This window comes from Methanosarcina sp. UBA5 (assembly GCF_002505485.1).
Lineage (GTDB): Archaea > Halobacteriota > Methanosarcinia > Methanosarcinales > Methanosarcinaceae > Methanosarcina.
Genome location: NZ_DAVG01000052.1, coordinates 1 through 50613, shown reverse-complemented (window position 1 = coordinate 50613; position 50613 = coordinate 1). Strand labels below are relative to the sequence as shown.

General features: G+C 40.9%; 40 protein-coding genes, 1 tRNA gene and 2 pseudogenes. 15 read left to right on the top strand and 28 right to left on the bottom strand.

Going from position 1 to position 50613, the window contains the following annotated elements; all coding sequences use genetic code 11:
* Positions 1-394: pseudogene (locus tag BP621_RS05005) on the top strand (hypothetical protein); the annotation flags it as partial.
* Between the two features lie 380 nt (positions 395-774).
* On the opposite strand, the gene BP621_RS05000 reads toward BP621_RS05005, so the two are convergent.
* Positions 775-1161, bottom strand: coding sequence for a 4Fe-4S binding protein (locus tag BP621_RS05000; RefSeq protein ID WP_292388282.1), 387 nt, complete (start codon positions 1159-1161; stop codon positions 775-777).
* A gap of 2 nt (positions 1162-1163) precedes the next feature.
* On the bottom strand, positions 1164-2666 hold the full coding sequence (locus BP621_RS04995; RefSeq protein ID WP_292388280.1) for an L-aspartate semialdehyde sulfurtransferase: 1503 nt from the start codon (positions 2664-2666) through the stop codon (positions 1164-1166).
* A 340-nt stretch (positions 2667-3006) separates the two neighbouring features.
* Here BP621_RS04995 and BP621_RS04990 point away from each other — a divergent pair, with 340 nt between their 5' ends.
* Complete coding sequence (locus BP621_RS04990) at positions 3007-3450, top strand: FAD synthase (protein ID WP_292388287.1); 444 nt, start codon at positions 3007-3009, stop codon at positions 3448-3450.
* Positions 3451-3537: 87 nt separating this feature from the next.
* Here BP621_RS04990 and BP621_RS04985 read toward each other — a convergent pair whose 3' ends face one another.
* The 10 genes from BP621_RS04985 to BP621_RS04940 all read right to left on the bottom strand — a co-directional run bounded on the left by BP621_RS04985 (position 3538) and on the right by BP621_RS04940 (position 17313).
* Positions 3538-4680, bottom strand: coding sequence for a pyridoxal phosphate-dependent aminotransferase (locus tag BP621_RS04985; RefSeq protein WP_292388279.1), 1143 nt, complete (start codon positions 4678-4680; stop codon positions 3538-3540).
* A gap of 53 nt (positions 4681-4733) precedes the next feature.
* Positions 4734-5138 carry a 6,7-dimethyl-8-ribityllumazine synthase gene (gene ribH / locus BP621_RS04980; protein WP_048108716.1) on the bottom strand — a complete coding sequence of 135 codons (405 nt, stop codon included), beginning with the start codon at positions 5136-5138 and terminating at the stop codon, positions 4734-4736.
* 39 nt (positions 5139-5177) lie between these two features.
* A complete protein-coding gene (gene ribC, locus BP621_RS04975; RefSeq protein WP_292375683.1) occupies positions 5178-5642 on the bottom strand; it encodes a riboflavin synthase in 465 nt (154 codons plus the stop codon).
* Between the two features lie 103 nt (positions 5643-5745).
* A complete protein-coding gene (locus BP621_RS04970; protein ID WP_292388278.1) occupies positions 5746-6897 on the bottom strand; it encodes a pyridoxal-phosphate-dependent aminotransferase family protein in 1152 nt (383 codons plus the stop codon).
* 365 nt (positions 6898-7262) lie between these two features.
* Entirely contained in the window at positions 7263-7817 is a 555-nt protein-coding gene (locus BP621_RS04965; protein ID WP_292388276.1) for a CBS domain-containing protein, read from the bottom strand.
* 343 nt (positions 7818-8160) lie between these two features.
* Positions 8161-10455 (bottom strand): CDC48 family AAA ATPase, encoded by a 2295-nt coding sequence (locus tag BP621_RS04960; protein ID WP_292388275.1) that lies wholly within the window; start codon positions 10453-10455, stop codon positions 8161-8163.
* Positions 10456-11288: 833 nt separating this feature from the next.
* Positions 11289-11516, bottom strand: coding sequence for a winged helix-turn-helix domain-containing protein (locus tag BP621_RS04955; RefSeq protein WP_048103306.1), 228 nt, complete (start codon positions 11514-11516; stop codon positions 11289-11291).
* 1396 nt (positions 11517-12912) lie between these two features.
* Complete coding sequence (locus tag BP621_RS04950) at positions 12913-13080, bottom strand: hypothetical protein (RefSeq protein ID WP_292388274.1); 168 nt, start codon at positions 13078-13080, stop codon at positions 12913-12915.
* A 1014-nt stretch (positions 13081-14094) separates the two neighbouring features.
* Positions 14095-14168, bottom strand: a tRNA-Val gene (locus BP621_RS04945).
* Positions 14169-15408: 1240 nt separating this feature from the next.
* Positions 15409-17313 (bottom strand): replication factor C large subunit, encoded by a 1905-nt coding sequence (locus BP621_RS04940; protein ID WP_292388273.1) that lies wholly within the window; start codon positions 17311-17313, stop codon positions 15409-15411.
* A 606-nt stretch (positions 17314-17919) separates the two neighbouring features.
* On the opposite strand from BP621_RS04940, the gene mtxX reads away from it, so the two are divergent.
* From mtxX to mtrH, 3 genes are all read left to right on the top strand, one after another.
* Positions 17920-18777 (top strand): methanogenesis marker protein Mmp4/MtxX, encoded by an 858-nt coding sequence (gene mtxX, locus BP621_RS04935; RefSeq protein WP_292388272.1) that lies wholly within the window; start codon positions 17920-17922, stop codon positions 18775-18777.
* The gene (locus tag BP621_RS04930; RefSeq protein WP_292388271.1) at positions 18774-19367 is read left to right on the top strand and encodes a tetrahydromethanopterin S-methyltransferase subunit A; all 594 of its coding nucleotides are present in this window, start codon (positions 18774-18776) and stop codon (positions 19365-19367) included. Before mtxX ends, BP621_RS04930 begins: the two co-directional genes overlap by 4 nt.
* Before the next feature lie 83 nt (positions 19368-19450).
* The gene (mtrH, locus tag BP621_RS04925) at positions 19451-20383 is read left to right on the top strand and encodes a tetrahydromethanopterin S-methyltransferase subunit H (RefSeq protein WP_292388269.1); all 933 of its coding nucleotides are present in this window, start codon (positions 19451-19453) and stop codon (positions 20381-20383) included.
* A gap of 379 nt (positions 20384-20762) precedes the next feature.
* Here the strand turns inward: mtrH and BP621_RS04920 are convergent, their stop codons facing one another.
* The 4 genes and pseudogenes from BP621_RS04920 to BP621_RS04905 form a co-directional block, all read right to left on the bottom strand.
* The gene (locus BP621_RS04920) at positions 20763-21233 is read right to left on the bottom strand and encodes a flavodoxin domain-containing protein (RefSeq protein ID WP_292388268.1); all 471 of its coding nucleotides are present in this window, start codon (positions 21231-21233) and stop codon (positions 20763-20765) included.
* Positions 21234-21436: 203 nt separating this feature from the next.
* The gene (locus BP621_RS04915) at positions 21437-21955 is read right to left on the bottom strand and encodes a GAF domain-containing protein (RefSeq protein ID WP_349682046.1); all 519 of its coding nucleotides are present in this window, start codon (positions 21953-21955) and stop codon (positions 21437-21439) included.
* Positions 21929-22180, bottom strand: a pseudogene (locus BP621_RS04910) (PAS domain-containing protein); the annotation flags it as partial. The gene BP621_RS04915 and the pseudogene BP621_RS04910, both read right to left, overlap by 27 nt.
* A 12-nt stretch (positions 22181-22192) precedes the next feature.
* Positions 22193-23221 carry a PAS domain-containing protein gene (locus BP621_RS04905; protein WP_292388267.1) on the bottom strand — a complete coding sequence of 343 codons (1029 nt, stop codon included), beginning with the start codon at positions 23219-23221 and terminating at the stop codon, positions 22193-22195.
* Positions 23222-24591: 1370 nt separating this feature from the next.
* On the opposite strand from BP621_RS04905, the gene ilvD reads away from it, so the two are divergent.
* Complete coding sequence (ilvD, locus tag BP621_RS04900) at positions 24592-26253, top strand: dihydroxy-acid dehydratase (RefSeq protein WP_292388266.1); 1662 nt, start codon at positions 24592-24594, stop codon at positions 26251-26253.
* Between the two features lie 525 nt (positions 26254-26778).
* On the opposite strand, the gene BP621_RS04895 is transcribed toward ilvD, so the two are convergent.
* From BP621_RS04895 to BP621_RS04850, 10 genes are all read right to left on the bottom strand, one after another.
* A complete protein-coding gene (locus BP621_RS04895; protein ID WP_292388265.1) occupies positions 26779-26937 on the bottom strand; it encodes a hypothetical protein in 159 nt (52 codons plus the stop codon).
* Positions 26938-26983: 46 nt separating this feature from the next.
* Complete coding sequence (locus BP621_RS04890) at positions 26984-27781, bottom strand: helix-turn-helix transcriptional regulator (RefSeq protein ID WP_292388264.1); 798 nt, start codon at positions 27779-27781, stop codon at positions 26984-26986.
* A 455-nt stretch (positions 27782-28236) separates the two neighbouring features.
* Positions 28237-28644, bottom strand: coding sequence for a DUF1699 family protein (locus BP621_RS04885; RefSeq protein WP_011307044.1), 408 nt, complete (start codon positions 28642-28644; stop codon positions 28237-28239).
* Positions 28645-29815: 1171 nt separating this feature from the next.
* Entirely contained in the window at positions 29816-30322 is a 507-nt protein-coding gene (gene fae / locus BP621_RS04880; protein WP_292388262.1) for a formaldehyde-activating enzyme, read from the bottom strand.
* 358 nt (positions 30323-30680) lie between these two features.
* Positions 30681-30971, bottom strand: a complete 291-nt coding sequence (locus tag BP621_RS04875; RefSeq protein ID WP_292388261.1) for a hypothetical protein — start codon at positions 30969-30971, stop codon at positions 30681-30683.
* A 177-nt stretch (positions 30972-31148) separates the two neighbouring features.
* The gene (locus BP621_RS04870) at positions 31149-31958 is read right to left on the bottom strand and encodes a helix-turn-helix transcriptional regulator (protein WP_292388260.1); all 810 of its coding nucleotides are present in this window, start codon (positions 31956-31958) and stop codon (positions 31149-31151) included.
* 285 nt (positions 31959-32243) lie between these two features.
* Entirely contained in the window at positions 32244-32534 is a 291-nt protein-coding gene (locus BP621_RS04865) for a hypothetical protein (RefSeq protein WP_292388259.1), read from the bottom strand.
* A gap of 388 nt (positions 32535-32922) precedes the next feature.
* The gene (locus BP621_RS04860) at positions 32923-33162 is read right to left on the bottom strand and encodes a hypothetical protein (RefSeq protein WP_292388257.1); all 240 of its coding nucleotides are present in this window, start codon (positions 33160-33162) and stop codon (positions 32923-32925) included.
* Between the two features lie 474 nt (positions 33163-33636).
* Positions 33637-35010: a hypothetical protein gene (locus BP621_RS04855; RefSeq protein WP_292388256.1), complete on the bottom strand. Its 1374-nt coding sequence runs from the start codon at positions 35008-35010 to the stop codon at positions 33637-33639.
* Entirely contained in the window at positions 35007-36404 is a 1398-nt protein-coding gene (locus tag BP621_RS04850) for an McrB family protein (RefSeq protein ID WP_292388255.1), read from the bottom strand. The genes BP621_RS04855 and BP621_RS04850 overlap by 4 nt, the downstream gene beginning before the upstream one ends.
* Positions 36405-36667: 263 nt before the next feature.
* Between BP621_RS04850 and BP621_RS04845 the strand changes: the two genes are divergently transcribed.
* The 4 genes from BP621_RS04845 to leuS all read left to right on the top strand — a co-directional run bounded on the left by BP621_RS04845 (position 36668) and on the right by leuS (position 44861).
* Complete coding sequence (locus tag BP621_RS04845; protein WP_292388254.1) at positions 36668-39529, top strand: M1 family metallopeptidase; 2862 nt, start codon at positions 36668-36670, stop codon at positions 39527-39529.
* 412 nt (positions 39530-39941) lie between these two features.
* Positions 39942-40250 (top strand): DUF1622 domain-containing protein, encoded by a 309-nt coding sequence (locus BP621_RS04840; RefSeq protein WP_349682045.1) that lies wholly within the window; start codon positions 39942-39944, stop codon positions 40248-40250.
* Between the two features lie 428 nt (positions 40251-40678).
* Entirely contained in the window at positions 40679-41896 is a 1218-nt protein-coding gene (thrC, locus tag BP621_RS04835; protein ID WP_292388253.1) for a threonine synthase, read from the top strand.
* A gap of 61 nt (positions 41897-41957) precedes the next feature.
* Positions 41958-44861 carry a leucine--tRNA ligase gene (gene leuS / locus BP621_RS04830; RefSeq protein WP_292388252.1) on the top strand — a complete coding sequence of 968 codons (2904 nt, stop codon included), beginning with the start codon at positions 41958-41960 and terminating at the stop codon, positions 44859-44861.
* 249 nt (positions 44862-45110) lie between these two features.
* On the opposite strand, the gene BP621_RS04825 is transcribed toward leuS, so the two are convergent.
* Positions 45111-45953, bottom strand: coding sequence for a nitrilase-related carbon-nitrogen hydrolase (locus BP621_RS04825; RefSeq protein WP_292388284.1), 843 nt, complete (start codon positions 45951-45953; stop codon positions 45111-45113).
* A 140-nt stretch (positions 45954-46093) separates the two neighbouring features.
* Complete coding sequence (locus BP621_RS04820) at positions 46094-46744, bottom strand: hypothetical protein (RefSeq protein WP_292388251.1); 651 nt, start codon at positions 46742-46744, stop codon at positions 46094-46096.
* 112 nt (positions 46745-46856) lie between these two features.
* Between BP621_RS04820 and BP621_RS04815 the strand changes: the two genes are divergently transcribed.
* The 5 genes from BP621_RS04815 (at position 46857) to BP621_RS04795 (ending at position 50421) form a co-directional block, all read left to right on the top strand.
* Positions 46857-47054 (top strand): hypothetical protein, encoded by a 198-nt coding sequence (locus BP621_RS04815; protein ID WP_292388250.1) that lies wholly within the window; start codon positions 46857-46859, stop codon positions 47052-47054.
* A gap of 153 nt (positions 47055-47207) precedes the next feature.
* Complete coding sequence (locus BP621_RS04810; RefSeq protein ID WP_292388249.1) at positions 47208-47705, top strand: pyruvoyl-dependent arginine decarboxylase; 498 nt, start codon at positions 47208-47210, stop codon at positions 47703-47705.
* A 305-nt stretch (positions 47706-48010) separates the two neighbouring features.
* Positions 48011-49048, top strand: a complete 1038-nt coding sequence (locus BP621_RS04805; protein ID WP_292388248.1) for a deoxyhypusine synthase — start codon at positions 48011-48013, stop codon at positions 49046-49048.
* A 63-nt stretch (positions 49049-49111) separates the two neighbouring features.
* Positions 49112-49633: an ArsR family transcriptional regulator gene (locus BP621_RS04800; RefSeq protein WP_292388247.1), complete on the top strand. Its 522-nt coding sequence runs from the start codon at positions 49112-49114 to the stop codon at positions 49631-49633.
* Complete coding sequence (locus BP621_RS04795; protein WP_292388283.1) at positions 49633-50421, top strand: winged helix-turn-helix transcriptional regulator; 789 nt, start codon at positions 49633-49635, stop codon at positions 50419-50421. Before BP621_RS04800 ends, BP621_RS04795 begins: the two co-directional genes overlap by 1 nt.
* Positions 50422-50613: the final 192 nt, after the last annotated feature.

The window sequence follows — 50613 nt, the reverse complement described above, 5'->3', positions numbered from 1 at the left end:
CGGACAAAACACAGGAAATACAGTAAATAATGGAGATAACTCAGGGAATACAAATAATAACGGACAAAACACAGGGAATTCAGTAAATAACGGAGATAATTCAGGAAATACAAATAATAATGGAGATAACTCAGGGAATATAGTAAATAACGGACAAAACACAGGAAATACAGTAAATAATGGAGATAACTCAGGGAATTCAGTAAATAACGGAGATAATTCAGGAAATACAAATAATAACGGAGATAATTCAGGAAATACAGTAAATAATGGAGATAACTCAGGGAATACAGTAAATAATGGAGATAACTCAGGGAATACAGTAAATAACGGAGATAATTCAGGAAATACAAATAATAACGGAGATAATTCAGGAAATACAGTAAACAATTAATAAGATTCAAAAAACACAACTAATAATAATTTGAAATAATAACAAAAACGTGTGTTTAAAATATCGACAGATTATTATAAATATAATCTACACTAATGAACTGGAAAGACTTCCTTTCAAAATCAAGTGATGAACTAGGTCTATAAAAGCTTGAAAGTCACTTGATTTTGATCTGGATTAGTAAAAGACATGTAAACAAAAAAGAATTGAGAACATTGAAAAATGGTTTAAAATACTAATATGAGCTTTTAATTTGTTTACATATGAAATGAACTATATTTAGTCTCATATTTAGTCTCTAAAAAAAATTAAAAAAAATAGAATTTGATGAAATATTACATATAAAATTAACTTTATCTTTCTTAATCTTCCCTCTCTATTTATTCCCCAAGTTTCAAAGCTCCATGCGGGCACATTTTAATGCACACGCCACACTGGATGCATTTCTTTTCATCTACCTGAACGCTCCAGGAGTTATCAAAAGAATACACATTCATGGGGCAGACCGAAATACAGGCTCCGCACTCGATACATTCTTCCTCATCCCTGTGAATAGGCTGATCTAGAATGGAAACTATAGCTCCTCTCGATTCCAGAGCATTTTTGATTTTATCGAACTTGAGATCGTTCACATCCGCTATCAATTCCCCATAGGTTGAGTCGATATTTGCAACCATTATATTAATCAGGATTCCGGTTTCGACTATGGACTCGGAAATAATAGGGTTGTGGATTCTTTCGGTAGGAATAGTGATCTTGATTTTCACGTTCAGTACCTCCTTGCAAGAAGCTTGCTGATGTTGTCACTTGTTATTATTCCGAGAACCCGCCTCTGAGCATCGATCACCGGCATTGCAGATACTCCGTAGCGGTCCAGCCGCCTGGCTGCAAGATCCACAGGCTCGTTCGGAGCGCAGGTCAGCACCTTTTTCGTCATAACGCTCTCCACCGAATCAAAGCAGTTTTCTGCAACGGCCTTTGAAATATCCCAGGCGGTCAGGATCCCAACCAGTTCGCCAGTATCGGAAGTCACAGCCAGATGGTTAAAAGAATTCTCCCAGATTTTCTTTGCAGCGTCCTGGACAGTTTGATCTTTTTTAATGGTCACAATAAAACTGGACATCACATCTTTTACCAGAGGTACTGCATGGGTCTCTTTCATGGGTTTGGCAAGTCCTTCAGTACACAGTCTTTCCACGGGCATGCTGACAAAGAATTTCCCATGCTTAACCCACTCCTTTAACTCATTTGCTATCTTTCTCGCGTTCTTGAAACTGGAAAGGGAGGAGGTGGGCACATCTTTTCCGTCAATCTGCACCGAGCCTGACCTGAGTTCGGCATAATTCACATTTCTGATAACTGGCTTGTCTCGGCTTCCCACAGCATAATCCTGGATGGTGGTAACAATATCCTCATCACGGACTGCAGTCGCAGCAGCAAGTTTTTCGTTAAGGATAGGGATTGGGATTCCGATTCCCATGTAAAGAGTGGCCCCATATCCGGTAAAGGAAGCAGCCCTCAAGTAATCAGGGTTCATCTCCTTCAGGTTACCTTTGAGCATGAGAGTTCCAAAACCTGAAGAAGGAGAATGCTGAGTTCCATTCCCTATAACATAGCCCTGAGCCCCTCCCATAAAGATCCTTGTTCCCATGCCAATAGTTTCATAATTTGGATCATTTGAGAGAGGAGAGAGAACCCCTGCCCCGGAATAGGTTACATTTCCAAAATTAGGTAGAAGCTCACCCATATAAGTATTCAGAATTCTTTTGGAACTGTTGGTTGCTGCTGCATATTTCTGGTAAGCGTTCCTTGGGTTAAGAAGAACGGCTTCATTAAGGTCTTCAAGGGTGATTATCGTATCAAGCACTTTCCTTGGATAACAATCCGTCCCATACGCAGTCGCATGAACATCGATCTCTTTGCCTCTTAGGAGGTCTTCAATAACATGAGCTCCACCATACTGAATTCCCCGCGTATCTGAGATCTGGGCAGCCCCCAAGTAAGCGTCTACGGCTGCCAGTCCGCTGTATGCTTCTACATTGTTGAACCAGATCTTCTGGATTTTTATGGGAGGCTCGGAATGCCCCAGGTTAAGCATTAAGCCGGATGAGCACATAGCTCCGAATGTGCCTGTCGTAACTACATCTACTTCTTTTGCAGCTCCTTCAGCGCCAAGCTCCTCAACAATTGTGACCATTTCCTCCGCTGTCACTACATTGACGCTTCCATCTTCAATTTTTCTATTAATCTCATGAACCGATTTTTTAACCATTGGGGGTCTCCTCTTTTTGCAGATTTATATGAACCGTAATATTTAGTAAGATTATATATTACTTGTGATAATGTCAAAGGTAACAGCCCTGTCGGAAGACGCGAAAAGCTATGCCTGAGTTAGATTTATTTTCAGATTTACAGATTTATGTCCTTTGTTCAATAAACAATATTCATATTTACGGGCTATATATATTACTTGCGATAATTGGAAAATTCTCTTATTACAGAGTCGGGCTATAAATAGATTGTAACAGTTCATGCAGTATACAGTTTGAATAACCCGGAGCTTTTCAGATTGAAGGCAGGGTTAATCTCAGTAAGTTTCTTATGCTTACAGGATATACCCGAGGCCAGGTGATCTGTTGACATGTATATTAGCTACCGGGACTTTTGACCTTCTCCACCCCGGACATATTTATTTTCTGACCCAGGCCCGAGCTCTGGGAGATGAGCTTTTCGTTATTGTTGCTAGAGACTCAAATGTAACTCACAAGCCAAAACCAATTGTGCCCGAGGAGCAGCGGCTGGAGATGGTAAATGCACTCGGGATAGTAGATAAAGCGCTTCTTGGCAGTGAAAAAGATATGTTTGAACCCCTGAAGCAGATCAGGCCGGATATAATTGCTCTGGGTTATGACCAGCGCTTTGATGCCGAGCTTCTGGAAAAAGAACTTGCAAAAAGAGGGCTTCCTGCAAATGTGGTCAGGATTCCACTTTCAAAAGAATGCCCACTTTGCAGTACAGGTGCAATCATAAAAGAGGTACTTAACCGGTATGGGTAAACCTGTCCATACCGATGCCCGATTTGATTAAGACCTGTTATTCTTTATTTATACCTTTTTTTAAAAAGATAATTTACTGGATCTAATTTATGAAAATACCTTTTCAAGTCTTTCAAGAGCTTCCCTGATCCGATCAATCGATGTTGCATAGGAAATTCTGATGAAATCCTCGCCCGACGAACCAAAGGCGATTCCAGGCGTAACTGCCACTTGAGCTTCTTTCAGGAGCCGTTCTGCAACCTGAGTCCCATTTCCATACTCGCTGACATTAGCAAAAGCATAGAAAGCTCCATCGGGCTTTTTACATTCAAGCCCCATTTTGTTCAGGCCGTCGATAAGGACATCGCGGCGTACCTTGAAACGGTCAACCATTGCTTTGACGCTGTCCTGAGGGCCCTGAAGGGCTTCAAGCCCACCGTACTGAACAAACGTAGTCGCACTGCTTACCGAGTGAGACTGAATCTTAAGTAAAAGTTTGAGAATTTCGGGAGGAGCAGTCAGGTAGCCGAGTCTCCAGCCTGTCATGGCATATGCTTTGGAAAAACCGTTTACGGTGACAGTTCTTTCTTGCATTCCATCAAGGCTGCCAATGCTGATATGCTCCCTATCATAGATAATTTTCTCATAAATTTCATCTGAGACCACTATGAGGTCATGGTCAATTGCAAGATCCGCGATACATTGCAAAGTCTTTTTTCCGAAGACCCCGCCTGTTGGGTTTCCAGGACTATTTACAACAATGAGCTTGGTTTTATCAGTTATGTACTCTTCAAAATTGTCAGGAATGAAACCTTTTTCAGGGACTGTCGGAACCCAGGCCGTTTCCGCCCCTGCAAAACGTATGCATGCGTCATAAGTTACCCATGCAGGGTTAAACAGAAGAGCCTGATCCCCATCATCAAGAACACTCATCATTACCTCAAAAATTCCCTGTTTTGCTCCGGGGGTGACAAGCACACCTGTCTCGGTTACATCGAGGTTGTTTTCCGTCCTGAATTTTTCGGCAATAGCTGCCCTTAGTTCAGGGATACCTCCAGAGGGAGCATAGTGGGTTTTTCCCTCATACATAGCCTTCGCCGCAGCATCGCAGATATTCTTTGGGGTATTGAAATCAGGTTCACCAAGGCTGAAATTTATAACGTCTATACCCTCTTTAATCATTCTGGTCGCAATATTGGAGATCCTTATCGTTGCAGATTCTTCTACACGCTTGAGCCTTGCGGATGACATAGGGATGGTCCTGGTTTATTACATTTGCTAGTTTATTTAGATAATATAAGGATTCACAGCCGCCGCACCAGCTTTACTGCGGCTTCGACGGCCCGCTTTGCATAGTCCACACGTTCATGAGCCGCCATGCGAGTCATACCTGGGCCAGGAATTCCGAGAGTTACAGGCTTATTGAACTCAAGAGAAAGATCCATGATCTTCCTTGCAGCGTGCTGCATAACCACCTGGTCATGATCAGTCTCACCCTCGATTACAGATCCTATAGTAACCACGGCATCGATGTCATCCCTCTGGCAAAGTTTCTTGATCGCAAGGGGCATGTCAAAGACCCCTGGGACAAGAATTGTCTCTTTAACTGTTGCCCCCAGGAACTCCGCATGTTCTCTTCCAAGCAGTTCCATCTGATAGGTCAGATCCCTGTTAAATTCAGCTACAACAAATCCTAGGCTGATAGTCATCTAATAAGATCTCCAGTCTTTGTTTTTACATAAATTGTTTCACGTTCTTAATGGGCCTGCATCTTCAAAGCCCTGCCTCTGACCGGTACCGGCTTCTCGAATTAGCTTTTCAGGCTTGAAGAGCAGTTTAATTACGTTTAAAGCGTGTTCCCGGGTCCTTCTATCCATAAGGAAAGCAAGTTCCTTTTCATCCTTTCCTTCATTTTCATGGACAAAGACTTCGATAATATGGGTATTGGTCATGAGCTGGGCCATAATAAGACCCTGAGAAGCTTCATGAGCACAGATTTTATCCTGTTCCTTAGCTCCGGGCATACCAAGAGCCATAACGATATCGCATCCTTCTTCTTCGATAAGTTTTTTGGCTGCGACCGGAAGGTCCTTTATCCCAGGCACGGTTACTCTTTTAATTTTTACAGATACATTTTTCTGTATCTCATCAATTGCCGCACGCCCCATATTATAGCGTGCGAATGTGGTATCTGCAATTCCTATTGTGGGCATGTAAATCCGATCGGAATTTTAATATTAAAATCTTTCCGGGCTTTTGAAGAGCACAGGTAGACATATTACTCTACCTGTAGATCTAAATTTATAATTCATCTGTTCAGGCCCTGTCAAGAATCCTGGCTGCAGCTTCTGTACCTGCTCCCAGCCTGTCAATGTAACCACGCTTATTCAGCACAATTTCCAGCTGCTGGATGGTTGAAAGCACATCCCTTCCAGTCACATTTCCCATGCACCCTATTCTGAAAATCTTGCCTTTAAGGCGTTCCTGCCCGCCTGCAATAATTACGCCTCTTGCCTTCATATCGTTCTTTATATCCTCACCATTAACGCCTGCGGGAGCTTTCATGGCAGAGACAGTATTAGAGTACTGGCTGTACTCGTTAAGCTGCGGGAACATCTCAATGTTCAGTTCGGAAACTGCTGCTCTTATGGCTTCGGAAAGTACATTGTGTCTCTTAATTCTTGCCTCCATTCCTTCCTCTTTTACTATATGCAGAGCTTCCTGAAGTGCATAGAATAGAGAAATCGCAGGAGTATAAGGTGTCTCTGGTTTGGGTTTGTCCCCACTCTTTTTATATGCTAGGAGGTCATTGTAGTAGGGCCTTTTTGTTACGTCCTTCATAACCTCAAAAGCCTTTTCACTTACAGAAACGATTGAAAGCCCAGGGGGAGCTGCAAGGCATTTCTGTGAGCCTACAATTGCAACGTCAATTCCCCATTCATCGACCTTTACATCATCTCCTCCAAGGGAGGTCACGCCGTCCATAATAAAGAGAGCGTCGTGCTTTTTGGCAAGTTTGCCAATCTCTGCGGCCGGGTTAAGGATGCCCGCAGACGTCTCATTGTGGACGAGAGTGATGGCTTTTGCTCCTTCCTCGAGTTTTTCCTTGACAATTTCAAGGTCAATCGGAAGACCCCAATCGAACACAACGGGAACAACTTCCGAATAGATAGCTGCAATGTCTTTAAACCGCTCTCCAAACTTTCCATTTTCTATGGCTATGACCTTGTCCCCACTTCCAGCTAGAGAGCCGACAGCAGCTTCCATTCCCGCCGTTCCCGAACCACTGAGCACGAAAATATCATTCTTTGTCTGGAAAACGCTGGAAAGGATTTCCCTGCAATCGGTATAAATTCCGGCGAACTCCGCACTTCGGTGGTTAATCATCGGTTTCGACATGGCTCTAAGGACTCTGGGTGTAACAGTTACGGGACCAGGCATCATGAGAAGGGTATCTTCCAGATCCATATGTATTATGCTCCACATTTTCAAAGATTTAATTGAATTTGTTTTTTATTTGTATGAAGGGTTTGTATTACGTCTCATTTTATTTATTTAAAAGGTTGTAGTATTTCTGCAGTATTAAAAACCTGCAAATCTGAAAATAATTCAGAGTAATATCATTGTTATGCGGTATGCCCGAAAAACCCTGCAGTATCATATATCCGGGAATCTGTCACAGAACTTATTAAGTTAAGTCATTTTGCAGGGGTTAAGCATTAAATCCGATTTAGAGATCAGGTTTAATTGAATCCTAGTATATAATTGATGTGCTTTTCATGCACTGATTCCGGATACCGCCCGATAAGTAGAGCGGATTTTGGTTATTGGCCCTAGAGAAGCGTCATTACATCATGTTTTGTCACGACGCCGATAACTGCTCCTTTTTCTACTACCAGTACGGCAGGATTTCCTTCCAGCATATGTGACACGACTGAGATAGAAATACCTGGAGACACTGTTGGGAAGGCCTCTCCCATTATCTCGGAAACTTTCAACTGGGAAATTGATTTTTTCTTACTTTCGGCCATCAATTTCACTATCATGTCTTCAGAAACACTTCCAACCGGAATGCCCCTATCAAGCACAGGAACCTGTGAGAAACCATGCTTCTGCATAAGGCTTACTACTTCTTCCACAGAATCACCTGGAGAAACATGAATTACAGGGGAATGCATCAGATCTATTATAATAATCTGCTGTTCCTTTTCGACTTCCTCAAAAGCATCAAGGATTTTCCTGACAGTCGAAAGCCTGGGATCTACATCTCCCGATTCTATACGAGCTATAAGGGGCTGGCTTACTCCTGCCCTTTTAGCGAGATCGCTCTGGGTAAGCCCGAGGTCATTTCTTCTTTTTTTAAGATCTTCGGGTGTTGGAAGCTGCATGTATATTACCGATAGTAATTATTATATTTAATATCATTGGTTAACATAATTTGTGAAGTTTAAATTTAGATGATATTAAATCCAGATAATCATTCTCGGAAAAATTATACAACATAATTGGGTAAAAAGGGAAATTTAAAAAATACTCGGTTTTAAAGATTCGGTAATACAAAATACAGTATTTAAAAAAGTATAATGGTTATAAAAAAATTAGACAGTATGAAAGAAAAAAGAAACCAACAAATGAACAGGAAAAAAAGTTAGTAAATGGACAGAAAAAAGGAAGCTAATAAATAAACAGGAAAAATGAAAAAAGGCAAACCTGCGTTCTTAGCTTTTTTACTCAAATGTAGGAAGGATTCTCAATCTCCTTAGATTTCCTTGTCCTGAGTTCGCCTTTTATAGCTTCGTAGTATTTCATAGTATCCGGAGTGACTGAAGGTCCGGTTTCTGCAATTGCATTAAGGAAGTGTCTCTGCTTGACACTTTTTGCGTGAAGGTCTTCACGCAAAGCGAGCCTTCCTGCCTTTTTGCATACAGCTGCAATGTCTGCACCTGTATACTGATCGGTCATAGAAACGAGCTTTTCGATATCAACATCCTCTGCAAGCGCCATTTTTCCGGTGTGAACCTTGAAGATCTCCCTGCGAGCTCCCTCATCAGGGATCGGAACGAGAATCAGTTCATCAAAGCGTCCTGGCCGGATGAGAGCAGGGTCAATAATATCAGGGCGGTTGGTTGCGCCGATTATCACCACACCCCGGAGTTCTTCTAGCCCGTCCATTTCGGAAAGGAGCTGATTAAGTATCCTGGCCGTAACCTGAGGCTCCCCTGCGGAGATTCCACGGATGGGAGCAAGAGAGTCGAGCTCGTCCAGGAAGACAATCGAAGGGGCTACTTGCCTTGCCCGCATGAAAACTTCGGCAATTCTTTTTTCGGATTCCCCGTACCATTTGGAAAGGAGGTCGCTTCCTTTGGCGGTGATAAAGTTGGCATCGGATTCATGGGCAATGGCTTTTGCAAGAAGAGTCTTCCCGGTGCCCGGTGGACCATATAGGAGCACGCCTTTTGGAGCTTCCACCCCTATATTCCAGTAAGACTCCGGATTTTTAAGTGGCCATTCCACGGCTTCTTTCAGGAGGCACTTTACATCATTCAGGCCTCCTACATCGTCCCAGCTGACGTTAGGAATCTCAATAAGAATTTCCCTTATGGCTGAGGGCTGGACTTCTTTCATGGCGTCTTCAAAGTCTGCTCTTGTAACCTGCAGAGAGTCCAGAATTTCTTTTGGGATCTGGGGTTCTTTCAGGTTGATCTTCGGCAGAACGCGCCGAAGAGCACTCATGGCAGCTTCCCGACAGAGGGCAGCAATGTCAGCTCCCACAAACCCATAGGTAATCTGGGCGAGGTCCCTGAGGTTTACGTCTTCGGTAAGGGGCATCCCCCTTGTATGGATCTGGAATATCTCAAGTCTGCCTTCGGTATCCGGGACCCGAAGCTCGATTTCTCTGTCAAACCTGCCCGGCCGGCGCAGTGCCAGGTCCAGAGCTTCGGGGCGGTTTGTTGCACCTATCACAATCACGTTCTTGCGACTTTTCAGGCCGTCCATCAAGGAAAGGAGCTGTGCGACCACTCTTCTTTCAACTTCCCCTGTTACCTCAGCTCTTTTTGGGGCAATAGAATCGAGCTCGTCCAGAAAGATGATTGCAGGTGCGTTCTTTTCGGCATCATCGAAAATGTCACGGATAGCTTTTTCGGATTCCCCGTAATATTTGGACATTATTTCTGGGCCATTGATGGAGATGAAATAGGCATCAGACTCATTTGCAACCGCTCTTGCAAGCATGGTCTTGCCAGTTCCGGGAGGACCGTGGAGCAACACTCCCTTTGGAGCATCAATCCCTAACCTATCAAAAAGTTCAGGGTGTTTCAGAGGAAGTTCTATCATTTCCCTGACCTTTGTAATGGCATCCTTGAGCCCGCCTAGATCTTCGTACATAACAGTGGGAATGTTTTGCTCAGGAGCAATTTCCACGGCTTCGGGAAGGAGTTCGATTTCGGTCATGTCCGTGATCTTTACGATCCCCGACGGGGTGGTGGAAACAACCTGCAGCTTAATTTCCCCAAGCCCGAAGGAGGGGCTGAACCCCTGCCCGAAAAAGTCCTGGAAAAAGTCATCGAACATGAGCCCCTTGCTATAAGTATCCCTGTCCCTGGACTTCCTTAAGCTGGTGGTAGAAATAAAATCTCCCTTTGAAACCGTACGGTTCATAAATACGGCTTTAAGGGTTTCACTGGGAGCGTAGATCTGCATGCCTCTCGTTACAGGAGATATAGTCACATGTTTTGCTTCTTTCCATTCTGCTTTGCAAATTTCCACATATTCCCCTATGCTAGTCTTTGCATTCGTGCGGATAAGCCCATCCATACGAATGATATCAAGGCCTTCATCGCTGGGATAAGACCTTCCTATGAGGGCTGAAGTTACCTTCTCCCCCCTGATTTCCACAACGTCGAAGGGCTTGAGGCCCAGCTTTTCCCTAAAGCTTTCGTCTATCCGGACAATGCCTTTTCCAACATCCCGTTGATCGGCTTCCGCAACTTTCAATTTTATCGTTGTTTTATCCCTATCAGTCAAACAATCCCCCCATCTTAATTAGCAAAAGTGTTTGGAAATTCTTGCAGAAATGAAGTCAGCAGTTTTCAGGATGGTCAACTTCATTCACTTACTTTCGTTACCTTCTCAACAAATTATTTAAGTTTATATGTATAGGATTCTCCCTGGGCACCTTTGGGAGATATACTAGAGTGTGATTCATTATAAAATACATCGTGTGCACAACCCTCAGTTTCAGTAACCCTGGAACCTTGAGATTAAAGGGGTAAGGCCCGTTTTTGGCGTATTCTTCCATGGAAATCCTATTCTATCTCTTGATTGCCTTATTCTCGATAGAGGAAAGTACCCATACAAAATGGGAGTTGCTATAACAGGGAGATTACAGGCTTCTGTTTTTCCAAGAGAGTATTTATCTCCTTCCTTTTCACCTGAGAAGACCCCGAAAGTTACTAATCTATAACCAAAGTTACTAATCTATAACCATTATCACCTGACTTTCAACATCAGGTTCTTTAAAAGTGACCGCTGAGTGTCAATAAGTGTTTAAGTACTTGAAGTCCAAGGTAATTTTAGTGTGAAGTAAAAAAATGTCTTCATCTCCATAAGTATATGTTTCCAAACTGCTTTTATATATACGGGGGCGCATTATAGTTTAGGAACATTATTACTGAATTGCTCGCCGGACACTTATCCTCACCGGATTTCGGGCTGAGATTTTCAATGAGTGTACTTAAGGAAAAAGGATGGAAGCAGAAAAGAGTCTATTTAAAGTGTAGTGAAATTAGAAAAGTGGAAAATGGGAAAGAAAAAGATGGGAAAATTTAATAAAAAGTAAAAAAAGACAAAAATCGCTTTTAGAGTTTGAGTTCCTTAGCCATTTCCTGAAAGACTTTTCCTTTGTCAGTAGTGATGAAAAGTCCATTTTCATGTTTGATAAGCTCTTTTTCTTTCAACATTTCAAGGTATTTCTGGGCAATATTAAAATTTAAATTAACTTCGTATACAATGTGAGTTTTCTTCGCCCCGTTCATTGCTACTCTTAAGATATCCACTGCAATATCAGTCCTGCTCCTTCTTTTTATACTGACTCCTCCCCCACGGTATTTTTAAAATAATCTTTGTAAGTAGCTACGCTTTAAAAATATTAAAGCATATCTTTTTGTAGGTAACAAAGATTCTAAATCTTTATCGTTCCCCTTTCTATATAACAATTTCAGTACTATATATAATGTCAAGTTATAAAGAAAAAAGATTTAAACGGACAAGTTCTCTTTTGCGGCCAGAGAAAAAGGGAAATTGCCAGAGAAAAAATCGGAAACAGCTATCAGTTAATCTTTACAAATAAAATAAGAATTAACAAAGAATATATGCTAGACACTAAAATTGTAGAAAACAAAACTGAGAAGTTGCGTAAAAAGATGCGCCTACACTCTTCAAAATACTTATGTAATTGAGAGACAATTTAGCTAAAAAGAGTAATATGAAAATATAACAGAATAAAAATGTACCTATGGAATTTAAGGACATTTCATTGGAAGATAAAGAAGAGTGCAGGCTCCTTAACTTATTCAATTAATATGTTAGCATTTTTAGTCAGCGTGTTACTATGTCGCTATAATATATTTGTAAGAGAAACAAATTCATTTATTTATTGTGCTATTGATTCCTCTTCCTTTGTGACTGAAGGTTTGGATAACCTGATTAATAATTTTCACCCTTTCCGTTATAATTAAGGCTTCCCTCGGCTGGCAGGAGTATATTGTAAAAATGTACAAAAGTGAGATTCAAAATGGGTCGATGAATCAATAAATTTACTAAAAATTACCTTTATTCAAGAAGCAACTGGTGTATCGTTACTATCGCCTGTGCTATGGAAAGCCCTGGAATCAATTTGTTTCCCTATAGGCTACAAGGTCTTAACAATATTTCATTCCCTCTCAATCATCCACATTTTTATTAAAACTCCAATTATAATAAGAAAACCAACAACCCATTGAAGAACTACTAATCCAAAAAAACATAGTTCCTTCCAATTCATTTTATTACTTCCCACATTTCAATTTATAATTACTTATCTCACTTCTCAAGATTTATACTTTTCAGAAGTAAACACGCATCACTCACTTTTCGGTAGGTCAATAAAGTTAGATTAGAGACAATTCACGAAAAAGAGTTCAATACAGAAGTTCTTTAGTTGAATAAAATCATGTAAAAGATTGTTTTCAATATATGAAATCAAGTTTTGGGATGAACTCAGTAATAAATAGTTGGCGTTGTCATGACATAATCTCTAACACGGGCTTTGCCTCCATTTATATGCCCATACCTCAGACTAGCTCCAGTAGCGCCAAAAATTTGGGAAAAGAGAATCTAGAAAACTGTATTTCAACCATTTGGAATAATATTAATTAAATAATACTGGACTACTAAATTACGGCGTTAACGACAAATTAAGCCACAGACAAATATAAACAAGTTTCAATCAAAACTACAAACAACTTCGCAAACATGACCGTATAATTCTTTCCAGAGAGTGGTTTGACTATTAAGTAGCTTCAGTCTTTCTTCGAAGTTTTTTCCTTCTTTTTTGTTTTCTATATCATTAAGCTCATTAACAATTCTTGTGACTTCTGTTAGGTCACTCATACGCGATCAATCCCTTCTCAATATTTCATTTTGTAATCCACTTTCACCTGTGATATATTCACAATATATTACAAACAAACTATTTAAGAATATTTAAATTAGAATTAATTAGAATCATCAACTTAGAGCTATCCTAAAACTTGTTATTTTGAGCAGTAGAACTTGTTTGTTCTATTGATGATTGAGTATAGTTGTTGAAGTATGCTGTTCTATTACTTGCGTAGGTGTTTTTCCGAAGAAGCTGTTTTAGAATCAGCACGTCCGGCTGCAACAAGTACTAAAGATGGGCAAAAGATAATAACAAGAATTTGGGAAGATTTCATAATAGTAATACCTCAAAATGTTATAAAAACTTTATTTTGTTGAGGCTTTTAAGAAGTAGAGTGAAATAAGTGAAGGTGAACTGAATAAGGCAAAAGATAACTTGGGCTTTTACTTAGATTTAGTAATCTACCATTTCTCAGTATGGGTAAAGATTACGCTTTAATCGATATCTGAACAGATATTGCACATCCGTCCATCTTTAGAACGGCACTCCTTAATGTGCTCTTTTGCAAATTCTATGTTTATAAACACTGCTTCACAAAAAAAGACATGGATAAGATGCTTCCATATTAGAGACTTATGTTTTTGATATTATATGAAAATATTGAATAAGAGTTTTATTGGAGTGCAATAACGATGCAGACTAACATTTTTTTAACTTAGGAAATAGTAGCAGTGAGGTACGATACAAGTCTGCACTAACAATATTGGTCTAATTATTCAAATAGGCATAACTATGTGCTATAAGTAAGTTTTTAAAATTTTTTAAAATGATATTTATTTTTATGAATAATCTATGACCAATCAAATTTGCTTTATAAATGATTCCCTTCTAGACAATGAAAATGTGAGTTACTATAAAATAAGATATATAGGCAAATTTAAATATGACCTTGAAGCAAGAATTGAAGCATTAGAAAAGGAAGTTTATAAAACTTCTAAATTGGAAAACAAGGAAAATAAAGAGAATGGGCCCGCTGAGATTCGAACTCAGGATCCCCGCCGTGTAAAGGCGATGTCATGACCGACTAGACCACGAGCCCATTTTGCCTACATTTGCAGAATCGCTCTAAGTGCAAGACCAAAATGTCACTAGTTATATATATCTCTTTTGTTAGGAGAGAATCTCAGGGCTGATCTGAAAATCAGTTGCTGCATTAAATAAGATTCTTATTCACCAAATAAAATTTTCATTACACCAAATCAAGCTGTTATTACACCACATGACACGGTTATTACACTAAGTGAAAACCCTTACTATAATAGGTGATACTCTTTGATTACAATGAACTAGAGATTATTTTTGCACCAAAGTTTTTATCTCAATAAATGAGGCTTTTACACACGAAAGAAATATCACACATCATTCTGAAAGCTAATTTTTTATTTACAGACAAAAAAGAAAATTAAGAGAAAGCCCATTTTTAAAAACCAAAAGCACTCCGTGATATTCCGATCGGACGTAATTTTGGATGGGTAAAAAGGCTGAACAAAATATATTTATATGAGATTAGCATGGTGTAATTTGTGAGCGGGTCTCTCTTTTAAATGATAACCCCAACACCCCAATACCCCAATTCATATTCCCCAACCCGCTCATCCAATTCTCATCAAAATAGAAATATATATTTAGGGAGCAAATCCCAAGACTCAAAATTATCTGTTCTATACACAATTATATCTGTTCCTATATATAGCACTAGAAAAAAAATAATTGGGGATTCTGATCACGAAAATTGTTCTGGAAACTCATTTAGAAGGCGACTTGTAAGTCTTAAATTATTGAGAAAAAGGGATTTAGTATAGGCTCAGATCTTAACTCTACCCAATAATTATTATCGGCTTTTAATTCCGAAAGTAAAATTTATAACTAAATGAAAAAGATATAAGTATAAATTTTGAATTATAAAATATAAAATATAGAAATGAAAAGCTATTTATAAGATGAACAAATATTCATGTCGAGTGAGCGGGTCTCTTTTCCATAGTATAACCCCAAAACTATATCCCCCAACTATTTCCCCCAACTATTCCCCAAACTCTCCAACCCGCTCACAAATTTTTCTCTATTCGTTTTAACTGTTTTCTGCAGTTCAGAAAATTTTTCTATTAATTTATACTAACTCCTCTAGTTTTGCACCTCAATTTCCTTCTCATCAATTTCACATATGTGGAAAATTGATATGATGCATATAGTACAGTAGTTTGGAAAAAAATTAGTTCGTCTCTTAACAAAAGGAAAGAAAGCTAAAGAAGATTTAAAAAGTTAATAAAGTTGAGAAATTAGAAATCGAAAAGCGTTTTTTGCGTTTTCGATTCGGCTTTTTTAGGAGTTTCGCTGACCTTGACCTCAGAATTTTCAGACTTGTCAGAAACTTTTTTGATAATTGGCTTGCGGTTTACAGATTCCTTGGGCTTGGATAATTTAGGAGAGATGCTACATTCTATCGGTTCAGAGCCAGAAAAAACTTCCTTCTCAAAAGATTCAGGCAGAGAGTAAGAATTCTTAACATTAAGATTATCGCGTTCAGGGGAATTGGAAATTAAACTATCAGGTGTGAGCTCGATCCCGTCAACCTCTGCTCGATACCGCTCCGGCATAAGGGTAACTGTGGTAAGATTATCAGGTGTAATGATATCGGAAGTATTATTTTCCAAAGAAGTACTATTTCCCGAATTCGTAGTTTCTGGAAAAATCTCAGGTGAAATATCAAAACCAAAGTTAAGAGTCTTCTGCCTGCCCTGGGAAGTCTCAGAGTCGGGAACTTCGAGCTTCTCAGAAGGTTTCCCAGCGTTTTCCTTGGGAATCTTAACCAAAAAGCCATAAAGGCCCTCTTTACTATCGCCTGAGGAAGCAGCAGGAACCCTGAAAAAATCCGTTTCATCGGATTCTTCTTTCCCTTCAAGAAGGAGTTCCTGCGCTCTGTCGTAAATTTTCTGTAGCTTTTTGCTGGCTTTTGTGCTTCCCGAGAGATATATCAATTCTTCAAGTTCAAGCCCGAGGCCTGCAGTAATTTCAATCGCAGATTCTTCGTTCTTTAACATGCGAGAGTAAAGCTCCAGCAGATTGTTTCTTGAATAACGCATGGATTCGAAGCTGTGTTCTCCGATTTTAGAAGCTATATTATCCCTGAGGTCTCGCTTCGAACGTATCTGTCCCATTCTCTTCCAGAGAGAAGGCGGCTGGTACTTGATAAATCCGGGATAGGGTCTTGTTTTTGAGACTGAAGCTCCACAGACCATCAGCATGCTGGCATACCTCCACATCCTATAGTTCTGGCGTTTTTTTACGCGCCCAAGGTAGAGATCAGCCCTGGAGAGATAACTAAAGCCGGTCTTTATATCCTCAAGATTCCCATCCTTAGAGGCATACTGGACAGGCAGATTTTCATCGATCCAGTGTACAAGGTCTTCAGGACTTTCGTCAAGCCCGCGAGCAGCTTCAAGAGCCTTTTTACAGTCCGTGCTCTTGAAGATTCTCTGCATTGCCTTGAAGATATTTTCCTTGACATCCCTGCCAGAAGTGCTGATATCCTCAACTTCCAGAGCTTTCCTTCCGGTAGCCGCAGCCTGAAGATCATTGATTGCACTTCTTAAATCGCCTCCCGCCCCTTCAGCGATTTGCTGGACTGCATCAAGGCTGCATAAAACTCCCTCGCTCTCGCATACTTTCTTCAAAGCAGGAACCATAGAGCGACTCTGTATGGACCCAAACTTTATTTCCAGACAGAGGTTCCGGATAGTAGGAGTCAACCCATAAATATCGTTTGCAATCAGCACTATCGGTTGAAACGTGCTCTTTATAATTCCTGCAATAGCCCGCATTCCACCCCTGTCAGCAGTCCCGTGAAGATTATCCGCTTCGTCTAGGATAATCAGGCGCTTTTCTCCAAAAAGAGTATTCATTGAAGCTGCCGATCCCGCAACCTTTTCGATAACACCAGCAGTTCTCTGGTCGCTTGCATTGAGTTCTATTACTTCCCAGCCCAGATCAAAGGCAAGAGCATGGGCAGTAGAGGTCTTCCCTATCCCTGCAGGTCCGTGAAGGATCACTGCCCTTCTCTCGGGAATGCCTGAAAGCCACTTCTCAGCCCAGGTCCGCAAATCCTGCACCGCCTTCTTGTTCCCTACAATATCTTTCAGGGTCTGGGGGCGGTATTTCTCAGCCCATTCAATTGCCAACGTCATCTTAAACCATACCAATAAAAAAAGAACTCATTCTTAACCCTATACATAGTAATAATTTTACTATATAAAAATTTTTAATATCTGATCCACTACTATCGATTTTTAAATGAAAACACAAACTTTACACTTCGATACGTGTTAAAGTCTTTTTGCTTCATAAAAAGAATACCTCCAAACACCAGAACAAACTCGGGAAGAAAAACTGCACTCTTATCCCCTTTCTTCCCAATTACCAGCACTCTCCTTGATTTTAGCCCACCAATACTTATAATCAACCATTAGCACAAAAAAATAAATTTGACTATACTCTTGAAGTGAGTTGAAAATGTAGCTTTTCTTACCCATAATTCAGCCTTCTTGAGCGCAACCGTTGCACCACAACCGTTGCGCCGGTTGATCANNTGATCACGCCGATAGGGTTTGGAGTTAAGGTTCTCAAACTCAAATGTTGCGCTGTTTTTCGTTTTCGATCAAACCTTTTTTGAAAAGGTTTGCGCTCAAGCCTTTTCAAAAAAGGCTTTCGGGACTCGGGGGACAAAATTAATTAATGATCGTGTTTGTACTTCTTTGAACTACTTAAAATCTTACACAATAGTTAGGATGGATATGGAAAAGAATAGTATGGATGCCCTCCTTGAGGCTATCGAAGTGAGGGCCAGGGTGAATCGGGCCAGAGTAGCTATGGGAATAAGGGATCCGAACCCCAAAATGCTTGAGAGCGCCTGGAAAGCCCAGGAACTGGGATATGCACAAGTCGTCCTGGTGGGGATTAAGAAGGAAATTGATAAGGTCGGCACAGAACTCGAGGTAGTGGACACAGATGAGCCTGAAAAGATTCTTGCGGAACTTATGGTTTCAAGAAAAGTCGATGCAGTGATAAGAGGCACTGCAAAGGCATCGGGTGCCCTGGCACACCTCAAAGAGGCTTTAGGCAAGAAAAGAATCTGCCGGCTTGCCCTGCTCCTCACGGTTGATGGGACACCTTTCTTTCTCGCCCCTGTAGGAATCGACGAGGGAAACACCATTTCAGACAAACTCAGGATGATAACGCTCGGTGCCGAACACATAAGGAGATTCGGAATAGAGCCTAAGGTCGGCGTACTTTCCGGCGGCAGAATTGGAGATGTGGGAAGGAACAAACGTGTAGACAGGACTCTTGCAGATGGAGAATTCGTGACAAGGCGGGCTGTTGAACTTGGAATCAATGCTAAGCATTATACAATTCTTATTGAAGATGCCATAAAAGAATCGAACTTTATCGTTGCCCCTGACGGAATCTCGGGAAACCTTATCTTCAGGACAATTGCTTTCCTGGGCGGGGGTGACGGGCTTGGAGCTCCGGTGCTTATGGATGATTACGTTTTTGTAGATACATCAAGGGTAGGCGGACATTTTACGAAAGCCATAATGCTTGCAAGTGCACTGTCTCATCTGAATAAGGAAAGACAAAAGGTGATTTATTGAAAACCGTTGCGGAGACATGGCCGATAGTAAAAGGCGACTATACCGTAGGGAATCCGAGATCCCGGATTGCAGTGGTAACTCTTGCGAGCCAGATAAATTCCTCACCTGAAGCGGCTCTCTGGGGAAGCTCAAAAACCGAAAATCTGGGAGTCGAAAAAATAATCGTAAATATCATCTCAAATTCTAATATCAGATATATCCTTGTCTGTGGGATGGAATCAAGGGGGCACCTGGCAGGTCATTCCCTGCTTGCAATTCATGCAAACGGAGTTGACGAAAAAGGCAGAATCCTTGGCTCTAAGGGAGCCATCCCTTTCATAGAAAATATATCCAAAGCGGCAATCAAACGCTTCCAGCAGCAGGTAGTGCTTCTTGACAGGATAGGACTGACGGACCCCGATGAAATAATAAAAATTGTGAAAAGATATAAGGACCAAGGAGAAGTTTACCCGGATGAACCTTTTGTGGCAACTTCCCAGAAGAAAAGACGATCTACTTTCGCAGTCCCTCTTTCAGGTGACATAATAATCTCCGAAGAATTTGTCATGGACGCAGCTGCAGGAGTTGTCTGCCAGGCAAAAGATTTCTAATTTTCAATTAAGAGACTTACTTCGAGAGTACATTATCATATTTTGAAACAAAAGACTAGCCTGTAGATTCGGAGGGTATAAAAATGTTTAAATTTCAGAAAGAACAGGAAATCGTTAACATCGCAGGAGTGAAGGTCGGCGGACAGCCAGGAGAGCTCCCGACCGTGCTTGCAGGAACTATTTTTTATGATAAGCATGGAATCGTAGAAGACTCTGCAAGAGGTCTGTTTGATCGGGCTGCTGCCGAAAAACTGATAAATTTGCAGGAAACAAATGCGGAAGAAACAGGAAACCCGCATATAATCCACATTTTCGGTACTACTCCTGAAAGCATCACCCGTTACATTGACTTTGTGGCCGAAATTTCAGAAGCTCCTTTTCTTATCGACTCTCCCGAAGGAACCGTGCGTTCCCATGCTGCTGAATATGTCAGCGAGATTGGGCTTGCAGACAAAGCAATCTATAACTCCATAAACATGAGCATAAATGCTTCGGAAATTGAAACTCTTGCTTTATCCGATATTGACAGCTCGATAATCCTTGGCTTCAATGCAACAGACTCATCCCTGCAGGGCAGGATGGAATTGCTGGAAAATGGAGCAGGCCTTCTGGAAGAAGGATTACTTTCAATTGCAGACAGCTGTGGAATAGTTAACAAGCTTATAGATCCAAGCATTACTCCTATGGGAAACGGGGCAGGTGTAGCCCTCAGGATGACGATTACCGCAAAAGCAAAATGGGGGCATCCGACAGGCTCGGGAATCCATAATGCACCCTCGGCTTGGAACTGGCTGAATAAGAAAAGAGAGAAAGACCCTGTCCTCTACAAAATCTGCGATGTCGGGTCAACCTGCTTGCAGCAGGCAGCAGCCGGAGATTTCATTCTTTATGGGCCTATCGAGTATGCCCCATATGTATTTCCTATGGCTGCCATGAGCGATATAATGATTTCTGAAGCTGTAGCCGACCTCGACATAGAGCCTGCTTCCCGGCATCCTGTAAACCTGCTTGTATAATTCCCGAGTCCCGCCTCGGGAAGACGGCCCGAATCGCGCATCGGAATTACAGAAAATTGGAGATTTTCTGGGAGTTGCGATGTAATCGCAACAGCATGTGGCCCTATTTGCTCACTTTGTTCGCTCAAGAGGACTGAATTATAATGAAGATACTTAGCTAAGTAAAGAGAGCTGAATTATTGGCAAGTAAGGTTACATTTCAACTCTCTCCAGAAGGTTGATTTACCGGGTTTTGTTTCGGGTCCCCAGCGGGCGTGATCGCAAGCCTTTTCAAAAAAGGCTTGATCGAAAATCCCTTGCAACGTTTGAGTTTGAGAACCTTAACTCCAAACCCTATCGGCGTGATCAACCGGCGCAACGGTTGCGCTCAAAACTAAGGTTAACTCGGTGCTCCCTGTGGTTGTGGGGTTTTGCTGCTTCTACGCTTTAGCTTTTCGGCAATGTCGACACCAAGCCTTTTGCACTCCTGCACGTCCTTATCTGTGGGCTTGTGCAGTATCCTAAGTACGGGATCTATGACAATCATTCCCATGTCTCGCATTTTTTCGGCTATCAGTATAGGAGCTTCTCCGCTCCATCCGTACGACCCGAAAGCAGCTCCTAATTTTCCTTTTGGGTTTGTGGAAGCGAGAGTCTCATCCATGAATTTTTCCATGGGCTGAAGCATCCTGTAGTAAAATGTTGATGAACCGACTGCAATTGCATCGGCTTCGTTAAGATCCTCGATTTTTACGTCATAAAAGCTAACAGCTTTTGCATCCACATGCTTTGATTCAATTCCACTAGCTATTGCCTCTGCCATAACTTTCGTATTCCCCGAAGTACTGAGATAGACTACTATTGCTCTCAATCTTATCCCCCATCCTGTGTAAGATTTTATGTTAACGCCAGAAACGGACAAAAAGTGATCAAAACAGGTTTGTATATTTTCCAAAAACCGGAAAACAAGGCGAGACCTGAGGTCTTCTCACTTTTCAATCCTGTATTAATTATAAAAATTACTTTAAATAAGGGTTTCGTCAGGGTTAGGTTGACTTTACGTATGAAAAAATGTTATCCAAGGTCTGCCACAATACGGAGAGGAGCTATATAGTTCACTACCTGAAAGGCCACGCTCTCAAGAAAACTACGTACGTTCTGGGGAATCCTGTCTGTGGTATGAGAAGCAAAGTTAAGGCTACCTATAATTTCCCCTCTGTGCTTCATAGGAATCACGGCTACTGCAGTAATTCTTTCCTTCCTGATTAAATCCACCATCTTATCTGCAAAAAAATCCATCCTGTAGACCGGCTTTTCAGTCCAGATCTGCCGAACTTCAGGGGAATCTGCCCTATATATTGAAATACTTTTCACGAATTCAGGAGAAAGTCCCCGGTGTGCAACCAGATTAATCTGGTCCAGGAGTTCGTCTTTCAAGTATATGCCTGCAGCATCTATCTCTTCTATCTTCAGGCAGGCATCAAGAATCTGAGTAAGCATGGTCTGAAGATTCCAGGTAGTGCTGAGGGATACTCCCAGCTCTCTCTGGATTTCGAGCATTTTTTCAGCCTCTTTTCTCCCGGTGACATCGATAATTATTCCCTGAAAATGAGTAACTTTGCCTTTATGGTCTCGCTGAATAAATGTTCGATCTTCGACCCAGCGTATACTGCCGTCTCCTGTAATAATTCTATATTCCATCTCGAAGGAATCATATCCTTCTCTTACTGAGCGTGCCAGACTTTCGACCACTGCTTGAATATCTTCTCTATGGATTATGTTCCCATAAAGTACTTTTCCGGAAAGAAAGTCTTCTACTGAGTACCCAAACTACATTACGTTTTCGGAAATATAATCTACAGGCCAGTTTTCTAAATCTGCAGGCAAATTTTCTATATTTTTTCTTAGAAAAGCTACTGCCGGACTTTTATTGATTATACTTTTCAGCATTTTCTGCGTTTTTAGCGATTTCCTCAGGGCTTTTTCAACTTTCTTTCTGCGGGTTATATCCAGTACTATTCCTTGAAAGCAGGCTACTTTCCCGTCTATATCTCTCTGGATAAATGTTCTCTCGTTTACCCACAACATATCTCCGGCTTTTGTAAAAATCCTGTACTCAGAGTTGAAGCTTACCTCACCTTTCTGAATGCTCCTGCCAAGCTCCTCTTCTACTCTTTTAAGGTCATCAGGGTGTATGATTCTTCCGTACTGAATTGTCTGTGACAGAAAGTCATCAACAGTATATCCAAACTGTACCACGTTATCCGATACAAAAATCGCAGGCCAATACTTCTCATTCCTCCAGAGAAAGATCACTGCCGGACTATTATTGACTGCTGTAGTCAACACTTTCTGCATCTTAAGAGTTTTTTCCAGTTCTTCTTCGCCTTTCTTCCGCCTGGTGATATCGAGCATCACTCCCTGGAAGTGTGTGACCTTTCCGCCTGTATCTCTCTGGATAAAGGTCCTTTCGTTTATCCATCGAATATCTCCTGTTTTTGTTATAATCCTGTACTCCATGCTGAACGCAGAAGCCCCACTTTTTACTTTTTTCTCAAATTCCTCTTCAACCTCTTTAAGATCACTGGAGTATATTAGATCTTTATACATTATCTTGCCAGAAGTGAAATATTCTACCGCATATCCTAATTTCGCCACGTTTTCGGAGACAAACTCTACGGGCCATTTATCTTCGTTTTTCCAGAGAAAGAGCACTACATGACTGTTATTGATCATCATTCTGAGAGTTTCTTCTTTTTCCAGAGCTGCGTGGAGAGATTCTCCTCTTACGTTGTTTTTACTGCCTGCGGTCTGGAAGTTTAAATTTAAAGCTTCATAGTCCTCAGAACCCCCATCCATTTCTACAATCACCTTCACTGGGCTCTTAATGTTCCTCTTTGCTTCGATGTTCTTACTTTTTCATCCATATTTCATTTATATAATTTTATTTTTATCATACATCAGTGTTTTTGATCACTGTCTTTTTTATTCATGTTTTTATTGATACTACAAGCGATAAATATAAATAAATTAATTTTTTAGCTCCCGAATATTCGGCTTTATATGTCGAATTTTGTTTTAGCGCCTTTAGGGAAAAATATATATAATAAATAGAAGGTAATAAGAATCCGTACTCCTTGGTGGTAGGTATACGTCTGCAACTAGAGGGACCCTGGTGTTACACTTCCGTTATTATACCGCCAGAGATAGTCTCTAAAATCTGGATGTCTATCATGAACCCCATTACTAATCCGATACAGCAAAATTAAATATTTCAAAAAAGATTTTTATCGGCAAACATGAAGCTAAAGTGGATTTCTAGAAGATGATACAGTATCCAGTAAACCTGTAAATATGGAGTACAAGAAAAAATGGCAAAATCTAAAAATGGCAAAAAATTTGAAACAACATAAAACCTCCACCAAGGATCTGCTGTAGGGTATGAGGGAAACCCTACTTCAGCTCCTTAATTTGCCTTTTTTGTTATGATCTCTTTTAGGGATTTATCCAGTGAAGGGCGGTATTGGAAAAAACAGTATCACGTGACGTCAAGAGCCTTCGCCTTTGAGATACAATTTTAGCTTTAATGCCTATTTTTCTGAGACGAAGAACTAAGGATAAAAATTCTGGATCCGATCAATAAATAAAAATAGTTTGTTTTATCCACGAATAATAATTCAGGCTCTGGAGAGTCGGAGGCGGTTCCAGAATTATATTTTAAAAATAATTAAAAGTATTCAAATGGAAAAATTGAATGAATCGTGAACGGGTATAATCCTCTGATGGTTAATTTTTGTGATTTGTTTGTTCGGGTGTGATCTTGTAGATGTGGTCCAGAGCAGGCCCGTTCACTATGCTATTGATGCAAAAATCGGATTGGTTATATAAATATTTGGATCTATTATATTAAATTGCCTTTTTGCGCAAATTGTGTGGGTTTTTATGGCTCAGACATGGATTTTTATCCGATTCTGGTCTACATCATTCAAAGTCAAGTTTTTTCATTAAACTCTTTATTCATATCTTTCAGGCCAGTTTTTTATTCCAGCCGCATTGCAATTGATTAACTATCTTTTTAGCCAGCTTCCTGTTCTTTTTCTCCGAAGTTTTCAGCACCTTCCCCTTCCTTTTTTACAAGTCTTTCTTCCCCAACCTGTTTATACTATGAGGTTTTTTCCTATCTATACATTATACTTAACTCTCACTATGAAACTTTATGGAGATTTGTTATGAGAAGCGCTATTATCAAAGAAGGACCGGAACGTGCTCCCAACCGTTCACTTCTGAAAGCGACCGGGGTCACAGATTCCGAGATGAGGAAGCCGTTCATCGCAGTCGTCAATTCCTGGAATGACATAATTCCTGGGCATATTCATCTGAATAAACTTGCTGAGGCTGTGAAAGCTGGAATCAGGAACGCCGGGGGAGTTCCTTTTGAGTTTCATACTATAGGGGTCTGCGACGGAATCGCAATGGGACATGAGGGTATGAAATACTCCCTCCCCAGTAGAGAGGTTATTGAGGATACAATAGAACTTATGGTTAAAGCCCATCAGTTTGACGGCATTGTCCTTATCCCTTCCTGTGACAAGATCGTGCCAGGTCACCTTATGGCAGCAGGCAGACTTGATATCCCTGCAATTGTTGTAACCGGAGGGCCTATGCTTCCAGGTTATGTGGATGATAAATACACTGACCTTATCTCGGTTTTCGAAGGAGTGGGAGCTTATAGTGCAGGCAAGCTCTCAGAAGTTGACCTTAAAAGACTTGAAAATCTGTCCTGTGCAGGAGCTGGATCCTGTGCAGGGATGTTTACCGCAAACACCATGGCCTGCATAACTGAAGCCCTTGGTCTGAGCCTTCCGGGCTGTGCAACTGCCCACGCAGTGGATGCAAAAAAAGTTCGCATTGCCAAGGAATCCGGTGAACGCATAGTTGAGATGGTTCGAGAAAACCTGACTCCCAGGAAGATTGTCAGTTTCAAATCCCTTGAAAATGCCATAATGGTAGATATGGCAGTCGGGGGAAGCACAAATACCACTCTGCACCTTCCTGCCCTTGCCCACGAATTCGGGCTGAATCTTCCCCTTGAGAAATTTGACGAGCTGAGCAGGACAACACCCCATCTGATTTCCCTGCGTCCAGGAGGCCCTAATTTCATGCTGCATTTTGACAGGGCAGGCGGAGTTCAGGCAGTCATGCAGAGGCTTTCCTCCAAACTCCACCTAGATCAGCCTACAGTAAATGGCAAAACTATCGGGGAAAACCTGAACGAGTTTGATATTGTTAACCCGAAGCTAAATAAAGAGATAATTGCAACTCTCGAAAAGCCCATTCATGCCGAAGGAGGAATTGCAGTCCTTAAAGGCAATCTTGCCCCTGACGGTTCGGTTGTGAAACAAGCAGCCGTAGATCCTAAAATGCGCGTTTATACAGGTCCTGCCAAAGTTTATGACTGCGAAGAAGATGCTATGGAAAGTATCCTTGCAGGCAATGTAAAACCCGGAGATATTGTAGTTATCCGCTACGAAGGCCCGAAAGGCGGCCCTGGCATGAGGGAAATGCTTGCAGCTACAGCTGCAATCGGAGGCATGGGCCTGCTGGAATCTGTGGCTCTGATAACTGATGGACGCTTTTCTGGAGGTACTCGTGGACCGTGTATAGGTCACATCTCTCCTGAAGCCAGTGAAGGAGGGCCAATTGCTCTGGTAAAAGATGGGGATATGATAGAAATTAATATTCCTGAAAGAGTTCTGAACCTTAAAGTCTCAGAAGAAGAGCTTAAGCAGCGGAAGGCAGCCTTCGTCCCTCCAAAAAAGGAAGTTACAGGTTACCTTGCCAGGTACCAGCGTTCCGTCCACTCTGCAAATACAGGCGGGATAGTGGACTGAGCTTCCGATAGTTATTTAAAAATTTTGTTTTCGGAAGGTCTCGTCCTTCCTCTTTTTATATTTCTTCAGGCCTTAAATCCACTATTCCTGAAATTCTTAAAATTCCGGAGAACTTGTGAAGAGCTAGCTGAATTTCTTACAGGGGTCTAAGCTTTGGAAGTAAAAAGCTTATATGCGATCTGTGAGCTTCCGGCTACTTTATTTTCGAAAAGCAGAGGCTTAATGAAGATAACTATTTAGTTCTGCTTTCCGGCATAAAAGCCCTGATAATAAACCAGTGAATATCTCCGCATCGTTCTTGCTGGCATGCATATCGCTCTGGCCCGGTAGAATTGATCATCTTGTCATCTGAGCCCTTCAGACCTGTGTTCACCCTCTCGACTTGTTCTCTATCTTATTTATGAAACCAGCTGGGTAAAAAACTCATCCAGAGCTTAATAACCAGCTACAGAACGAAAAGTCATAACGTAAATTAGTCCTTTTCGTCAAATGAAAATAACTTCTCTTACCCATAAATCAGCCCTCTTAGCCCAACTCAGTGTCTTCATTATTCTTCATTATTATAGTTGAGCTGCAACCGTTGCGCCGGTTGATCACGCCGATAGGGTTTGGGGTTAAGGTTCTCAAACTCAAACGTTGCAAGGGATTTTCGATCAAACCTTTTTTGAAAAGGTTTGCGCTCAAGCCTTTTTTCAAAAGGTTTGCAAGCAATTATTTTTAAAAGCTTGATTTATTCGTGTGGTGTTTGGGTAATCCGGGTAGAGTTCCTGAGTAACTCATCAAAAAGCTCATTTCCAAACTTGAGAGCTGAAGGTTCATAACTGATCAGGCTTTCTCTATCGAAATGTTTCTGACTTTTAGGGAAAAGGGAAATCATGACAAATCGGTCGGTTACGGTAAGATTTGCGATCTTTAGTTCTCCCGAGTACAGGAAAAACTTCACGTTTTCGAAGGCCAGCATATTCCGAAAGTCTTCAAGGTAATCCTTAGAATAGTGCTCAAAAACAGGTCCGGACATAAGAAAGGAGAGCTTGACTTCACCTCTGACAAGTTCCTGGCATATAGAAATAAGTGAGGGATCAAAATAAGCTATGCATTCAAGAATACTACTCGATTTAGAGAGGTCTTCAACTATCTCCGGATCGAGCTCGAACATCCTGTCCAGGTTGGGCTGAATCAATTTACACTTTCTGAGCTCTCCAAGCCGACTTCGGAAAGAAGGAGGAATTCCTTGAAAATCTCTTTCAGCCCAGTAGTCAAAGTTATCCTCAAATACGTCAATTACGCTGACAAGAGGCTGCATCTTTTCAGCAAGGACTTTTCCTATAAGCGAGAGGTTGTAGTTTTTGTCTTCCTGAACAACCAGGGATTTTTCTTTTAATTTTTTTATCTGAGGCAAAATGGCAGTGGACGTTACTTCAAGGGCTTCCTTGATCTCGTCTATAGTTTTCGGCCCGTCTTTCAGAAAGAGCAATAACTGCTTTCGCTTGTCGGAAAGAAAAATCAACTCTAGAAGTTCTAATTGCAACCCTTCAGTCTCCTATCGAGTTTTATGTGGCTAAAGAGGTTAGAGCCATCAAAGGTATATAAGTTACTACTGTTTCCGACTTTTTCATTTAAATTATTTTATTAAATAAATAGATATATTTAAAATACTGAATAATTTTTTCCACGCTGTGTTTTGATATAAAAAATTGTTGCGTTTTGATAAGAGAATTGAACAGAAAATAAAGAGTAAATAAAAAATAACTAATTACATAAAAGAAGTGAAACAAAACAAATGCTAGTTAAAAAACATGAGAAGTCTCCCTGCCCTGGATAGCTCACGCTACTGCCCAGGATCAGGGGGCCTTCTCAGGCTCCTTAAATTTAATGTTTAAGCTGGAATCTGGATAATAGAGGATATTCTCAAAGATTTGATACTATTTATATGGCTTCACCTGCACTCAAGAATTCAGTGGAAATTCCTGACCTGATACCTGTTCAGGCAGAAGCTTCCTTGGTCAGGATATAAGCGACCATTTCAGGATTGAGTTTGCTTTCCCTTGCGACCTTTTCTTCAATTCTCTCAGCAGGTGTCCCCTCCGATTTTAGTTCCCTTATTTTCTCAATGACCGAGGAAGGAATACTGTAATATTCATTAATGTCCTTTCTGTGGCCCCAGACATCGCCTTCGATAAGTTGGATCCTCTGCATCTCAAGGAACATTTCTATAGATTTAGAAACTGTGCGCCTGTAAGATTTGGGCAATTGAATTACCTCAATTTTTGGGCAGGTCTCAACGAGTGCAAAAATGTCCTTGTTCGATGGCCTGAAGGCCAGATGAACAACACGTTCATTAGGATTGAGAGTGAATATTTCCTCTCTGGAACTAACTACTCTAATCTTCATATATGTAATTCCCCCACTGTAAAGTTCTTATTTTTTACCTCAATATAAACTACTTATACTTATTATAAATATTTATCTACCCGCGCTTTTATTTTTTACGCAGTAATTCAGTCTTCGATTTCCGTTCCGATCCTCATTTAGGCCGGAAAAACCTGAAAAGAATAAAACCTGCAAAAATAATCATAACTCATAAATTTTAGTCCCCGCGAGAATTTTCTCAGCAAAGAAATCAAAGAAAAAACAAAAACCTGTTTCTGAACCTGTTCCTAAATGTGATCCTGAACTTATCCAATCCACAGAGACAATATATTTATAGAGTAGAGGAAAGATTCTGGCAATATAATATTGCGAGTATAACTAATGCTATAAAACCTGGAAAGAAAAAGCCATCCTGCTATTATATAATATGATGTCAGGTCATCTGGCAGCTTCATACTTAAGAGGAAGATTCAGAGAAATCAAGAAATTAAAAGCAAGAAGCAGAAAATAATTTTGGAAGGAAGATATTCTTTGAGAGATACAATTGCCCCAGAAAAGAAAAAATGAGAAAAGAAATTGCCCCATTTGGAAAAAACAAGGTATCAACCTATTGCAATTGTTCTTTTCCGATATATAATTAATATAAATTTGTAATAATTTATACTTTCTGACTATAGTTAACTAAAAAATATAGCAGATTCAGCGCTCAGTCAACTGAATATATTAGCATTTTAGAATTCTAAGCTAAGACTATGATTTTTCTGACTTTATTTTCCTAAAAATCGAGTCCCTATTCCTTACAATATTTCCAGCTCCTGGGAGACGCATATAGAGGATTCAGGCTGGAAATGCAGCATTAGAACCTGTCGTTGAAATAGAGAAGTATAATGTACTGTGTATATCGGATATTATTTACCCTGAAAAGATCAGTTGCTCAGGATACTGAAGCCCATAGATACTGCAAGTCCGTACCGGGTCCGAGTTCTGTACCGTACAGGGAATCCGAAAGGCTGAAGAAGTATTGCAGGTATCCTATTTAAAATATGCAGGGATTATTTAGACAAGATTGCAGGCAGAATCCCTCTTTAGAGTGAATAAGAAGCTATGAGATTCCACCTGTCAGCAATTTAAGAAGTCAGGTTTCAACCCGAAGTAAATTGCTCTTGAAGTTTAAACTGCGCTGAACCATAACTCAGGCAAACGGATGTTTTGCTGAATCTTTTTTAGCAAGCGCTTCTTCGACAGTCGGTTTGCCTTCCATGGCTCTTGCTATTGCAAGCTTTGTTGCTTCATAGTTAAATTCGTAAACTTTGTCTTTGTCTTTTGCGTCCCATTCAATAAATACGGAAACAATAATAAAAGTGTCATCAGCCTGTTCTTCAGGGAGCACACCATCAGCCACGGAATCCATGACAGCCTTTGCGACTGCAGCCTGAGCCGGCCCGAACATAAGAGCAGCTTGTGATACGTTTTTTATCGTTACCTTATTTACAAGCAGAGTCACAGGTTTGGGCTGGAGATTTGGTTCCAGGACTGCAAGAAGTGGGGTATGGCCCTGCCTGGGCATTGCAAGCGAATTCATAAATGCTGCTTCAACTGGCCCTCCTCTAGGCCCAATAACCAGATCTATATGTGCAATTTCCGGACCAGAGCCTATAAGAGCTTCTCCTACCATACTTTTTAGAATATTTTTGACCATATTAAACACCTCAGTATATTTTACAACCAGAGACTTAATACCCAAAATCGCCAGAGATAAGAGAATTAATTTTCATATCATCTATGGATAAGATAGCGAATTAGTTATTAAGTACAATTACTCCTATCAGGGAGAGTGATTAACCCTGTTAATACTTATATACATACATAAATAATTTGCCAGTTCTGGTTTTAACAGAGCAAGGAAAACCGAGGCTCGGAATCAAGGTACAAAAGAAAATAAGTAAATTACACAAAAAATAGGAATGTTCAAAAAAACCTTCAAAAAGCAAAGCTTCGAAAGACAAAATTGTCCCGAGAAATCATCGAATAAAATAACTGGACCCTTAAAGTCTCATTCAAAAAGAAATGCCTGAAAGGATTTCAAGTCTTTTGTTCCAGTGGTCCAGTTCCCTTTTTGCTGCATACCAGTCGAAAAAACTGCTTTCTTTATTTTCACAGGAAGTTTCGAGCTTTATCTGGAGCTCGGCAGAACTGAACCCAAATTTTGTTTCGAACTCCCTGCAGATCGAAGAATAACGTTTGATCTTGTATCTGGCAACGTGCTTTTCGTGCTCAAGAGCCGAGCGGATAGCCTCAGTTACTTCCTGAGGCGAAAAGTTAGTTTCTATACTAAGCGTGAAACTCATAACTACCCCCACCAATATTAGCCCCCTATTTCATTAAATAATTATTGAAGGAAAATAGTTAGACATGTTTGCTACTTGAGAATCCTAATATTTTAAGCTTTTAGAACACTTTTTACGATAATCTAATTGTTAGATACTCACCATTTCTGCGTCTTTAACTCCAGAAGAAGGAAAATATCAACGAATTATTAAATTCGTTTTACCTGAAACCGGAACTGCTTCCTTTTGCAAATATGAAAAAAGGTCGGCACCCCATTTGAGAGCTTGAGGCTCGGAGCTAAACAGGCTTTCATGCTCAAAAAACTTTATTTGAGGAAGAATGGTGAGCAGGAAGAACCTATCTGTAACCGTAAAGCCTGCAAGTTTGGGGTTTTTCGGAAAGAGAGACAGGTTGACATGTTCAAACTGAACCAGAGTTTGAAAATCCTCGCTGTAATCGGCTTTAAACCTCTTTAACACAGGCTCGGTCAGCATTAAAGAAATTTTGGCTTCTTTTTTTGCGATTTCCAGGTAGAGAGAGACAAGTGAGGGATGGAAATAGGAACCAAAACTGAGAACCTGCCTTGAAAGGAGAAGATTTTCCACAAACTGGGGGTCCAGTTCGAACATATGGATCAGATCCGGACGGATAACTTTGCAGTTTTTCAACTCCCAAATTCGACTTCGTAAAATCTGTGGGATTCCTTCGAAACTCCGTCGTGACCAGTAATCAAAATTATCTTCGAGAACTTCCAGAGTACCCAGAAGAGGAGACATCCTATCCACAATCGCCTTCCCCATAATGGAAAGCTCATAAGAGTGACCCTTCTGTATGACCAGTTCTCTATCCTTAAGTTTTTTAAGCTGGGGGAGGATAGAGACAGAATCTACAGACAGATGTTCCTGAATCTCATCTATGGATCTGGGCCCATCTTTGAGGAAAATCAGGAGGTTTCTGCGTCTCTCAGACCGAAAGACCAGTTCCATTAACCCGATTTTTGCGCCCATCCAAACCACCATCAAAAAAGCTTATCATGAGAAGATGGCACGGCAGTTATAAATACATTTCCATTAATTTTATACATTTATAAATAAATGTTATAGATAAACCTTCTCCGATTAAGATTTAGAGGTTAAATTAGCCTTACAGTGATTCAAAACATTCAAAATTTAGCATTGCAGTTGAATTTTGAGAAACCTTAGGTTTTTTGTTAATAAATTACCGATCAGTTTTTGAGGAGCTTTTGAGAATTTTTTATTTTTGAGAAGTTTGTCAATTAACTTTTAGAGCAGTTATATCCTGATGCCCTTGAGGAGAGCCAGCTTTTTCTTCCAGTGATCAAGCCCTCGCTTTGCAGCATACCACTCAAGATATTTATCCTCAGCGATAAGTTCACCGCCCTCGAATTTTTTTATGAATTCGGTAGAGATCAGGTCGTACCGATCTTCAAATTCATCGCAGATCATGGCGTAGCGATCTATCTTGTATTTTGCAAGATGCTTCTCATGTTCCAGAGCCGAGCGAATAATCTCGCTTGCTTCCTGAAGCGAGTAATCGGTATCAATCTGCAAAGTCAAATCCATGTTTATCCCATAGAAAAATTATTGCTGGTACTAAAAAATAATCCTATATTTCTTTTTCTATTTTATTAGTCAGGCTTATTAATCAGGCCTTTCTTCCTGGCCCGAAAAATTCAAATAATTCTTTTTTTCGTGTCAGAGGCTTATTTGTATCCTACGTTTTTACAATTAATAACCTTTTACCTCATTTGAGTAGAAAATATCACTAAAAATTTTACTTTAGACGTATTTAAAAATCCTTACCAATTTAAAGTGAAAAACAGAAGTGAAAAAAGTTCAAAGAATAGCAAATAGCGGCCAAAGGTAAAAGACAAAAGATAAAAAATAGGAAAAAGGAAAAATTCAGAACAGATAGTTACTAGAGAATGTGGTTTTTAAAGCCACACAGTCATCAGTTCTCGGCTACACTGGGAATTTTCCCGGAATTCTCCAGATTCCTGTAAATGAACGCTGAAGAATAAGCAAGCAGCATGAATTTAAAACCCTCGAGGAAATCCATCTCGATAAACTTTAAAATCATACATACGAAGAAAGTAAACTGTACAGCACACAGGACCATTCCGGTTACTGTGAACATTTTCTGACGACTGCTACGATCACTACTGTCTGGATCATCGGATTCTTCTGACATTTCGTTTCAAGCCTCGCAAATAAAGGTGCTAAAGATGCTCTTTATTTAGCTCGTTTTAATTTTGTTTTAATCTTCTTTAATTCGTTTTTATTTGTTTTTGTGTTTTTTACTCGAATCAAGCCTTATCGTCGGCAGTTTTCAATCAGCTCAAAAACTAAATAGGATTCTCCTCAAAAGCGTATAGACTGGCTCTTATGGAGTCCTTAAAACGAGACAAAAAGCTGAAAACTTCAATGGATGCATCTGAAGGTTCAGTTCTACATTGATCCCCTGGTGCAACATTATCTGAAAAAACACGCTCCGAATTAGAGACTTTTATACAGTATCCTTATTTATTGGAGCTGGTATATATAACTTACGAAGGAGACAGGATACTTCTGAGCTTGATGCTGGTTTTCAGATGGCAAGAGCGAAGCGAGGTAAGAGCGATAAGAAATACAAAAATTGAGAAAAATGAAAAGCGAAAAAGTCCTTTTAAATTGAATACTCTCGCTCAATTTCAGAAAGATATATAAGAACTAATTTTTTCAGATCATTCAATTTAGATTTATTCAAAGGGATACCCAATAAAACGATCTTGCTTTTAGTATTAGAAAAAGGGAAAATGTAATCTAATTCTGAAATATATTGTTCATTATAAGGATAGCATAAAATTCCAACTTTAGTTTTATTTTTAGTAAATGTAGTATACGCAAGCAATTGATGTACATCTTTTCGATGTTCTTCTTTTAACTGTTCGGTAGTGCTTTTTAAATTGAAGAGGTGAGATTTGTATTTTGCATCTATCACGATATCCAAGTTATTTTTCATCAACACTATATCGGGTTCTAAATAATTGAGGCTCCAGAGTGGGCTAAAATGTGAAGAGCATCTAATTTTGTAATTGTTTAACTGGGTTGCTCCAATTTCCAAAGAAATTTGATTGAATATGAATTGGACATATTTTTCAAATAGGAGGGAAAAATCAATTTTCCATGAGGTAGTCTCTTCGAAGTTTCTTTTCAGGATTTTGTTTCCTTGCTCCTTTAATCTTTTAATAAGAATGGGATCTGAAAGATGTATTTTCAAATCATTTGTCTGTTTTTCAGGAAAATAATACAATGCATTATCCAAATAAGTCAGAACTTCACGATATTGATATTTAATATTTAGAGGAGTCTTAAATGAAGTAATTTCTCCCCTTACAATACTGTAAACATATTTCAGTTCAAAAAACTCACTGTGAAACTTACTCAGAATATTATCATTACAAGGAAAAAACAACCTTTTCTCGGGGTCGAACTCTTTTTCAACGTATTTTTTCCAATCAACCTGAGATTTTGGATACCTATATATTCTTTTGATTTTTTGAAACTTGTTCCATTTGGTTTTTATTGCTTTTTCTAATAAGTTTACAAACTTTATAGCTTCTAAATATAAAGGAGGTCTCAGATTATTCTGTGACAAAAGAGGAATAGAATGTTTGAATTCAGGAAGCATTTCAGATTCCAACAAATTCACGAGTTCAACATATTCTGAAAACTGGTCAGTCGCAGAGGTATATCGAGGCTTAACCACAAAATCTCCAATCTGCTTTCCAGTATCTGGAGATCGAAGTGGAATTGCGCCAATGAAGCAATCTGACCTAAAAGTTAAAGAGACGCTTTTTCCACTTCCTTCAATTATGGGAGTTACTTCAAGAAAATCAAAGTTATTTCTATTGTAATCAATGAATTTCTGTAAGTTTTCAGCTAAATATCTTCTATCAGCGTTCTTAAACCATTTTTTTGCAAGAAATAATCCTGAAATAGGCTGTGATTTTTCAGTAAGGCAAGAAATTTCAAGGAAGATGTTCTCCTGAGAATTCATTCAAATAATACCTCACCTATTCGATCATAGAAATATTTGGCAAACTCATCCTTTGCGTTTACTAAAATGCCTTCAGCAAGATATTCTCTAATAAGAGGAAGCAGTTCGTATTTTATCCTGTCTTTCATTTCCTCTTCAGTTTCAGCAATAAAATAGGCTTGACCGGGTTGCAACGGTAATTCTTCGCTACTGGCATACCAATTGAAGATCTCACTAAAAGCCAAGAAATCTTCTTTGAAAAATTTATATTTGCCTATCACTTTTATTACATGAGGCTTTAAAGTATACCAGGCAAATCTTCGCCTTAATGCAAAATCAACAACAGCTAAGCTTCGATCGGCGGTGTTCATCGTAGAGATTACATAATAATTTGAAGGAATAGCGTTTACTTTATAATTGCCGCCGATGTCAATCTCTATAAGCCCTTCTTTTTCTTCTAGCTGGTATTCGAAAAGATAGAAAATTGGACCTAAAATGTTCGACAAGTTTGCCCGATTAATTTCATCAATAATCAAAACAACCTTTTTTTCAGGATTTTCTTTAGCCTTTTTCAAGGATTCATAAAAAATACCCCTTTGCTCTATATAAGTAACCTCTCCAGCTTCTAAATTTGGTTTTATACCATATATAAAATCACTGTAACTGGTTTCTGCATGAAATTGTGTAAAGAAAGTCTCTGCGTTAAGCTTGTTCGAAATTATCTTTGCTAATCTAGTTTTTCCAGTTCCAGGAGCACCCTGAAGGATTACGAACTTTCTTTTCAAAACAAGCCTTAACGCTTCTTCTTCATCATTTACGTTTTTAACTCTTGATATCTCAGATATTGTTTTAGAGACAACTTTTCTTTGTTCTGCATTTCCTGGAAAATTTCTCAATTGAGCATAAGCTGCGATAAATCCTGCTATGATTTTTTTACCTGCTTCGGATTCAGGATCCCAAATAATTTCACTAGCCAATTGAAGTTTTGAATAATTCTTCAAAGTTTTCCCTAAGTTTGGAATCTTTGATGTAAGTTGTTTTGGCAAGCTTGATTCTATATCTAAAAAGGAAGTTTTGCAGAAACCATTTTCACTTACAATTGAAGAAAAAAGTCTTCTTACGCCGGGTAAGCTTGCGAGTTCATAGTCATTTTTAAATCCAAGTGAGCCAACGATAAGTGAGATTAACCAAGGTCTATTTTCTCTATCTGGAAAGATGACCAGAGATAAATCGTGATAAGGACCAGATGGTTCTTCTTCTGTGGAAATCAATCCAAAAAACGCTCCACCTTGATTGAGAGCATCTTCTTTTGTGTTATTCCTAAATATGTAATCATTCAAAACATCTTCATTTTTTGCCCCAAAATTCTTGGCCAATTCTTTGACAAATTCGATAGTCCTTTCAATTTTGCCCATCTATACCATCTTAGTCCAAAAGCCTTGAAAATTATTTTAATTTTTAATTATTTTTGAGTAATAAATAGCTGCCTCTTTTATCCTTTTTTGAGTTTGTAAGATAATAACACATAATAATTTGCTAAATAATTTCCAAAATAATTTCCAAAATATTTTTATAAAGCCGAAACAATTCTTCCTTTTCAAAACTACACCTTTAAATCTCATCCCTCCCTTTTCTATCCTATAATATAACTCTTATAATTTTATTCGGTGACATTTTTATGAAATGTAGGCTTTGCAAATATTACCCTGAAGATTTCGGGGAACTTACGGTTGACGTTTTGCATATGAATTTGGAGTTTGATGTTTATGATGACAGAACCAATGTGAGATCCTTGCTCAGGGTAAGGACAAAGGATGCACCTATTGAGAAGCTGGAATTGAACTGCAGGGACCTTGAGATCCGGGCTGTGAGCTGCATACAGTGCGAGGTTTCTTACAGATACCGGAAGGATGATGCGATTCTTGAGATTAATTTCAGGGAAGAGATCCCACCGCATACCGAGGTTGCAGTTGTTACGGATACGGTTTGCAGGCCGACCAAAAATATCCTTGAAGGGCTTTACTATGACGAAACGCCGGCAGGGGCTCCCCCTCAGCAGATCACGCAGTGCCAGCAGTGGGGGTTCCAGAGGATTGTGCCGTGCATTGACGATATGGCCGCAAAATGCACTTACAAAACTACCATAATTGCGGATTCACGGTACACGAACCTGATAACGAATGGGGATGTAGCTGTTGAGAGGCATACTGTGAAGCCCGGGCGGGACAAAATCGTATATGATAACTCGGTCACGCCGATGGCGACTTATCTCTTTTTCCTCGGGGTTGGGACTTATGCGACCTTCAAAAGGGAGTTTGAATATCCTGACGGAGGCACTTTCATGCTGGAACTGCTCGTGCCGCCTGCATCAGATGCAGCCGCAGCCGAAAAAGCGCTTGATATCCTGCACGATGCGATTATGTGGGTTTACCTTTTCACAGGGCCTGAACAGTTCGATAAGGAGAAGCTGCCTGTCAGGAGGGAACTCTGGGATCTTGTTCACATACGAGAGAAGATGAAACTTGAGGCAAAGCCCGAATCCACGCTGGAAGAAGACCTTAAAAAGGTCAGGGAGAGGCTTGCAAAACTTAACAAAACTATCAATCCCGGATACAGGTATACAGGCACCGTCTACAGGGAAATCGGCATGCAGAACTCGGATTTCGGAGGCATGGAAAATGTCGGGAACACCACGATTACCACAAACCGCATAATGCCTTTCCCGCAGATGACGGATCCGGCTTATGAATATATGATCCGGGTAAAGGCGCACGAATATCACCATAACCAGAACGGGTCCGAGGTCACCGGCAGAAGCCCGTTTGAGATCTGGCTGAACGAAGCCGTGACCGTACATGTGGAAGAGCAGCATCATGCCTTTTTCTTTGGCGAGGACTACGACAGGCTCGACAGAGTGCTTGAGCTGCTTGCACCGGCTTCAGGAACCTTTGCCCTGGATTCGGGAGCAGCTTCCATGCCAATAATTCCTGATGGTTTCAATGACCCAAATGACCTGATTACCGCAGTCACCTATGTAAAAGCCCCGGAATACGTGCGCATGGTAGAGTCCCTTATAGGGAAGGACACCTTTGTCAGGGGCCTGGACAGGTATTTTAAAAGGTTCAAACATTCTAACGCAGCCACCCAGGACTGGATTGAAGCCATGGAAGAAGAAAGCGGGCAGCCCTTAAGGGAGATGTCCGAAACCTGGCTGAGACAGACAAAATTCCCTGTAGTCGAGGTTTCAGCCGAATATGACCGGGCTGCCAGGAAATTCACCTTCTTCCTCAAACAAAAATTCCCAGACGGCGGAAAACCCTGGGAATTCCCATTCAGGGCAGCCCTTGTTGACGAAAATGGAAATGATCTTGCCGAAACCCTGGAAAGGGTGAGCGGGGAAACCGCAGAGATTGTGATTGAAAACGTGGATATGCCAGCCTTCCTATCTCTTAATAGAGGCTATTCTTTCTACGGGAAGCTTGTATACAAAGCAAGCCACGACGAGCTCATGATGCAGGTAAGAAAAGACAGAGATATTATAGGCAGGTTTACGGCTTTCTATACCCTTGTTGACAGGGAAAAATTAAGGCTCCTTAAAAACCCCGAATCAAGACCTTCTGAAAACTTTATCGAGCTTTACTATAGGCTTCTCAATGACCGGCAGCTTCTTGAAAAAGCAGGAGGTCAGTTCCTGACCATTTTTGAGTCCGTTGAGGATGAAGAGTTTGCCCACAGGTACCAGGAGCTTTATGAGGTTAAACAGAAACTCCTGAAAGCTGTTGCCCGGAAATATGTAAACTCCGTAATTTCCGCCTACCGCTTCTTTGAAGAAGCCTCGACTCCCAGGGACTCAACTCTTGAGGAGACGGCAAGGGTAATCAAGAACAGGCAGGCCAAAAATGTCTGTCTTGGCATCCTTGCAACTCTTGATACTCCCGAGATTCACGCAATGATAAAACAACAATTCGAGACTGCAACCTGTGCAACGGACCAGCTGAGCGCATTTGCCGCATACCTGAACAGCTCGGCGCCCGACAAAGTTGAAGTCCTGAGAGCCTTTGAAGCGGAGTCAAAGAAAAATCTCGTTGCCTGGGAAGCTTTCCTTTCTGTAATAGGAAGTAATAGCAGTGCTGACGCAGTTGAACTTGTCAGGGAAATGGAAAGGTCAGACGCATTCAGAATCGAGCAGACAAATGACCAGCGTGCCCTTTATGGAAGCTTTGCCCGCAACCGGAAAAAATCACTCCAGACCGAAGAAGGCAGGGTTCTCTTTGCAGAAATTCTGAGAAAGCTGACCCCTGTTAATGAGTACAGTACGGTCAATATGCTCAATGCTTTTGCAAACATAGACCAGATGGAATCAAAGTATCATATCCCACTGGTAAAGATTCTGGCAGACCTTCTTGGAGAACTCGACGCCCAGAAATTCCCGAGTGTTTATAACAGGATTAGAAAACTCCTGTTGGGAGCTCCTAATGCTGTCAAAACATACGGTGTAGAACACGGAGAAATTCCGGGACTGCAGATAGGAAAGAAATAAAATGTTTAGGAAAAATAGGTTACTCAGAAGCAGCCAGATAGGAAAACCGAGTACCGTAGACATGATAAGGTAATTAGACCCGGAAGGATTCGGAAATAATTCTATCCTTCCGGAAATTTGCCTTTTTGTACCTATTTTATGACCTTCAGACTCTCTTACTTTAGATATTTCCTTTTGATTTATATATCCGTTTCTCAAGTCATGTTTCCGTAAAAAAGCAGTTTCTTCCCGCCTGAAGATATTTACTGAAATTAGATTAAGTTCTGAAATTACATTTGAAAGCCAGATACAGGAGAATATTTATTCAAGGGATATTAAATGTTATAAATGTTAGTTGGGACTTTTTACATAATTTGAATATTTGGCTTTTAAGGGGGATGTTAAAAGGATATTTCAATATTTTGAAGGCTTGTTGATAGAGGCATTCTCTTCTCTGTTCAATATTATGGGCTCTTTTCTCATAATATACGGTGGCCTCAGGTCAATATTAGGGGTTATCCTCATTGAAGTTTTAAAGAAACCTCATAGCTATCAGAAGGTCAGAAAAGAGCTTACAAACAAAATCGTCTTTGGACTTGAATTTTTCATTGCAGCCGATGTCCTTGAAACCGTGCTTAATCCGTCTCAGGAAGAACTGCTCCTGCTGGGAACGGTCGTATTGATAAGAACAGTTCTTGGTTATTTCCTCAGCAAGGAAGTTCTGGAATACCAGCTTGATTGAAACACAGTTGAAAAGTTGAAATCCTATTAGATATCTGAGCTTTCAGTATCTTTTTTAATCCGGATGTTTTTTCCATTCAGGTCTTTGTCTCCGCAAAGCACTTCAAAAATCTTCTTACGAGAATTTCATATGTACTCTCTTCCCTCAGCATACCTTTGGAGACGGATGATCTACTGTTAGATCTATCTGGCATCTCTGTTGCTACGGGGAACTATTATAAAGTCTAAATTCAGTACAATTCTAAAAAAATAGTATAATTTAAAAGCAAGTAGATTATTAAGGATACAAAATATTATTAAACTCTAATATTATACTAATCCGAAATCCAGATTATGCTGCCTAAACTCGGGCTATCTAACACACTAGTCAGGTATGAGTAAAACCTGGAATCCAAAAAATTCAAAGTTATCAGACACAGGAGCAATTTAATGTATCATCTCAAATGTATCGAATGCGGTGCAGAGTATTCCAAAGACGAAGTAATATATACATGCAGCAAATGTGATGGGCTGCTTGATGTAATTTATGATTATTCCTCAATAAAAATTGACATGGAAAAATTGAAGACTGAATGTCCTTCGGTCTGGAAGTACGCAAAACTTCTTCCTATAGAAAGAGAGCCTATAACTATCCGAGAAGGCGGAACTCCCCTTTATAAATGCGACCGGCTGGCTGAGAAAATTGGGATTAAAGAGCTTTACGTGAAGCATGAAGGCATGAACCCTACAGGTTCTTTTAAAGACAGGGGAATGACCGTAGGAGTTACAAAAGCGCTTGAACTGGGCATGAATACCGTTGCTTGTGCATCTACTGGAAATACCTCGGCAGCCCTTGCAATCTATGGAGCAAAAGCCGGGATTCCTGTAATCGTACTTTTGCCTGCAGGAAAAGTCGCTCTTGGAAAAGTAGCCCAGGCTCTTATGCACGGAGCAAAGGTTCTCAGCATTCGCGGAAATTTTGACGACGCACTTACCCTTGTGCGTATCCTCTGTTCCCAGGAGAAAATTTATCTCTTAAACTCAATCAACCCCTACAGGCTGGAAGGCCAGAAGACTATCGGTTTTGAGATTGCAGACCAGCTCGGCTTCAGGGTACCTGACAGAGTCGTCCTGCCCGTGGGAAATGCCGGAAATATTACAGCTATTTGGAAGGGCTTCAGGGAGTTTAAAAAACTAGGCATAACGGACTCGCTCCCGAAAATGACCGGAATTCAGGCCGCAGGCTCCTGCCCCATTGTAAAAGCCATAAAGAGCGAGGCACCGGAAATAACTCCCGAGGAAAACCCCGAAACCGTTGCAACAGCAATCAGGATAGGAAACCCTGTTAATGCGAAAAAGGCCCTTGCTGCCATCCGGGAATCTGGGGGGACTGCGGAATCCGTTACTGATGAAGAAATCCTTGCAGCCCAGAAAGACCTTGCAAGGCTTGAAGGCATAGGTGTCGAACCTGCAAGTGCAGCCTCGGTTGCAGGGCTTAAGAAACTTGTTGATATGGGTGTTATAAGCAGAGACGAAACCGTTGTCTGTATCACCACAGGGCACCTGCTTAAAGACCCGCAGACTGTAATCGACATCTGCGAAGAGCCTATTGTTGTGGATGCCAGTATAGAAGCCATCCGAGAAGCTATCTTCGGAAAAGCGGAATAAAACCTGAAAAATTGATAACAATAGGAATAATAGTAGAAAATAACGATGGGCGTGAACATGAATGGAGCAGGATTATAAGCCTCACGAAATCGAAAAGAAATGGCAAAAAAAGTGGAATGAGAGCCAGATTTTCCAGGCCGAGCCCGATAAGCGAGAAAAATTTTTCATAACTATTCCCTACCCCTACCTGAACGGGAACCTGCATGCAGGACATACCAGGACCTTTACCATAGGGGATGTTGTTGCAAGGCACAAAAGAATGCTCGGGTACAACGTGCTTTATCCTATGGGCTTTCATGTGACAGGCACACCCATTGTGGGGCTTGCTGAACTGATTGCAAATCGGGACCCGCAGACTATGGACGTTTATGAGCGCCTTCACGGGATTCCCGGAGACATCCTGCCAACACTCGATACCCCCGAAAAAATTGTTGATTACTTCAAGCTTGAATCCGAGAAAGCCATGCGTAATATTGGGTACTCTATTGACTGGAGACGCAAGTTTACGACGACTGACCCGACATATAAAAAGTTCATAGAGTGGCAGTATATCCGGCTTGGAGAAAAGGACCTAATAGTAAAAGGTTCCCATCCGGTAAAATGGTGCCCGAACGACAATAACCCTGTAGAGGATCACGATATCCTTTATGGGGAAGAAGCTACCATTGTCGAATATACGCTGATCAAGTTCCGGTATAAAGACCTGATCTTGCCCTGTGCAACCCTCAGGCCGGAAACAACGTACGGGGTGACTAACCTGTGGGTCAACCCTGATGTAACTTATGTAAAAGCAAAAGTCACACTGAACGGAAATGAGGAGTTCTGGGTTGTCAGCAAGGAAGCTTTCCGAAAATTGACTTTTACGGACCGGACAGTCGAGTATATCGAAGACGTACCTGCAAAATCCATAATTGGAATAAAACTCACAAACCCAGTTACAGGTGACGAAGTAATTTCCCTTCCTGCATCCTTTGTCAGGCCTGAAAACGGAAGCGGAATAGTAATGAGCGTCCCTGCCCATGCGCCTTTTGACTACCTGGCCCTTCGTGACCTTTATGATGTTGACCTGAGCGAATATGGGATAACCGAAGACCTCAGGAAAATCAAACTGATTTCCCTTATTAAGGTGCCTGAATTCGGAGAATTCCCTGCAAAGGAAATCGTTGAAAGCATGGGAATTACAAGTCAGAAAGACCCGAAAGCAGAGGAAGCAACAAAGATCGTATACAGAAGGGAGTTCCACGGGGGAGTCCTTAAGGAGATAACAGGAAAATACGAAGGACAGGCTGTCTCCAAAATCAAGGATATCCTTACCAGGGACTTCATCAGCTCAAATGCCGGGGAGACTTTTTATGAATTCAGCGAACCTGTAGTTTGCCGCTGTGGCACCCCCTGTGTCGTAAATATGGTTAAAGGCCAGTGGTTCCTTAATTATTCAAATCCTGAATGGAAAGCAAAGGTCTATAAGTGCCTCGACCAAATGCGAATTATTCCTGAAGAGTACAGGGTCGAATTTGAAAACAAGGTTGATTGGCTTAAGGATAAAGCCTGCGCCCGCAGGAAAGGACTTGGAACCCACCTTCCCTTTGATAAGGAATGGCTGATCGAGTCCCTTGGGGATTCGACAATTTACATGAGCTATTATATCATTGCCAAGTTTATCGAAAATGGTGAACTAAAACTAGAGAACCTCACCCTTTCATTCTTCGACTATGTCCTGCTTGGAAAGGGCGATTCTGCAGCAGCCAGTGCAGATACTGGCCTTAGTCCAGAGCTTCTTGACGAAATTCGCAGGCATTTTAACTACTGGTATCCGGTTGATCTGCGCTCTTCAGGCAAAGACCTTGTCCCGAATCACCTGCTCTTTTTCCTCTTCCACCATGTAGCCCTCTTTGAAGAGGAAAAATGGCCTAAAGCTCTTGCAGTAAACGGTTTTGTTTCCCTTGAGGGACAGAAAATGAGCAAGTCCAAAGGCCCGATTCTGACCATGGAAAGTGCAGTCAGCAAATATGGTGCGGATATAACAAGAATGTATATCCTTTCCACAGCCGAGCAGACGCAAGACGCAGACTGGCAGAGGACAGGAATCGAATCTGCCAGAAGGCAGGTGGACAGGTTTTATTCTTTTGCAAAGGGCGTTATAGATAGTGGAAAACGTGCAGATTTGAGCACTGAACTAAAACAGATCGACCACTGGATACTCTCGAGGATACAGAACTACATCCGGGACACGAATGCAGCCCTTTACTCTATCCAGACAAGAGAAGCAATCCAGAATTCGTTTTTCCTGCTGCAAAATGATGTCAAGTGGTATCAGAGGAGGGGTGGAGAGACCCTGCTCTACTATGTGCTGGATAACTGGGTCAGGCTTATGGCTCCTTTTACCCCGCATCTCTGTGAAGAAATCTGGGAAGCAATGGGACATAAGGACCCTGTCTCCCTTGCCCAGTACCCGCTCTATAATGAAGACCTGATAGATGACGGTGCGGAGCTTGCCGAAGAAATGATAAAGGGAACCCTAGAAGACGTTGAGGAGATTATAAGGGTAACAAAGATGATCCCGCAGAAGGTTCACCTCTACACAGCCCCTGCCTGGAAAGCCGAAGCGATCAGGTGCGCCTGCGAGATGCAGCTTGAATGCTCGCTCGAAGTAGGTACCCTTATTAAAAAGCTAATGGCAAACCCTGACTTCAAACGCTTCGGTAAAGAGATTCCAAAATTCGTACAGAAAATTGTTCCGGAGTTCAAAAGCGGGGGCTCAGACAAGTATGAAATCCTTACAGGCCCTAACATTGATGAACAGGCCCTCTTGAAAGAGTCAATTTCGTTCCTGGAAAAGGAGATTGGCTGCCCTGTTGAAGTCCACAGTGCCGATTCTCCTGCCTTTGACCCTGAAAAGAAATCTAGATTTGCCGAGCCCCTGAGGCCCGCAATTTACATTGAGCAGGCGAAGAAAGAAGAATAAAGAAAAATTATTTAAAAAGCCGAATGTCCAGTATTACTTAAAAAGCCGATGTTCCGTAATTGATCGGCTGATATTATACCGGGGGAACCTGAATATAACCCCCAAATACTTTCTTCCTGCGTTTTCAATACCTTTCATAAGCATAGAAGTTTGAGTGAGTTTTCCGTAATCACAAAGGTATTAAATCCAGGAAATAAATCAGAAATTTCAAATGAAAATTCATAATTTAGAAGTTGCGAATTATAAAAGTTAATAAAGTTCAGTTCTCCTATCCTCAAAAACAGGGATAGACTTTCGGATATCAGCTTTTTCGGACAGGTCAAGGTCGTAGACAATTACGCACTCTTTATTGCCTGCGTTAGCTTTTACTTCACCCCAAGCATCGATTATCATTGAGTTTCCAAAGTAAGTACAGTCAGGAGCCGAACCCGTACGGTTGCAAGCAATATGGGGGATCTGGTTTTCGATTGCTCTTGCCTTTGCGAGTATTTTCCAGTGTTCGGACCTTGGATTGGGAAAAGCAGCTGTCGTTACAAGGAAGTCGGAACCTGCCAGGGTAAGTTTTCTTGCAATCTCTGGGAAACGAAGCTCATAACAGATTTGGAAACCGATTTTCAGGTTCTGTTTTTTTAGAATTATGGGCTTGATTGAATTGCCCCTGGAAAAGTACTGGTTCTCATTCTTAAAGGGATGGGTTTTCCGGTAATTGCCTGCAAGCGCTCCTGATTCAAAACAAAAGCCGAGATTGTAGTAAAAAGAGGAATTACTGGAGTCCGAAAGAGTAGAATTTTCAGAATTTCCAAGTTTCCCACTGTTAGAAATCTCTTCCGATGCGACTTTTTCAATTACGGAGCCCATGAGAATACAGTCATTGGCCTCGGAAAAACAGGCCAGGTTTTCAAGGAGAGGAGAAGGCAAGGTCTCTGCTGCATGGTCAAAATACTCGTAGCAAAACCCTGTTGAGAACACCTCGGGTAAAACAATAATCTCAGCTCCTTTTCTTACGGCTTCGAGAGCCATATGCAGGGCTTTTCCAAGGTTTTCCTGCTTTCTGCAATGCAGCACATCCATCTGGACACAGGCCACTTTCACGTCCGAAACACCAGCCAACCACCAGCAAACGGTTTTGAATTCAGTCAATGTAAGATTTCAAATTTAAAAAAATATGTGGAAGAGATAAATTGGAAGACATAAATTGGAAGAAGGGAATTCGATATAAACAAATAAATATTTCAAGAGAGCAGAGTAGTTTGCTTGCTCTTTGCTACCAATCCCTCAAGGTCAAGCCTGTGTTTTATCAGCCCTGCAAGCACTTCATTCGCAAGCCTGATTACTTCTTCCTTATTTTCCCGCATTTCGTATGCAGGATCATCGGGAGGGATCTCAATCTTCGTAATATCGGCTCTGGCTTTTTTCAAGTATGCGTCCTGAGCTTCGCAGACTATACCGGGCTTCTCCAGGTACTGCTCAAGATGTTTTTGAGTGATTCCTATAAGCTTTAATTCCCTGCGGAAACAGGGCCTTTCAAATAACCTGGAAATGATATATACTCCCACAGGAATCCTGAAATCCAGGTTGATTTTAAGAAGCTGGGCCCTGAGAATAGAATATATTTCATCTGGATCAGAAAGTTCCGTAGACTTGGACTCCTTGCCTTTTTCGGATAAAAGCTCCATGGTCTTTTCAGGCAGGGCATAAATCTTCGAAGGGGGAACTTCAGTTTCTTCCAGAATTTCAAGGTCCCTGAGCGCCCTGAGATAGCCTGTAAGAACCAGGCGGTGCTCATCTATACCTCTGGCTTTCAGTTCTCTGGAAAGCCCACTGATTGAGAGCTGCCTGCCTTCAAGTAGTTCTAGGACTTTAAGGTTGAGTTTTTCTTCCATCTGTACCGACATCATGTCTTATTGTTCTTAAATAATTCTTCAGGACTCCAGCCGGAAAAAAACATTGTCTTCCAGAGCAACCGGACAAACAGGCCCGTGTTTTCCCGAATCTTTGAAAAGACCTGACCCTTCTGTGAGAGGAGTAAACAAGAAAATTACAGAGAGTAATACACTGCATAATATAAAGCTTATGAGAGAGCCTGTAAGGAGAAGTATAGAAAATATAGGGAGAAACTGGCAAATTAATATAAAAAGATTTGTTAAATTTTCAAAAGAGAATATAAGGAAATTTAATTTGAGAATATATTGAGAAAAATAAAATAATTAATATAATTTTGATATTTACAGTTAATCAAATAAATAAGAATTGAACTTTTTTCCAGCAAAATTGAAGGGCAATGCTTAAAAATAATAATTGCCATCTGGATTAGGCTTAAATTTATTATTTCACAAGGCTGCAAAGATGATTACGAAATTAATTCCCAGAAAAGTATTTTTTACAAGTGGTGTTGGTACACACCCCGAAAATCTTGAATCATTTGAAGTTGCACTCCGAGATGCAGGTATTGAGAAATTTAACCTTGTAACTGTAAGTTCTATCCTGCCTCCTAGCTGTGAGATTGTATCCAGAGATGAAGGACTCGAAGAGTTAAGCCCCGGAGAGATCGTATTTTGCGTAATGTCCAGGATTTCTTCCAATGAACCAAGAAGGACGCTCAGCACATCTGTGGGCTGTGCACTCCCGCAAAGCATAGACAAGCACGGTTATATATCAGAATATCATGCCTATGGAGAAACCGCACAGGACGTAGGGGAACATTCAGAAAAACTAGCAAGAAGCATGTACAGCACCTGGACAAATGAAGCCCCTCTCAGGACCCTCAGTTTTCCCAGGTCGTCTTCTGTAGATGAGCATGGAGACTGGATGACCGTGATATCCGTAGCAGTCTTTACTATCTGAACATTAACAGTATACTTGTAATTATTTCTGCGATTGTTTACGAATCCCACTCTGGAAATAAAAACTACTCATCATGCTGTCAATTTCACATTCTTTGATCCTGATTCAAACCTAGCAAATTAGTTTTCCTGAAGAAGATTCATCTCTGTTGATATCATCAGAAGAAGAGTCCGCATATATTGATATTTAATAAAACTATATAATTATTTAGCGTTATTTGCATTTCTTACCGCCTGTCGACAAATGTCTTCAGGTATTAGAAATCACATGCAAAACTATTATTATCTGCTGATTAGGAGAATGGTATGCATCTTAATGTATTCACAGATAATCCAACCGTTCCGATAGATGTAAAGGACAGATCTGTAAGTGAATTAATGGAAGGAATGCTTAAAACAGGCTTCCAGGGAAGAAAGCTGGCCGAATCCGTCCAGGCCTGGCACAACATGCTAAAAGAAAAAGATATGACTGTGCTTATGGGCCTGTCTGGGGCTATGGTTCCTGCTGGCATGCGCAGGGTCATTTCCTATATGATCCGAGAGAGGATGATAGACTGCCTTGTAAGCACAGGAGCAAACCTGTTTCATGATTCACACGAAGCGCTCGGCAAGAAACACTATGTGGGTTCACATCTGGCTGACGATGAAAACCTTTTTGAGCACGGCGTAGATAGGATTTACGACGTTTTTGCAGTTGAGGAAGAGTTCAGGACCGCAGATAACTTGATTGCTGATTTTGCAGAAGAAATCGGTGAAATTTCTTGTTCCTCAAGAGAGTTCATGTACTTGCTCGGAAAGGAACTGGTAAGGCGTGGAGCGGCCGAGGATTCTATAGTCGTAAGTGCATACAGACACAACATCCCGATTTTCGTTCCTGCTCTTTCGGATAGTTCAATAGGAATCGGACTAACCATTGCAAGAAGAAGAGGATTGAAACTTGAGATTGACCAGATAAAAGATGTTGATGAGGTCACGCAGATTGTGGAAAAATCAGGGAAAACCGGAGTTGTCTATGTTGGAGGTGGAGTCCCTAAGAATTTTATCCAGCAGACCGAAGTAATAGCTTCTATTCATGGAATGGATATAGGAGGACACGATTATGCAATTCAGTACACTGCTGATGCTCCTCATTGGGGAGGACTCTCAGGTTGTACTTTTGACGAAGCCGTTTCCTGGGGAAAAATTGCAGCTCAGGCAAAAAAAGTACAGGTTTTTGTGGATGCTACTATCGCTCTCCCTATTGTAGCCCATGCACTTCATGAAAAATGCCGTGAATTGAAGCGGGCTGCCCCGATTTTTGACTGGGAAGGGCCTGAAGGGCTTGATATTGATTATAAAAAGTAATCGAATTACAAATCTTTATTATATTTGAAAGCTTATAACGTAAGACGAGAAGGAGAGGAGTAAATGGGTAAAAGAACTCGAATAATTAACGATCCTTCCTATTTAGTACCATTACTCAGGACTTTTGGGTCAAGAACTCACAAAAAGATATTTGACACACTTTCAAACAAATGGATGACCAAAGCAGAAATAGATGAATTCATGGGTGCAGACTCATCAAAAAGCCTTCATATCCTGAAAAAAGCCGGGCTTCTTGAGAGCCAGTGGAGAGTTCCGGAGGCAGGGCAAAAACCCTCCAAAGAATACCACAGTTCTTATTCCAAGGTTCAGGTCAATTTCCAGTGTTCTTTTGAGGATTTGAGCGATATCATCATGCTGACCTTCAAGCCATACGAGGAGGTCAAAGATGCAATGGACGAACTGGAAAGGCTGGTAGAAGAAGGCAATACCTCCATGAGCAACCTCACGCGGACGCTTAATAGAAACCCGTTTTATATTTGTGCTGTGGCCCGCAGATCTGAAAGGCTTTCGGTAATGGGACAACGGTTAAAAATAATTGAAGATGTAGAGGAGAACTACGATTGATGATCAAAATCCTCCAGACTAAAAGCGGAGTAACCAAGTTTCAGGTCCTTATTGAAATTGCAGCCCACCAGCCGAATGTAAGACAAAAAGAAATTGCTACAAAAATAGGAATAACTCCCCAGGCAGTTTCCGAATATATTAAAGAACTTGTAAGTGACGGGCTGATAGTTACTGAGGGCCGTGTCCGCTATAGAATTACAAAAGAAGGTGTGGAATGGGTCCTTGAAAATGCCACCGAAATGAAGCAGTACGCCCGCTTTGTCATGGAGGATATAATCAGCCATGTTTCAACCTGGACAGCGATTGCAAAAGAGGATTTAAAGGAAGGCCAGCAGGTATACCTGAAAATGGAAAAAGGACTCCTGTACGTAAGCAGCACGGAAAAAACAGGTGCATCAGGCACTGTAATTTCCGATGCAGCTGTCGGGGAAGATGTAGGTGTAACGAGCCTGCGAGGCCTGATCGACCTGGAAAATGCTACAATCACAATCTGCAAGGTTCCGAGAATTGAGCGTGGAGGATCAAGAAAAGTAGATATTGAACGCCTTAGAACCCTGACAAGTTCAAAACCCTATATAGCCGCTATAGGTGTCGAAGCGCTTATCGCTCTGCGTAAGATTGGCATAACCCCAAATGTTATGTTCGGAACCAACGAATCAGTTATTGAAGCTGCATACCATGGGCTATCATCCCTTGTTGTCTCAGTAGATGAGCAAGTTCCTTCCCTTCTTAATAGACTGGAGACAGAAAATCTTGAGTACGAACTCGTAGACCTGACCCTCGAATAATTCCTGCTAATTTTGAAAAAAATCGTTGCTCAGGTTTATCCATGCCGACTACCGATGTTTTAGATTTTACAGTGGTTTTTGCTCAAGCCTTTTTTGAAAAGGCTTGCGGTCAAGCAGTTTATTTAAAAGGCTTGCCGTACAGATTTATCCTTTAAAATGGTATATTTCATATAACTAGGAGATTTATCCATG

Coding starts and splice junctions, on each gene's coding strand:
- BP621_RS04995 (WP_292388280.1), bottom strand. CDS start 2,666: ATGGTTAAAAAATCGGTTCATGAGATTAATAGAAAAATTGAAGATGGA.
- BP621_RS04985 (WP_292388279.1), bottom strand. CDS start 4,680: ATGTCATCCGCAAGGCTCAAGCGTGTAGAAGAATCTGCAACGATAAGG.
- ribH (WP_048108716.1), bottom strand. CDS start 5,138: ATGACTATCAGCCTAGGATTTGTTGTAGCTGAATTTAACAGGGATCTG.
- ribC (WP_292375683.1), bottom strand. CDS start 5,642: ATGCCCACAATAGGAATTGCAGATACCACATTCGCACGCTATAATATG.
- BP621_RS04970 (WP_292388278.1), bottom strand. CDS start 6,897: ATGGATCTGGAAGATACCCTTCTCATGATGCCTGGTCCCGTAACTGTT.
- BP621_RS04965 (WP_292388276.1), bottom strand. CDS start 7,817: ATGCAGCTTCCAACACCCGAAGATCTTAAAAAAAGAAGAAATGACCTC.
- BP621_RS04950 (WP_292388274.1), bottom strand. CDS start 13,080: ATGAGTGACCTAACAGAAGTCACAAGAATTGTTAATGAGCTTAATGAT.
- BP621_RS04940 (WP_292388273.1), bottom strand. CDS start 17,313: ATGACGTTGGCAATTGAATGGGCTGAGAAATACCGCCCCCAGACCCTG.
- mtxX (WP_292388272.1), top strand. CDS start 17,920: ATGGAAAAGAATAGTATGGATGCCCTCCTTGAGGCTATCGAAGTGAGG.
- mtrH (WP_292388269.1), top strand. CDS start 19,451: ATGTTTAAATTTCAGAAAGAACAGGAAATCGTTAACATCGCAGGAGTG.
- BP621_RS04905 (WP_292388267.1), bottom strand. CDS start 23,221: ATGGATGGGGGTTCTGAGGACTATGAAGCTTTAAATTTAAACTTCCAG.
- ilvD (WP_292388266.1), top strand. CDS start 24,592: ATGAGAAGCGCTATTATCAAAGAAGGACCGGAACGTGCTCCCAACCGT.
- BP621_RS04885 (WP_011307044.1), bottom strand. CDS start 28,644: ATGAAGATTAGAGTAGTTAGTTCCAGAGAGGAAATATTCACTCTCAAT.
- fae (WP_292388262.1), bottom strand. CDS start 30,322: ATGGTCAAAAATATTCTAAAAAGTATGGTAGGAGAAGCTCTTATAGGC.
- BP621_RS04875 (WP_292388261.1), bottom strand. CDS start 30,971: ATGAGTTTCACGCTTAGTATAGAAACTAACTTTTCGCCTCAGGAAGTA.
- BP621_RS04870 (WP_292388260.1), bottom strand. CDS start 31,958: ATGGGCGCAAAAATCGGGTTAATGGAACTGGTCTTTCGGTCTGAGAGA.
- BP621_RS04865 (WP_292388259.1), bottom strand. CDS start 32,534: ATGGATTTGACTTTGCAGATTGATACCGATTACTCGCTTCAGGAAGCA.
- BP621_RS04860 (WP_292388257.1), bottom strand. CDS start 33,162: ATGTCAGAAGAATCCGATGATCCAGACAGTAGTGATCGTAGCAGTCGT.
- BP621_RS04855 (WP_292388256.1), bottom strand. CDS start 35,010: ATGAATTCTCAGGAGAACATCTTCCTTGAAATTTCTTGCCTTACTGAA.
- BP621_RS04850 (WP_292388255.1), bottom strand. CDS start 36,404: ATGGGCAAAATTGAAAGGACTATCGAATTTGTCAAAGAATTGGCCAAG.
- BP621_RS04845 (WP_292388254.1), top strand. CDS start 36,668: ATGAAATGTAGGCTTTGCAAATATTACCCTGAAGATTTCGGGGAACTT.
- thrC (WP_292388253.1), top strand. CDS start 40,679: ATGTATCATCTCAAATGTATCGAATGCGGTGCAGAGTATTCCAAAGAC.
- leuS (WP_292388252.1), top strand. CDS start 41,958: ATGGAGCAGGATTATAAGCCTCACGAAATCGAAAAGAAATGGCAAAAA.
- BP621_RS04820 (WP_292388251.1), bottom strand. CDS start 46,744: ATGGAAGAAAAACTCAACCTTAAAGTCCTAGAACTACTTGAAGGCAGG.
- BP621_RS04810 (WP_292388249.1), top strand. CDS start 47,208: ATGATTACGAAATTAATTCCCAGAAAAGTATTTTTTACAAGTGGTGTT.
- BP621_RS04805 (WP_292388248.1), top strand. CDS start 48,011: ATGCATCTTAATGTATTCACAGATAATCCAACCGTTCCGATAGATGTA.
- BP621_RS04800 (WP_292388247.1), top strand. CDS start 49,112: ATGGGTAAAAGAACTCGAATAATTAACGATCCTTCCTATTTAGTACCA.
- BP621_RS04795 (WP_292388283.1), top strand. CDS start 49,633: ATGATCAAAATCCTCCAGACTAAAAGCGGAGTAACCAAGTTTCAGGTC.